The organism is Streptomyces muensis (assembly GCF_021474425.1).
In the GTDB taxonomy this organism is placed as follows: domain Bacteria; phylum Actinomycetota; class Actinomycetes; order Streptomycetales; family Streptomycetaceae; genus Streptomyces; species Streptomyces muensis.
The window spans coordinates 1-57,671 of sequence record NZ_JAKEIP010000024.1; the positions used below are offsets into that span (position 1 = coordinate 1).

The window sequence follows — 57,671 nt, forward strand, 5'->3', positions numbered from 1 at the left end:
CCCACGAGCACAAGCCGACGCCCCCTCCGGCCAAGACGCCCCCCGGTGAGGAGCACCCCCACATGCCCGAGACCGGCGTCGGGATGGAGAGCGTCGTCGGAGGCATCGCCGCCAGTGGGGCGCTGCTGGTCGCGGGAACCGTCCTGTACCGGCGAAGCCGAGCGGCTCGCGCCGGTAAGTAGGAGAAGGTGAGGGTGCCGGGCTGCGGACAGTCCGGCACCCTCGTGCTGTCCCCGCCTGGAGCGGATCTGTGGATGGCGCAACGGTGTGAGTGGAGAGCCGGACACGGCTGGCGGCATTCCGGAACGCTGGAGCGGTCCACTCCGGCATCTAAGCGCTTCGACGTCGATCGTTGATTGAGGCCTTGGCGGCATGGAGTTCCACCTTGACAGGCCTGAATTTCCGGTGTGAATCTTGCACCGATTCGCTGTCGAAGCGCTTGCGCGGTAGGGGGAGCGGGACCGTTGGACGGTGGGAAGACGACGGCTCGCAGGGGCCCGCTCGGCGGTGCCCAGGAGTTCGAATGGTGGAAGATGCAGGACACCCGCCTGCGCGCGGGGTCGAACGCCCTCCTCTGGTTGACGCCCGAGTGCCCCCTCGATCTCGGCCAGGCCCGCCGAGTTGTCGAACTTCTGGTCCATCGCCATGAGGCCTTGCGTACGCTGATCGTCCGAGGCCCCGACGGCCTGCCCGAGCAGCGGACCGATGCACCCATGCCGGACGGGCTCCATGTCCTGGACGAAGCGGCCGACGGCCGTAGAAGCCTCGAACTCGCCATCGCTGAGACCGAGTTCGACCTGGCCCACGAGGGCCCGCTCAGAGTCGGGGCGCTGCGCGCGGGGGAGTCGGTGACCGAACTCCTCTTTGTGATCTCTCACTGTGTCTTCGACGGGCACAGTATCCCGCTGCTCCAGGCGGAGTTCGCGCTAGCCGTCCGCGAGGTCGCACTTGGCGCGGAGCCGGCAGCGCCCCGTCCTCGGCACCAGCCGCTCGACTCCGCCTTCGCCGAACAGAGCGGACCGCTCGCGCAGCATCGAGCCGCCTCGGCTGCCCATTGGGCGAGGGCTGTTCGTGAGATCCCGAACCGTATGTTCGTCCCGGCCCAGGACGACCTGATGCACCACTACGGGGCGACGTACCGCACGGACCGTCTGGCACCGCTACTCGCACTCGCCGCGAGGCGCCATCGGACCACGCCGGCCGTCGTCCACGCCGCCACCGTGCACGCGCTGCTCGCCGCGCTCTCCGCTGCCCCGCACAGTGTCGTGCGTAATCACTTCGCCGGCCGGACGGATGCCGAGGCGGAGACCATCGGCTGCTTTCACTGCATCCTGCCCGTGGTCGTGGAGACCTCCGACCGGCCCGATTTCGGCGCGCTCATCGAACGGGTGGCCATGCAGACGCTGCGCGCTCAGAGCCGTTACCGGATCGGATATCTGGCCCTTCGGCAGCTCATCTCGGCGGAAGAGCGTCGACGAGGGGTTGCCATCGCCGACGGCACCATAGTCAATTTCTCCTTCGATGAAGGTTTCGCCTCTCTGCAGCACAGCTCCGAGGAGGAGTTGCTGGCGGCGGCCGACGGCGTCGGTGAACTCGAACTGCTGATGGGCCGTAACGAAACCATGCCCGATCACCGAGGGCTGGACTCATATCTCATGACCCGGATCACCGATGGCGTCACGGTGACCTCGGCCACTTTCAACGGCGCGGTCTTCACCGCTCCGCAGATGCGGGCCTTGCTGATAGGCCCGGAGCAGCTGCTCGCCGCCCACCTGCAAGGAGATCTCGACTGGGACGGGATCTGCAGGATCGCCCAGAGCGGAGACCCCTACGCGCCGGCGCCGCCCGCCGTCACGGTGGTGGGGGTCGATCGGGTGCTGCTCGAACGGGTCGACGAGGCGCTCGCCTCGCACCCCGCGGTGCGCGCCTCCTCCACCACCGTGACCCCCGGCACCGATGGCACGGTGGGTCTCGAGTGCCGGGTGATCCCCGAACCCGGGACCGGAGAGCCATTCACCGACGCCGAGTTGAGGGAGCACCTGCTCTGTCAGGTGCGGGCCGGGGCGGTGACGGCGGCCCCTCAGCGCTTCGTGATCGAGGGCCAGGCGAAAGAGGGAGCCGGCCGGACCGGCCCGGCCGAGCCGTCGGTCCTCGCCCTGGTCGCCGCGGTCCTGGAAGTCAACGGGATGGCCACGGTCGATGAGGGCGAGAGTTACGCGGAGAGCGGCGGCCCGCTCGGTGCCGTCCCCGCGATCATCGATCACCTCGCCGAACAGGGCTACACCGGCCTCGGGCCGCACGACTTCACCCTGCCGATGTCCTTGCGCAGTCTGGGCCGACGGCTGCACCGCCATCAGGAGTGACTGGAAGCTCGAGGGAAGCGGACATCACTCACTCGTCAGGAAGAGGGGCCATGTCAGGAGTGGAGGTCACGGTACCTGCACGTGCATTCCTCGATGATCGCGGGCAAGGCGCGTTTGCGGAACAGCAGTTCCAGAGGGAAGTCGATCTCCAGGCGCGATTCCACACGGGTCATGAATTCGACTGCGGACAGCGAGGTGCCACCAAGCGCGAAGAAGTTTCCCTCGTTGTCGGCGGCCTGCGCTCCGAGTGCCGCGTACCACGCCTCCTCAATGGTGCCGCGGATGTCACTGTCGGTTTCAGTCACCATGTCTCCCTGCCGGCCGGTTCCGCCCCTGCGCCGCCTGCCTACCTGACACGGCCCAGAGCCCAGACACGGTCGGCGGGGCCTTCGATGCGGTCGGCCAGGATGCCGTCCCGGTAGATCTCCTCCTGCTTGATGTCCCCGGTCTCCAGCACCTCGGTCCAGGCGCGGGTGGGGCCCGTCCCCCAAGGCACCCAGGGGGTGAGGTCGTCCACGACGATGAGGCTTCCGGGGCGGCACAGGACACGGCAGTAGTCGATGTCGGACTTGACGGCGGCGTACTCGTGTCCGCCGTCGACGAAGGCAAGGTCGAACAGGGACTCACCGTGCTCCGCGATGTATTTCGGCAAGGCGGTGCGGGAGTCTTCCACGATCAGCTGATGCCGACCGGGGAACCGCTGGTCGATGAATTCCTTTCCGATCAATGCCGCCTTGTTCTCCGGCAGATCGAAGGACACCACCTGAACGTTGTCCGAGGCGGACAGGAACGCGTGGCTGGAGAAGCCGACATTGAATCCGATCTCGATGACGGTGCGCACCTCGGACCTTTGGACCAGCTCCATGAGATATGTCAGCTGTGGCACGCTCGAGGACAGCTCGGAGATCGATATGTCGCTGGCAAGCACGTGATCCCAGAGTTCCTTCGTGAAAGTGCGGATCGTGTCGGGCAGGCCAACTGAGTGACGTTCTTCCATGTCGGTCTCCAAATCATGGGGGAACATGCATGAGTGCATACGATTAGCGAAGGAATTTATTGAGGCACCATGGAACGTGCCCTTGCGAACACTGTCAATACTCCGCCTCAGGCCTGACCGGCTCCTGTGGCCGCCTGCCCGCCCTGCCTGCCCAGGGCTTCGCTGAGGTCTCTGAGTACTGGATTCCTGAAAACAACGCGGACGTCAGCGCCTGTCCCGAGTTCCTCGCTCAAGGTGCGCGCGAGCCGGATGGCGGTGATGGAGTTGCCGCCTGCGTCGAAGAAGTCGTCATCGAGGTTGATGTTGGCGTTGCCGGTCAGGGTACGCGCGCTGTCGACCACCAATGCGTCCATGGAGTTGCGGAACTCGTTGTCGTTCGTCATGTTGCTCGACGCCTTTCTGCGCGGTTCATCGTCCATCACCCTGATGAGTACGCCATGGCTCCCCCTGAATCAATCTGCGACCTCGGCGAGGTGATGGCGGCAAAGCCGTCAAAATGGGGCGCGGGGTGTGGCTATCGCGACCCGCGCTCCTTGTCGGGATAATCGTTGCGTTTGTCTCGCCGGCTAGACAAGCTCGCTCGCAGGCCGGACGGACAGTGGTCCTTGTCCTTGTCGTCCTTGCCCGTATGGCCGATCTGGTCGATGCTATGTGAGGTGGCTGTTTAATGTCTGATCGTGTTGCCGTGGTCGGGATGTCGATTCGCGCGGCCAAGGTGCAGAGCGCGGCGGACTTTTGGCGTCTTCTGATCACAGGGCGTTCTGGACGGCGTGAAATCGATCCCACGGAATTGATGCGGCGACGGGTGCCGAGTCACAAATATAAAGATCCAGCCTACGTGCCCGTCGCGTATGACATGGAAGATTGCCTCGGGTTCGATCCTCAAGCATTCGGATTCGGTCCATCTGAGGCAGAACTGACCGACCCACAGCATCGCGCAGTGCTGGAAGCGTGTTACCGGGCAGTAGAGAGCTCAGGATGTTTCATCGGTTCACTGCCTGATCGCGTCGGGGTCTTCGTCGGGTCACGGAAGAGTGGCTACGGTACACAGATCGAATACCTCTCAGCCGCAGCCGGCAGAGATGTGAATCTCGCCGAGCTTGCCATAGGGACCGATCCCGACTACCTGTCCAGCAGAATTTCCTATACCTACGGTCTCACCGGTCCATCGATGACCGTCCTGACCGCCTGTTCGTCCTCGAGCGTGGCCGTGCATCTTGCCTGCCAGGCAATCCTTGCGGGTGAGTGCGACTCGGCGTTGGCGGGCGGTGTCGCTTTGGACGCAACGGACGCGGGCTATACGTTCACCGCAGGCGGCATCTACTCGCCACGAGGTCGGTGCGAGCCATACATGGCCTCGGCCGACGGCACCGTGGAGGGCAATGGCGTCGCTGTCCTCTTCCTGCGACGGTTGGACGTGGCGTTGGCCGCGGGCAACCCGATCCTCGGCGTCATCGCCGGTACCGCGGTGAACAATGACGGCCGAGAGCGGGCAGGCTTCACGGCACCAGGGGTTGCCGGCCAGTCCGAATTGATCGAAGAGGCCCTCGACGTCGCCGAGTTGAGGGCCTCCAGTATCGGTCTGCTCGAAGGGCACGGATCAGGCACGAGCATCGGGGACGCACTGGAGATCGATGCCGCGATTCAGGCCTTTCGATCCACTGGAGCCGGTACCGACGAATGTCGGCTCCACTCCGTCAAGGCGAACATCGGGAATCTGACCGCGGCAGCTGGTGCGGCAAGCATCATCGGCTGTCTACTGGCCCTGCGGCATGGACAGATTCCTCCCAATGCTTCCCTGGTGGAAGGAGCTCCGCCAACCGATCTGGGAGGCACACCGTTCAAGCTGGCAGACACGCCGATCGCCTGGCAGCGTTCGGACCAGGGCCGGTATGCAGCGGTCAGTTCGTTCGGGTTGGGCGGAACGAATGCGCATGTGATCATCGGCGATGCCGAGCGGGAGTTGCGGCTTGCCTCGCGCAAGGGGCGGTACTGGCAATTGCTTCCGCTGTCCGCGGACGACCCGGAACGCCTTTCCGGAACCGTCGACGCTGTGCGTGTGGTAGTGGACGAAAGCTCGACCGAGGTTCGTCAGGACATCGGCCACACACTGCGCACCGGTCGCCCGGAGCTCCCCACACGCGCAGCTGCGCTGATCCCGGTCGACGCCGGGTCGGCCGACGGGAAGTGGCTGGCGCCGGAGCAGTTCCATACGGTTCCCGAAGTGCCGCCGACACTCGTCTTCTTGCTCCCCGGCGAAACGGTCAGAGCGCCGGACGTGGCGCTCGCTCTCTATCGGGCAGAGCCGGCCTTCCGGTCGACCGTGGACGACGGCCTCGAAGTCATGAAGCAGGTGCTGGCTCCTGAGATGTTCGCGGCTGTGCGCGACGCGTTCCTGCACGGCAGGTATCCGACCGCGACGAATGCGCTTCAGCCGGTGCTGCACCTGCTCGGCCTCGGACAGCACGCATTCCTCAGCGATCTGGAAATCAGCCCGGACTTGCTCATCGGCCACGGCGTCGGTGAGCTGACCGCCGCCCAGCTGAGTGGCGTCCTCTCGTTCGAGGACGCAGCGCGGGCGGTGTGCTGGCGCAGCCAGGCCATGGCCGACCCTTCGGAACACGCCGAAGCCGTTGTCCGCTTCACCCGTCGAATGCGCGACGTACGGCTGAACTCTCCTACCACGCCGACGCTTTCATGCGTTTCGGGGGCATGGCTGACCAGCGAGGAGGCGCGTGATCCAGGGTACTGGGGAGCGCAACTGGGTGAGCCTGGCCCCTTTGACGAGGTCCTGCGCTCTGTGGTGTCCGAGCACCCCACGGCTGTGTACCTGCAGCTGAACAGCGGGACGAATCTGCTTCAGGGTGCCCAGCGTTGGGGAGTGCCCGAGGATGCGGCCGTGGCCTTGGCATCCGATGGAGAAGCCTCGGACAGTTGGTGTTCGCTGCTCCAGGCTGTCGGAAGCCTCTGGGAACAGGGTGTGCGGATCAACTGGCAGTCCTATGCCGAGCGCGATCACGCACTCCGGGTCGACATCGCGCCACGGACCTTCGGGCGGATCCCGCACTTGCACCCTTCACTGCTGGAGCACTGCCCCGGGATCGACCCGGCGGAACTTTCCGGAAAGCGGGTCAGCTGATGACGTTCCAGGTAAGTGCCAACCCGGCTTCTCTGTCACAGCAGCGAATTTGGTTTACTGAACAGTTGCTGCCTGGAACCTCCAGGAACAACCTGTGTGTGCAGTTCGTCGTGCATGGAGAGCTGGATGTGCCGACTCTCCAGCGCGCGGTCAACGGCGTTGTCGAACGGCACGAGGTCCTGAGAACCAGGTTCGGGATCCTGGGTGATGCCCTCGTTCAGGATGTGCTGGACGAGGCCCGAGTCACGGTGCAAAGGCTCGACGCCGCCGATGAAGAATCCGTCTTCGCCAAAGCGGCGGAACTTGCCCGAGAGCCATTCGATCTGAGCGACGCGCCTTTGGTGCGTGCAGGCCTGGTGCAGGGCGGCAGTGGCACCAGAATCCTGGTGTTCGTGCTTCACCACGTTGTGGCTGACGTCCGGTCTCTGGACATCTTTCTGCGCGAGGTCATGGAGCTCTACCGAAAGGACAGGGCAGACGGCGGCCCGGACCTCCTTGATCTGCCGCCGACACGCTACGTCGACTTCGCGACACGACAGCGTGAGTGGGTGAGTACGCCGCAGGCCATCGAACGACGGGCAGCACAGATAAGCGAGCTTTCGGGATTCCCCGCTGTGGTCGACCTTCCGGCCGACCGCCCTCGGCCGGCCGTGCAGACGTTTTCAGTGGCGTCTTCGCACTGGCGCACCCCGTCATCTCTGATACGCAAGCTCGAGAAGGTGACGCGAGAGCACCGAGCAACCCTCCAGACGCTGGTTCTGGCTTCGTTCTCGGCAGTTCTGAGTCTCTGGTCGAGGCAGTCACGGCTACTGGTGGCGACCCCGCTGGCCAACCGCTCGTCGCTTGAAGCAGAACGGCTGGTTGGCCCCTTCGAGAACACCCTCGTGATCCCGACCGACATGACTGGAGACCCATCCTTCGCCGCGTACCTCGAGCGCGTACGTGACGCGCACCGGAGGGGCGCGTCGGAGAACGTCCCATTCGAGGAGATCATCGACGGTATTGCGCCCGAGCGCAGCCTGTCCTACAACCCGCTGGTGCAGGTGATGGCGGCATTCGAGGAAGCCTCCGTGCCGTACACGGAACTTCCCGAGGCCGAACTGGAACTGATCGACCATCAGACGGGAACCTCGCAGTTCGACCTGGTACTCAAAGTCACCCCGCTCGAAGGCGGCCTGGACTGCCGGCTTCAGTATTCGACCGACCTCTTCGACCAGGACACAGCGGAGCGGTTCAGCAGGCATCTGCGGCGGCTGTGGGAGGTTGTCGCCGCCACACCGGATGCCAGTGTTGGGAGCATCGACCTGGCGGACGCGGAGGAGCGTGCGGTGCTCTCCACACTGGGCACGGGCCCCGCGCGCCCAGTCGATCCCCGCGCGCTCCCTGTCAGGCTGTCTGAGACCGCGCTCGGTCGACCAGACGCCGTTGCGGTGAAGGCATCGGACGGTAACTACACATACGCGCAGCTCATCGAGCGAGCAGAGGCGATCGGTGCGGCGCTGACGGCCCGTGGGCTGCGGCCGGGCGATCTGGTCGGCGTAGCTCTTCCGCGCGGTCGCGACCTGCCGGCAGGTCTGCTCGGCGTCTGGGCCGCAGGAGGCTCGTACGTACCACTTGACCCTGCGTACCCCAGAGCCCGTCTGGAGCACATGACGCAGGACGCGGGCATCAAGGTCCTGCTGAGCACTTGTGACCTCACGGACCGCATCCCTGTGCCCGCAGATACTGAAGTGCTGTTGTTGGACGAACCTGCTCTGCCGCTCCCAGCCGAGAAGCCGACCCCCGTGACATGCGGCGACCACGTGGCCTACGTGATTTACACCTCCGGCTCGACCGGGGCCCCCAAGGGAGTGATGGTCAACCATAAAAGCCTGGGGAACCTGCTGGACGACTTCATGTCCGAGTCCGGGTTCGGTACGCACGATCGGATGCTTGCCCTGACATCCTTGTCCTTCGACATCGCGGGTCTGGAACTCTGGCTCCCGCTGCTGGCCGGAGGAACACTGGTGATCGGGCCGTCAGGTGTCGGTGGCGACCCGGAGCGGCTGCACAAACTTCTCTCCGACGAGAAGATCACGGTGGTGCAGGCCACTCCAGCGACCTGGAAGCTCTACGCCGCGTCCCGCCGCGTCGCGCCGCCCTCGCTACGGCAGATATGGAGTGGTGGCGAGCACTTGCCGCACTCGCTCGCCCGGGCGCTGACCGCGATGGGGCCTGAAGTGCACAACCTTTATGGACCGACGGAGACCACCATATGGTCGACGCGTGCAGTGCTGCGGCGGCAGGACAGCGTTACCGGAATCGGGCGGCCCATTTCCAACACTCGCCTGTTCGTCGTCAATGCCGACGGCCTGCAGACCCCCATGGGGATACCTGGAGAGTTGTGCATCGGCGGTGCGGGGCTGGCGCTGGGCTACCTGGGCCGCCCCGATCTGACCGCACAGCGGTTTGTCGATATCGAAGGGCTGCCCGTCTACCGCACCGGAGACCTCGTCAGGTGGCGGTCCGACGGGAATCTCGAGTATCTCGGGCGTCTCGACGACCAGGTGAAGATCCGTGGGCACCGAGTGGAACCAGGGGAGGTCGATGCCGTGGCCCGCGCCTGCCCCGGCGTCCGGGACGCAACCACGCTGGCCGTGACGACCTCCGCAGGAGAGGAGCAGCTGGTCACCTTCGTGACCCCGGGGAAGGGCGCGGATCAGGCCGATCACACCACAGAAGGCTGGCGCGCCATCTGGGAGAATGCCTACGCCGAAGGCGAACCCGCCGAAGAAGACGACCTCAATCTGAAGGGCTGGCAGAGCAGCTATTCCAAACAGCCGCTGCCAGAGACGGAGATGCGGGACTGGGTGACGCAGACCGTTGACAAAATCGCCGCAACGGGCGCTCGCACCTTCGCGGAGATCGGCTGCGGCACCGGGTTGCTGCTGCTGCGCTTGGCTCCCGCGGCCGACCGCTATCTGGGTATCGACTTCTCCGCAGAAGCCATTGGTCATGTGAAGAGCGCGGTCGCCCGGCGAGGGATCACCGGCCAGGTGCGGCTGGCCACGGCAGCTGCCCTGGAGATCGGGGACATCGCCGACGGAGAGCTCTTCGAGTGCGTAGTGATCAACTCCGTTGCCCAGTATTTTCCTGGCCGGGACTATCTCACGGAGGTCTTGACCGAAGCGAGCAAGATCGTTGCTCCTGGCGGACATATTTACGTCGGTGACCTGCGGAGCCTAAAGCTCGCAGAGGCGTTCCATATTGGTGTGCTGGCAATGGATGACCGGCTGGGAGCCGAGGAGTTGCGCGCCCTCGCTGCACGGCACGCACTGGAGGAAGATGAACTCCTCATCGATCCCGGGTACTTCGCAGAGCTTCAAGACGCGCTTCCCGCGGTGACCGGGATCCAGGTATCGCTCAAGACCCCCGGACACGACAACGAGATGACGCGCTTCCGCTACGACGTCCTGCTGAAGATCGGTGGGGAGGTACCGGATCTGCCGCAGCCCTGTGAGTACCTCGACTGGGAGGATGTCTGCGACCTTGAGGGCCTGGACGGACTGCTCGCCGCGTCGAGTTCCGCCGCGGTCGTCGTCGACGGCATTCCGAATGCCCGCGTCGCACGCTTCGCCCAGCTCGTGTCGGGTGATGAGATGCCCCCCTTCATGTGTTCGCCGGAGGAGCTTGACGAAGTGGCCGCTCGCCATGGCTGGGACACTCGGCACGCCTGGTCCGCTCGCCTCCCGGAGCAAGGACGCATTCGGACGAGCTTCACTCACCGCAGCCGGTGGAGCGGGCACTTCCTTCACGAGCGGCCGACGGTCGACGGGCCGACGAGCAATGACCCTGGGCAGGGAGCTCGGCTACAGGTGCTGAAACACAGCGTGCGAGCCTTCCTGCGGCAGAGTCTGCCCGAATACATGGTGCCGAACCGCGTGCTGACCTTGCCGGCCCTTCCTCTGACCCCGAACGGCAAGACCGACCGGAAGGCCCTCAAGGCCATCGCTCGACAGCAGGTTTCCAGCACGGACCACGTCCGTCCAAGTGGACCTGTTCAGAATCTTCTGCACGAGATCTGGTGCGAAGTACTGAACGTGTCTCGAGTCAGCGCTGTGGAGAACATCTTCGACGCCGGCACCACATCCCTGCTTGTGGTGCGGATACGCCAGGAACTACGTGATCGGCATGGCATCGACATCCCACTGACTTCCTTCTTCACCTATCCGACGATCTCGTCACTCGCCCAAACTCTCGACCCGGAAATGGAACGTCACCACTCCGACGGGCGGCCTGCAAGACCTCGTGCGCAAAATGCCACCGCCGCCCGTCGTCGGCAGCGCCGCCGGCAGTGAGAGCCGAGGATTCCAGCTGAGAGTGCGATGCGGTACGTGAGGTGGCGTCCGATTCGCTGTCGCGGGTGCCCGCACCCCGGGGCGGTGCTGCTGGTCGAGACAATCCGCAAGTCCGGTCCGGATGCGGCGATGTCGACGGCACTTGAACCGTGGCGGATGGCCTGGGTGGTGCACGATCCGGGCAAGGTCCCGCTGGATGTGGCGCTCGCCGTCGCGCCGGCGGGGACTGCCCGGCCGATGTGTCCCGGCTGCGCTCCGCACCGCCCGCGCCGAAGTGCGCGAAAACGTCTGGCGGTTGTTCGGTGCTGCGGCACCAGACGCAGGCGGGTGAGTGATCGTGGACATCGACAGCGTCCTCGTCCTGGCGCACTCCTCCGAGAAGCAGGACGCCGCCGCGACCTGGAAGAAGCTCTTCGGACGCAACCCTGATGGGGTTCGTCGACCACGGACGCGGCGGAGCCGGTGAGCCGTTCGCGGGCCTGCTCCGGTCGTGAGCGCGGGCTCCAACACCGCCGCGGACCACATCGAGGCACCAAACTGGCCTGGCCCGGCTGCCGAAACGGCTCGGGCGGGGGCGTCGGACGCCGATCCTGATCCGCACCGATTCCGGCGGCTGCACCTGCGACTTCGTCGGTTGGCTCGCCCCGTGCGGAAGGTGCCTGTCGTACTCGGTCGGGATGACCATCACCGACCCCACCCACCAGGCCTGCGGCTGATCGTGCGCAAGGAACAGCCGTACCTCGGCGCCCAGTTGCGCTTCACCGACACCGACGGCCTACGGCTGACCTGCTTGGCTACCACCACGACCGGTGAGGACCGCATCCGCACCGCCCGCGCCACCGGCCTGCGCGTCAGCCCCCGTCGCTACCTCCGCCTCACCAGGCACCGGCCCTGAACCGACGCGACCACCGGAGCCGTGGACCCCAGCGCCCACCCGACGCGACAACCAGGCGCTCAACCTGCCCAGACTCGGAAAGCTCCGACCAATCACCCACCAACCAAGGGTCCGTCAGCAAGCTGACGACCCCCTTGCAAGATCGAGGTTAAGCGCTTCGACAACTGACCGAGAGTCGAGGCTCGCATCGTTCAACTCACCTAGTGATACTGGGTAGTTCGCACTGAAATGTTCCCTTGACAAGCCTGAATCTCGGTGTGAATCTTGCTCCGATTCACCATTCAAGCGCTTGCGCGCCAAGGAGAGCGAGGCTGTTGGAGGGCTGGTGATCGACGGCTCGCTGCGGCCTGCTCGGTGGCGCTCAGGGGTTCGATTGGCGGAAGGTGCGGGGCGCCTGCCTGTACGCGAGGTCGAACGCCCTGGCCCGGATGACACCCGAAGATCGGACGATGTACGGAGCGAGCCCAGGGAGTAGCAATGCGTAAAACCGTCAGCTTGGCAGGCCAGACCGCGCGACATAGGGCAGCAGGAGCCGCGCGGCAGCTGCGAGGCTCAGGTGTTCAGCTGCACAAGTCCGGCCTGCTGTTCACGGCCAAGCAGAGCTTCAGTACCTGGGAAGAGCTCGGTACCGAACTGTTCTCTCTTGCCGACTCCTCGACCTGGTGGATCGCCGATTGGCTGGTTTATGGAGAGTCCTTATTCCATGACCGCTACGAGGAAGCCATCAAGCGAACGTCGCTCAGTTACCAGACTCTGCGCAACTACAGCTGGGTGGCACGCGCGTTTCCGTTGTCCCGCAGGCATCAAGGTCTGAGCTTCAGCCACCACCTCGAAGTTGTGGCACTGGAGGAACCGGAGCAGGACTACTGGCTGCGGAAGGCGAAGGAACTGGGCTGGAGCAGAAACAAGCTGCGCCGGGAAGTCCGCAGCAGTCTGCTCATGCGGCAGAGCGAGCTGACGCAGTCAGGCGCCGAGTGCAATGAGGAGTCAAGTGGCGTCGCCCGCACAGCAGCCGGCTCCACGTCGACGCTGCTCCTGCGTGACACCACCTCCACGGCCGAAGCTCGCTCGCTGATACTTCAGTTCTCAGCCGATGAACTGGCAGGTATGGGTAGGGCCGCCAGGAGGGACAGTGAGTCGGTCGAGGCCTGGGTGGCGAAGATCGTACGGCGCGCCATCGACGGTTCGTGAATGAGTCAAGGGCGCAGAGCCGAGTACATCACGCCGGCATGGGCGGGGTACTTGAAGACGTTGCTGGTGAACTCGGCGCGATCTGCGTCGAGTTCATCGACTGAATGACGTTCCCTGTCTCGCGTCCCGCGGATCGACGTACCTTTTCAAGATGCCGAGCCAGATTCAGCTGTATGTGCGCCATCGACGTGGACCGTGAAAAGGCGCGCATCGAAATAGTGGTCTTCTGGTGACTGCACCACGGGGCCGAAGGGCACCCACGGCGCTCGCCCTTCGACGACGGGAACGAGAGCCCGCCCCACCAGGCAGATGACGGCCGCTCGCGGTACGCGCCTAATGGAGCGCTCGATATTTTCCAGTACCTGTTCTGCCACGGTCGAGCTAAAGGGCTCATAGAAGTAGAACACGCCCGCATCGTCGGGGATCTCAAATTCTTCCGCGCTCTGGTGGCGTATGTCGATATCGTTGCACCTCTTTGAGGCGGAGGCGTACTGCATCACATTTCGTGTGGCAATGTTGCAGAGATGCCCGGAAAGCTCGACCCCGATGATTCTCTTGAATGGAAATTCGGAAGCCACCAGAAGCACGCGGCCCTTACCGGAACCAAAATCGATGAACGTCACCTCCTCGTGGTTGACGGGAACCTGCGATATCACCGCCCTGAGGATCCCGGTGGGCGATGGGGAGTATCGATAGTTGTTGAGCAAGTCGAAGTTGTCGGCCTCGCCGGCGTCCCAGCTTTCGAAGGGGGTGCTTGTTTCGACTCCGAAGGAAACGTCGAATTTGTCGATCTGGTCGATCTCGGCGACCTTGGCGTCGAATGCCTCCTGGACTTTCAGGTAATCGAGGAAGTTCCGCCGCTTGTTCTTGTCAGTCACTACACTCTCCCGGCAAGTCTAGGGAATTCCACCTGAGGCATGTCCGATTGTTTCGCGGCGGATCAGGCGAAGGAAGGCATCTGGCTATAACGGCCAGGGGGCGGATTCATCGCTTGTCTCGCCGGCGGGACAAGCTCTACGTCCCGCTCCACGCATGATTGGGTCAGCCGCGGCTTCATGTAGCCCCCGCAGCCCGTTCACGCTTAGATATGTTCGATGTGCTGGAGAGATTTCACGCCTGGAACACGGCGTGCGAATTTTCGCAAGAGTCCTGCATTCCGCCCGGGGAAACCTTGACGGCGGTGCCGCGGTCGTGCTCCGGAGTTGGTAGCAAAAGCATGACAATGGGGGAGGCCCGATGGATTGGCTGTTGTCGCAACTTCGGGGTCGATCTGACGCTGAGGCCATGGTCGGGCACGGCGGTAGGGTCACGTACGCCGAACTCGCGGAGCGGACCACGGGCTGGCTGGCCGAGCTGACCCGGCTCGAAGTCGCGGCAGGCGAGAGCGTGGCAGTCGTCGGGAACGCCTCACCGAACATGGTCGCGCTCTTCGTGGCACTCGCCGTCCGAGGCGCTGTTGTGGTTCCCCTCGCCCCCACCGATCCGCCGAGGGATCAGCGGGAGCGCCGGATCGCGGCTGCGCATGCGACCCGTGTCGTCGAGTTCAGCGGTCCTGATGACTGGACTGTTCGGACCGTAGGGACACCGGACGCGCCAACGCCGCGCCTTCTCGCCGAGCTCGCCAGAAGCGGAGAGGCTGGGCTGCTGCTGTTCTCCTCAGGCTCGACGGGCGAGAGCAAGGCCGTCCTGCTCTCACTTCCGCGGCTGCTCGACGGCTTCCGTGGGTCGTCGCGCCCTCGGCGAACGCTGCAGTTCATGGCGCTCGACCACATCGGTGGAGTCAATACGTTGTTCCGCTCCCTCGTCGGCGGCGGCACCGTGGTCACCGAGCCGCGACGCACCCCTCAGCATGCGTGTGAGGCCATTCAGCGTCATGGCGTCCAGGTTCTACCGACCACACCGACCTTCCTCAACATGTTGCTGCTTTCCGGCGCTTACCGGAATCACGACCTGTCCTCGCTCGAACTGATCACCTACGGCACGGAGCCCATGCGCGAGATCACCCTCGCCCACGCGGCCAGAGTGTTCCCTCATGTGCGGTTCAAGCAGACCTACGGACTCACCGAGACCGGCATCCTCCCCACCCGATCGACCTCGTCGAACTCGTTGCGGATGGACGTCGGGGGACAGGGATTCCGGACGAAGGTGCGGGACGGGGTGCTCTGGATCAAATCGCCGAGCGCCATGCTCGGGTATCTCAACGCGCCCAGCCCGTTCGACAAGGAAGGGTGGCTCAACACCGGAGACGCGGTCGAAGTGGCCGAGGACGGAACTCTCCGCGTACTCGGACGGCTGTCGACGCTGATCAATGTAGGTGGAGAGAAGGTGTCTCCGGCCGAGGTCGAGAATGTGCTGCTCCGGGCCGGCAACGTCTCCGACGTCATCGTGACCGGACGGTCGAACGCCGTCACCGGGCAGATCGTCACGGCCACGGTCGAACTGGTCGAGCCGGAGGAGAAGAGGGCACTGAACCGTCGGCTGCGCCAGTTCTGTGCCGAACACCTACCGCCCCACAAAGTTCCGGCCGTCATCACCGTCTCGGACGCTTCGTTGCACGGCGAGCGATTCAAGCGCATGGGGGGTGCCGTATGAACCTCACCACGGATCAGCGTCCGGTGGCGGTCATCAGCGGAGGCAGCCGAGGTTTGGGACTGGCGCTGGTGACCGACTTCCTGGAGCGCGGATACCGCGTGGAGACCTTCAGCCGGACCGAGTCCGCCGAGCTCACCGCGCTTCGCGAATCGACCGCTTCGGACGCGCTGTTCTGGTCCTCGGTCGACGGAACGAACGCCGAGGCGGTCGAGGAGTTCGTCCGTGCAGCCGTGCGTCGCCACCGGCGCGTCGATGTGCTGGTGAACAACGCGGCGACCGGGCTGGAGGGCCTGCTGACCCTGACCGCCCCGACGGCCATCGACACGGCACTGCAGACCAACGTGACACTGCCGGTTCTGCTCACCCGGGCCTGCCTCAAGCCCATGCTTGCCCGTCGGACCGGTGTGGTGATCAATCTGTCCTCCATCAACGCGCTGCGCGGACAGACCGGCGTCGCCGTGTACGGAGCGGCGAAGGCGGCACTCGACGGGCTCACTCGCGGTCTTGCCCGTGAAGTCGGCCCTGCCGGGGTCCGGGTGGTCAGTGTCGCCCCCGGATATTTCGACAGCGAGATGACCGCGGGCATCGGCCAGGCCCAACGCCGCCGCATCGTGCGCCGGACGCCGTTGGGCCGACTCGGGTCGGCGGAGGACGTCCTGGGCGTCATCAGATTTCTCACCTCGCCCGGCGCGAGCTTCATCACCGGCCAGACCATCACCGTCGACGGTGGTTACACCTGCTGAACCCCTGCTACGGGGGCCGGTGGTGCATATGAACGGAGTGTGATTTCAATGAACAAGCGGGACACGGTCAAGGCCGCACTGCTGGAGATCGTGAACGAGGTCGCCGGCCCGGTCGAGCACCTGGACGACGACCAGCTCCTTGTCGATCAGCTCGGGCTTGAATCGCTGCATCTCGCGCGGCTCGTCGCCGTACTGGAGATGGAGCTGGACATCGACCCGTTCTCCGACACCTTGCCCATCACCAGTGTGCGCACGGTCGGTGACCTGCTGGAGGCGTACGACCCGGTCGTCCTGCCTCGCCTCGGTGCCGGCGAGCCGTCATGACACAGCCCCGAACAGACGGGCAGCCGATCGCCATCGTGGGCATGGCCGCCCGTTTCCCCGGCGCCACGGACGTGGACCAGTTCTGGGACGTGATCCTCGCCGGGCGCGAGACGATACGCGACCTCGGCCACGAGGAGTTGCTCCGTGCCGGTGCGAACCCGGAGTGGCTGAAGAACCCTGATTACGTGAAGGCGACCGCCTCGATGGACGACGTCGACCTCTTCGACGCCGCCTTCTTCGACATCTCCGGCCGCGAGGCCGCCGTCATGGACCCCCAGCAGCGGATCTTCCTGGAGACCTGCTGGCATGCATTAGAGAACGCGGGTCTGCGCACATCCGCCGGGACCGGGACGTCGGTCGGTGTCTTTGCCGGCAGCGGTGGTGTGCTCACCAGTTACCTTCCCGAGGTATTGAACAGCGCCGGGCCACTGGAGGATCCCACAGCCTCCCTCGAACAGCTCGGGACCGACAAGGACTTCCTCGCCACCCGGGTGTCGTACAAGCTCAATCTGACCGGGCCCAGTCTGACGGTGCAGACGGCTTGCTCCACCTCGCTGGTCGCGGTGCACCTGGCCGTCCAGAGCCTGTCGCGCGGCGAGTGTGACGCCGCACTGGCCGGCGGCGTGAACATCAGGCTCCCTCAGGCCGCCGGGTACTGGCACCGCCGGGGCGGCATCCTGTCGCCGGACGGACGTTGCCGCCCGTTCGATGTCAGTTCGCAGGGGACGATCTTCGGCAGCGGAGTGGGCGCCGTCGTCCTCAAACCCCTGGCCGACGCGCTGCGAGACGGTGACACCGTCTACGCCACCATCCTCGGAACCGCCGTCAACAACGACGGTGGCGGCAAATCGAGTTACGGCGCCGCGAGCCTGTCCGGCCAGCTGGCCGCGATGCGTCAGGCGCTCCAGGTGTCCGGAGTCGATCCCGCCACGATCGGCTACGTCGAGGCGCACGGAACCGGGGTGCCGCTCGGTGATCCCACCGAGATCGGCGCGCTCAAGCAGATCTTCGGACAGGCCGATCCCTGCGCCATCGGGTCGGTGAAGGCGCTGATCGGGCACATGGAGGCGGCCTCGGGCATAGCAGGCCTGATCAAGGCCACTCTGTCCCTGCACCGGGGACAGATCCCGCCCAGCCCGTATTTCACGGCGCCGAGTCCTCGGCTGAAACTGCACGACACGGGCTTGTTCGTCAATACGGCGCCGCTGCCCTTGCCCGGATCTCCCCGCCGGGCCGCGGTCAACTCCCTCGGCATCGGCGGAACCAATGCCTTCGCCGTGCTGGAACAGACACCGGAGATCACGCGGGCGGATCGGCGTCCTGGGTACGAGCTCGTCACGATCAGCGCCAAGAGCGCGGACGCGTTGCGGGAACTGGCGGAGCGGTGGGCGAACCGACTGCGCGAGCCGGACGCAGCCCTGAGAGACCTGGCCCATACCAGTCAGGTCGGTCGCCGCGCGCTACGACACCGGCTCAGCGTCATCGCCGACACCGGGAACGCGGCAGCCGAACGCGTCGAAACGTGGCTGAGGGAGGGGACCGGAGCGGCGGACGAGGGGCAATCCGCGCGGGCCAAGCCGAGGGTCGGATTCCTCTTCCCCGGCCAGAGCTCCGAGTACGCCGGAATGGCCGTCGAACTCCACCGTGAGCAACCGCTGTTCCGCGCCGCACTGGACCGGCACGCGGAAACCTTCCGCCGCCTCACCGGAGTCGGCCCCCTCGACGTGTTCGCCGACCCTACGGCGCAGTCGCGGGCGGAACTGCTTCAGCCCGCGGTCTTCCTCCTGCAGGTCACGTTGGCAGAGTTCTGGGGCTCGTGCGGGGTGCGGCCGGACGCCGTGGTCGGTCACAGCCTCGGCGAGTACGCGGCCGCCTGCGTGGCCGGCGTGTTCAGCGTCGAAGAGGGACTGGAGCTGGTCTGCGCGCGGGGCCGCGCCTTCGCAGCTGTTCCCGGCAGCGGCCGAATGGTCGCCGTCGGCTGCACCGACGGGGCCGAGCTGGAACGGCTGGTCAAGGCCAAGGGCGGTTCGGCGGCCGTCGCCGCGTACAACGCGCCGGAACGGTTCACGGTCTCTGGATCGGACACCGAGACAGGCGAGTTGGAAGGCGAGTTCCGACAGCGGGGCTGGGTCACCGTCCCTCTGGGCACGACGCATGCCTTCCACTCACCGTTGGTCGCTCCGGCTGTCCCCGCACTGGTCCAGGCCGCAGGCCGGATCACCCACCGGCAGCCGGTCGTGCCGATGGCACTGAACCTCACCGGCACCTGGGCGGGCCGCGCGGAGATCGGTGCGGAGTACTGGGGACGGCAGCTCACCTCACCGGTCAGGTTCACGCCCGCCGTCCGCGAACTCCTCGGCGGGGGCTGCACGGTCTTCCTCGAAATCGGCCCAGGCCGGACGCTCACCACCGCCGGCCGTACTCAGTCCGAGGGCGATGTTGTCTGGTTGCCCGGACTCGAGCCCAGGACCCCGGATCCCGTCACGGTGCTCGCCCACCTGGCGCGTCTGGACAGGGCAGGAGTACCAGTCGACTGGGCGGAGTACTACGCGCCCTTGCAAGCGGGCAGGGTCTCCGCTCCGCTCTATCCCTTCGCGCGGGACCGGCACTGGACCGCACCGGCGCCCTCCGGCGCAGAACAGCCCGCGCGACCTGCCGGAGACCCGAACGCACGACCGGTCGGAGACCTGCCCGCACGACCGGCCCCAGACCTGCCCGAGCTGAACCGACTCGCCCTGCCCCAGTCCACACAGCGGCGTTACGAGACCACAGTGGCCGCGAGGGCTCCGCGGGCGCTCGCCGATCACGAGATTTCCGGCCGCCTCGTCGTGCCCGGGGCGTACCACACCGCCTGCCTGGTGGAGGCGGTGGCCGGCGACTCGGCTGCGGTCGTCGAGGATCTGGTCTTCCCACGAGCGCTGGAGGTCGACGAGGCGCGACACCGCCTCCAGCTGGTGCTCACCCCGGCCGGAGACCAGAGGTTTGTCGCACAGTCGCTCAGCCTGGCGAACGCGGACGATCCGCTGGCCGACGAGTCGTGGCAGGTGCACGCGGAGGGACGGATCCAGCGGACCGACCCCCGCGCACAGCCGATGGACCGGTCCGCCCACCTCGCGGGCCGACCGGTCTCCCCGGCCGATCTCTACCCGCTCTTCGAGGCGGCGGGCTTCCGGTTCGGCCCGGCGTTCCAGTGGATCGAAGAGCTACGGCTGGACGGTGAGGACAGCTCCGGCGACCTCAGCCTCGCGGCGGACTCGCCTCGGGAGCGCACGATGGCACTGCTCGACTCCTGCGTTCAGCTGGCCATTGCGGCACGCATCGTCCGTGCTGCCCCCGAGGACGGCGTGCTGCTGCCGTTCCGGATCGAGCGAGCCGTGTTCCACGCCTCCCGCAACGCCGCGGAATCAGGAGTGGCGCGCATCCGGCACCGCGAGGCCGATGCCTCGGGAGCACTTGCCGATGTCTCCCTGACCGACCACGAGGGCAACCCGCTGCTCGAACTGTTCGGCCTCCAGCTGAGAGCGGTCTCCTTCCGTTCGCCCGAGGCCGAGATCTACGCGGACCAATGGGAGTTGGCCGAGGCGGCCGGTGACCCCTCGCCCACCACCGGGACGTGGATCGTGCTCGCCGACCCTCAGGGGCACTGGCGTCCCGCGGTCACAGCGCTGGAGGCAAGCGGCAGCCGATGCGTGATCGCCGAGGCGGGCACGGACTTCACCCGACTCGGCGATCATCGATACGTACTGGATCCCGCCGACGCGGAACACCTGGCGCGACTGTTCCGCGACACCGGGCCGGCGAGCGTACTGCACTGCCTCGGCCTGGACGCACAGAACACACGGACCGCCTGCGGCAGCGTGCCCGCGCTCGTGCAGGCCACCGAACGCGCCGACTGGACGCCCGATTCCGTAGTACTGCTGACCCGCGGAGCGGTGGCCGTACACGAGCCCGGGGAGGTCGGCGACCCTTACGGGGCGATGCTGTGGGGCCTTGGCCGGAGCACCGCGATGGAAGCACCTCGGCTGAACCTGCGGTTGCTCGACGCGGACCCCCGCGACCTCACCGGCGCGCCGAGTGTCCCGTCCGAATGGCCCGGCGTCGAAGCCGCGATCCGCGACGGACAGCTCTACCGGCCCACGCTGCACCGCGAGTCGGCGCTGCCGACACGCCCCGGCCGGCTCGGCACCCACGGGTGCTACCTGATCACCGGGGGGACCGGAGCGCTCGGTCTGCGTACCGCGGCGTGGCTGGCCAGGCGCGGGGTGCGGCACATCGTGCTCGCATCGCGGCGTGCGCATGAGGCACGGATCGAGGAACAGATCCGGGAGCTGGAGCAGTCAGGGGCGAAGGTCACCCTGGCCGGCCTGGATGTCACGGACGAGGCCGCCGTCAAGCAGCTCGTCGAGCGTGTGCACCGGGAGCTGGGCGGCCTCAGGGGCGTCGTCCACGCGGCCGGTGTGCTCGATGACGCGGTGCTGTCGCAGCTGAGCTGGGACCGCTTCCGATCGGTACTGGACCCGAAGGTCGCCGGTGGTTGGCACCTGCACCGCGCCACTATGGACCTCGACCTCGACCACTTCGTCCTCTTTTCCTCCACGGCTGCTCTGCTCGGTGCGCCCGGGCAGGCCCATTACGCGGCTGCCAACGCATTCCTCGACGGACTTGCCCACTACCGGCGCGGGTTGGGACTGCCTGCCCTCAGTGTCGGCTGGGGGCCGTGGGAGGCGGGTATGGCGGCGCAACTGAGTGAACGCCTGCAGACCCGGCTCGTGGAAGGCGGGTTCACTCCGCTGGAGGCCGATCCGGCGTTCGCCGCACTCGACCGGCTCCTGGCCGGCCCCGGCGGTCACTACGGTGTCTTCTCCGTGGACTGGTCCCGTTACCTGAACCGGTTTCCCACCGGGCGGGCCGTTGCCATGGGCGAGGGAATGCCTGCCGGGGACGGGGCAGAGGCGGGCAGGCGGCTGCGGCGGGACTGCCTCGGCGCCACACCGGAACGTTGCCGAGAGCTGGTGCTCGGATACCTGCGCTCCATGCTGGCCACCCGACTTGGCATGTCCGAGGCCGCCATCGACGAGGACCTCAGGCTCCACGAAGCCGGGCTCGATTCGCTGGTGGCTGTCGAAGTACGCGGCCAGATCTTCCGCGACCTGGACGTCGACCTGCCGCTCACTGGTCTCCTCCAAGGCAAGGCCCTGCGCCTGCTCGTCGATGAGCTGGCGGAACGCCTGATGCTCGACGCCCCGGTCCAAGCCGTCGCCTCCACGGAGGTGCCGACCACCGTGGAGCCCTTTTCACCAGAGGAGGCGGAACGCCTCCTGGCCAACCTCGACTCGCTGACCGAGGACCAGATCCAGGCACTGCTGCCCTGGCTGGCCGATCAGGACGGACCCTCGTGACCGACGACATCCAGAACTGGGGCATACGCAAGAGGCTGGAGGCGGCACTCCGGTCGCGCGCCAACCAGGCGCGGACCGAACATCCGCTCTCGTACGCTCAGCGCCCGCTTGTCTTGCTGCATCGGATGAATCCGGACAGCGCGTCCTACAACGTCGCCTTCACCGCCCGGTTCACCGGCGGATTCGACTCCGCCACGTTCGCCAGCGCCGTTGCCTCGCTGGTCGGGCGGCACGCGGCCCTGCGCACCACCTTCAGCGGCACCGACCGCCAGACGGTGCACGGTTGGCTCGAACCCGATGTCGCCGAAGTGGACGCCCGCCAGTGGAGCCGGCAGCAGATCGAGGACGCGATACGTCACGCCTATCTCGCTCCGTTCGCACTGTCGACCGGACCGCTTGTGCGGGTGCGGACGTATGCGGTGGCGCCGGGAGAGGCCGTGGTGCTGCTGGCCGTGCACCATGTGGTGTGCGACTTCTGGTCACTCGGTGTCATGGTGGCGGAACTCGAGCAGCTCTACCTGGCGGAGGCGGAACGCAGGCCGTCCCAGCTGCCCGGAGGCAATGTCCCCTACAGCGATTTCGTCGCCTCTCAGCAGGAGCTGATCCAAGGGGAGAAGGGCAGCAGAGCTCGTGCCTATTGGCATGCTCAGCTCGCCGGCCGGCTCGAACCGGCCCAATGGCCCACCTGCGAACTCGGCCCGGACACCGACGGCGGCGGATCGATCGTGGTCCCCGTCGCCACAGAGCTCGCCGACGGTGTGTTCGCGCTGGCCAAGGAGGAAGGGGCCACGCCCTACGCCATCCTGCTGACCGTCTTTCAGGTCCTCATCGGCCGCTACACCGGACGGCACGACGTCCTGGTGGGGTCACCCTTCGCCGGCCGGACCAGTCCGGCGCTGGCCGAGTGCGTCGGCAACTTCGTCAACCCCGTCGTGCTGCGTGCCGATCTGAGCGACGCGGTGGCGTTCCGGGAGCAGCTGGACCGTACCCGCCGCGACGTCATCGACGCGCTGGAGTACCAGGACTACCCGTTCGAGTTGCTTGTCGGTGAGCTGGCGCCGCGCCGGGTGGACGACCGCAACCCGATCTTCCAGGCGATGTTCAGCTACCAGAAACCCAGCCGTTATCCGGCGCTGGCCGGTCTCTACGTGGCCGACGACGGCGCGGCCCCGGTCGGCTGGGCGGGGCTGACCGCGGTGCCGTTCCGGCTGGACCAGCAGGACGACCAGCTCGAGCTCGTACTCGAGGTCGTGCACGACGGCGACCGGCTCGTCGGGCTGCTCAAGCACCGCAAGTCCGTCTTCTCGGCTCAGGCGGCTCGTCAGGTGGCCGAGAACTATCTGGCACTGCTGCGCGCCGCGCTCGCGGACCCTGACCGCAGTGTGGCGGAACTGCCGATGGCGTCCGAAGTCACCCCGGGCACCGATCGGCGCACGGCCGCGGCCCGTGAGTCCGTCGGCGCGGTCCCTCGCAGCGGCACCGCGCTGCGGGGTATCGAGCAGCGGATCACGGCGATCTGGCGGCAGGCGCTCGGGCGTGAAGGGATCGGGCGGGAGGACAACTTCTTCGACCTCGGTGGCAACTCCATGCTGCTGGTGAAGGTGCACGAGATGCTCGCCGACGACACCGCGGACACTCCGCTGAAGATCAACGAACTGTTCCGCTACCCGACCGTGGCCAGTCTGGCCCGACGCCTCGACCAGACCGCCGCTGGGACCGGTCCGGCGTCAGATCGAGGTCGGGCGTCAACCAGGCGGGCACAGCTGGCGGACGGAACGGCCCGCAGCGCACGCCTGCGCGCACGGACACGTCGTCAGCCGGATACCGACAGGGGCAACGATGACTGACGGGAGCATGGTCGATCCGACGGCCCGGCCGAACGATGTGGCCGTGATCGGCATGTGCGGCCGGTTCCCCGGAGCCGGGAGTCTGGCTCGGTTCTGGAACCGGCTGCGTGCCGGGGACGACATGCTGACCACGTTCACGGACGCCGAACTCGCGGCCGCCGGGGTGCCGGAGCAGGTGTTGCGCGATCCCGGCTATGTCAAGCGAGCCGCTTCCCTGCCGGACGCGTTCGACTTCGACCACGAGTTCTTCGGCTTCACCAAGCGCGAGGCGAAGCTGCTCGATCCACAGCAACGCATACTGCTCGAGGTCGCATGGGAGCTGCTCGAGACCATCGGCTACTCCGGGGCAACGGACGCCCAGCACATCGGGGTGTTCGCAGGTGCGTCGATGAACACGTATCTGACGAACGTCGTGGCTCGTTCCTGCGACCCGCTGGGCTACGACGGAACCGAGCTCATGATCGCCAACGACAAGGACTACCTGACCACCAGGATCTCGTACAAGCTGGGCCTCAACGGGCCGAGCGTCAATGTGCAGACGGCCTGTTCGACGTCACTGGTCGCGGTGCACATGGCCGTGCAGAGCCTTCTCGCGGGTGAATGTGACATCGCCCTGGCAGGTGGAGTGTCGGTCATCGCCAACGACCATCCGGGCTACGTCTTCAGCGAAGGAATGATCCTCTCCCCGGACGGGCGGTGCCGACCGTTCGACGCCGACGCGGCAGGGACGACATTCGGTGACGGGGTGGGTCTCGTCGCTTTGAAGCGGCTGGCCGAGGCGATCGAGGACGGCGATCAGATCCTCGCGGTGGTGAAGGGCTCGGCGATCAACAACGACGGCTCCGACAAGATCGGATACACCGCTCCGAGCATCGGCGGGCAACGGGCCGTGATCGCCGAAGCGCAGGCGGTGGCCGAGGTGGACGCCGGCACCATCACCTACGTCGAAGCCCACGGCACCGCCACAGCTCTGGGCGACCCCATCGAGTTCGCCGCGTTGAGCGAGGCCTTCGCCGACGGAGGTGCCCGGCCGGGTCAGTGCGCCTTGGGCTCGGTGAAGGCGAACATCGGGCACGTCGCCGCCGCGGCGGGAATTGCCGGCTTCATCAAGGCGGTACTGGCACTGCGGCACCGGGAAATCCCGGGCCACCCCGGATTCACCCGGCCCAACTCCCAGATCGACCTGGTGGGCAGCCCCTTCTACATCAACACCCTGCCGATGTCCTGGCCATCGGGTGACACCCCTCGCCGCGCCGGAGTGAGTTCGTTCGGCATCGGTGGCACGAACGCTCATGTCGTCCTTGAGGAGGCACCTCCCCCCTCCGGGCGGCCCACGAGGGCCGAGGGCCCGCAGACACTTGCTGTGAGTGCCCACAGCGAGGCGGCGCTGCGCGAGCTGGCCCGCCAGTTGGCCGACGCACTGGAAAAGCCGGACGCGCCCGACCTCGTGGACGTGGCTTTCACGCTGCGGCGGGGCCGACGCGGCTCTTCGCATCGCTACGCCGTCACCGCGGCGGACCGCGCCGGCGCAGCGGCCGGATTGCGCGCGCTCACCGACGGCAAGAGCACGGCCGGACGGGTGGCTGAGACCACCCCGACCGTATCGTTCCTGTTCGGCGACGTCCCGGCCGAGGAATTCAGTGAGCTGTCCGAACGGCTTTCCGCAGTCGCTGACATGGAGGAGCGGTCCACCGAGTTTGCCCTCCAGAGCGCTGACGACCCGTCGGCGGCTCTGCTGACCGCGAGCCGGGTGCTCGCGACGCTGTGGACGGAGTCCGGGGTTCGGCCGGCGGCGGTCGGGGGAGCCGGGGTGGGCGAACTCCTCGCAGCCTGCTTCGCCGGGGTCTTCGAACCGTCCGACGCGCTGGCACTGCTGTCCTGGCGTGCTGGAACGGCCGCGCAGGTCCCCGAGGTGCGCCCCAGAGTTCCGGACATCCCCATCCTGTCGGCCGTAGTGGGCGGCGAACTGCCGCAGTCGCGGGTGCTCGACCCGCTGCACTGGACCCGAGACATCTGGGAGGGCGACCGGCTCGCCGAGGCGTTCACCGGCCGTGCGGCAGAGAGCACGGCCGTGTTGGCCATCGGAAACCCCTCAGTGCTCCCGGCAGGCTCCGGCCTCGACGACGAACAAGTCCTGCCGCCCTTGGAACGGTTGCTGACCGTCGCGGGTCGGCTGTGGACGCAAGGCGTTCCGGTGGACTGGTCCGCCTGGTACGGAGGGCATCAGTACCGCGTCCCCCTGCCGGTGCACCCGCTGGAGCGCACCTTCCTCCGTCTCGAACCGCCGGCTTCCTCCGTCCAGGAAGAGCAGAGCCGCGGGCAGAACCCCTCCGAGTGGCTGTACACAGCGTCATGGCAGCGCCTCGACCCAGGGGCGGGCGGGTACCCGGAGAGCGCCTTGCCCACCGGCCCATGGCTGCTGTTCGCGGACTCCGGCGGGGTCGGCGACTCGCTGGCGGACTCCTTGCGCGAACAGGGCGGTGAGGTGGTGGTGGTCCGTCAGGGCGCCGCTTTCAGCCGAGCCGACGCCATTTCCTTCGTCGTCGATCCCATGGATTCCGGCGACTACGAGAAGTTGTTCGACGCGCTGGCCACGGACGGGCTGACTCCTGAGCGGGTCGTCCACCTCTGGTCTCTTGACATCGTTCCGGGGCACCTCGCAGCCGACAGCCTGGATCACGCCTGCGGTCTCGGGCTGTTCTCCGTTCTGGACGTCGCCAGGCAACTCGGCCGCGGTCCGGTCGGCAAAGGCGCGCACCTCGGGGTGGTGGCCCGTGAAGTGCACGACATCACAGGCGGTGAAGTCCTTGCGCCTGCCGCCGCGATGACCGGCGCCGCCCTGAACCTCATCTCTCGGGAATTCGCCGAACTCCGTTGTCGAAGCATCGACATCGGCACGAGCGCCCTCGCACCGGAAGCCCTCCTCGCGGAGATCGTCGCCCCGACCAGGGCGCCGATCGCGTTCCGGAACGGGCGCCGTTGGACACAACGGTTCGTTCCCGCGTTGGCAGCCCCCGGCCCGTCGATCCCGGCCAGTCGGCTGCGGCCCGGTGGCGTGTACCTCGTCACCGGCGGACTCGACGAGATGGGGCTGGCCCTCGCCGGCCACCTGGCGCGCGTCGCCGGGGCCAAGCTGGTACTCACCAGCGACTCGCCGCTTCCGCGACCCGACGAGTTCGACCGATGGATCACCGAGTACGGAACAGCCCACCCGGTCAGCCGAAGGATCGAGGCCATCCGCAACGTCGAACGTCTCGGCGGCACGGTCATGGCGGAGTCCGTCGACGTCACCGACGCGGCAGCGATGCGGGAGCTGGTCGGCACCGCCCGTCAGCGGTTCGGCCGGATCGACGGATGGTTCCACTGCGCCGACGCACCACACGACCAGACCCCTTGCCGGGTCGACCGCACTGACCGGGCCGCCTGGCGGCAGGCCCTGGCTCCCAAGGTCCGCGGCGCGCTGGTGCTCGCCGAGATCTTCGGGGGCACCCTCGTCGACTTCGGCGTCACGATGTGCTCACTCACCTCGGCGCCCGGCGGAGGCGACCTGTGCCGTTCGGCAGCCGACGGCTTCCTTCACGCACAGGCGTCCGGCGTGGACGGCCTGATCACCGTCACCTGGGACGAATCCCTGCCACCAGGGCGGCGCGCCGATGTCCTCGACCTTGTACTGCGCTCCGACATGCCGTCACTGCTCTCGGTGTCCCTCACCAACCCGGAACGCCGCGTCCAGGAGCAGGGGGCTCTCCCGGACCCGGTGCGCCCCGCCCTCGCTTCCCCCAGGCAGCTCCACGGGAATGAGCTCAAGGCGGCTCTGGCGAAACTGTGGTCCGAAGTGCTGCAGAGGGAGATCAACCGTTACGACCTGAGCATCTTCGACGTAGGCGGCGACGAACTGATCGTGGTCAGGCTCGCCCGGCGGATCGAGGAAGAGCTCGGTGTGCCGCTGTCGGCTGTCGAACTCCTCGCGAACCCGACCATCGATCACCTGGCGGCAAGCCTGGGCCCCGTCTCGATCGTTCACGGTGGTGGCCCGCGGAGTGACTTCTCCTGATGCCCTTTTCCGGGATGCCCCCACGACGCCTCGTACACGCCGAATGTCACCGCCAGCACCACGCCGGCGATCACGAAAGGGCCAAGAACGCATGACCGTCCACAGCAGCCCGAGCGGTCCGCTCGAGCCGGACGCGGGGACAATCCGCACGTCCGGTTCTGAGGGGACCGGGGTGGAGCCCCTGCTCCAGGAGATTGCCGCAATCGTCGGTGACTACTTCGACGTTGAGCCCGAACGGCTGTATCCCGACGTCGCGTTCGCGGACCTCGGGGACTCGATGTCGCTGCTCGGCATGGCGCAGCGTCTGGAGGACCGCTACGGCTGCAAAGTGCCGCTGCGGCAACTCTTCACCGACGTCCAGACTCTGCCTGAGCTGGCTGCATATCTTCGCGCGCACGCATCGACGGAGAAACTGCCGCGAGGAGAGGACATATCGCCCTCCACCACTGCCTCCACCACGACAGCCTCCGCCCCCGATGCCGTAGCCACCTCGGCGCCGGCCCCGGTCCTGCCGCAGCCGCTGGACGGCGCCCTGTCGCCAGGCGCCTCCACGGCCGTGCAGGACCTGATCAAGGAACAGCTCAAGGTCATGCAGAGTCAGCTTCAGCTGCTGGCGGGCGGCGAACCGGTCCCTGTAGCGCTCTCCCCGGCGCGGCCGGATGGGGCGAGAACGGTGGTGCCACTCGCGCCGGGCGCCCGGCGCGACGCGATCAGCCCCGTGGAGACGGCAGAGCGCGTCCGCTATCTCAAGAAACTCGGTGACCGACTCAGTGCCCGGACCAAGGGCTCGAAGGAATTTGCCCAACGGTTCCGGACGATGGTCGCGGACAGCCGGTCCACTGTCGGCTTTCGCCCCTCGATCAAGGAGATGCTGTACCCGATCGTCGCCGAACGCGGGCAGGGTTCACGGCTGTGGGACATCGATGGAAACGAGTACGTCGATCTCACCCTGGGATACGGTGTCCACCTCCTCGGTCATAATCCGCAGGCTGTCATGTCGGCTGTTCGCGAGCGGCTGGACGTCGGATTCAGCCTCGGGCCGCGCACTCAACTGGTCGAGGAAGTCGCCGCCGGGGTACTCGAACTCACCGGCATGGAGCGTGTCGCCTTCCTCAACAGCGGCACAGAAGCGGTCATGACCGCGGTTCGGCTTGCCCGGGCAGCGACCGGCCGCGACAAGATAGTGGTCTTTTCCACCGCATACCACGGTCACTTCGACAGTGTGCTTGCTGTGCCCACCCATGAGAACGGCGTGTTCGGCACCCGCCCGCTCGCACCCGGTATCTCCCCGCATGCGGTGGAGAACGTGTACGTACTCGAGTTCGGCACGGACGACGCACTCGACTTCATCAACAAGCACGGTCCGGACCTCGCGGCAGTTCTGACCGAGCCGGTGACCCTGCGCACTCCTGGTGTGCAGAAGCCCGATTTCCTGCGCGCGCTCCGGGAGGTCACAAGGGCCCATGGCACAAAGCTCATCTTCGACGAGATGGTGACAGGTTTCCGTTGTCATCCGGCAGGCGTGCAGGGGCTGTACGGCATCGAGGCGGACCTGGCCACCTACGGCAAGATCGTGGGAGGCGGCATGCCGATCGGCGTGATCGCCGGGCGCGGCGGTGTCATGGACTCGATCGACGGCGGCGTCTGGAATTTCGGTGACGACACCGGCCCGAGGGTGGAATCCACCTTCTTCGGCGGCACGTTCAACCAGCATCCCCTCACCATGGCGACGGCCAAGGCGATCCTCGACCACCTCCGTGCGGAGGGACCTGATCTGCAACGGAACCTGGACCGTAAGACCGCGATGTTCACGGACCAGCTGAACGCCGACTTCCATGAGCTCGAAGTGCCGATCGAAGCCCACAGGTTCTCCTCGATCTTCAAGTTCGAGCACCAGGCGAACATGGATCCGTTCTATTTCAATCTGCTCGACCGTGGTGTGTTCGTCTGGGAGTTGCGCAACTTCTTCCTCTCCACCGCGCATGAGCAGGCCGATCTTGACCATATCCGCACCGCGGTGCGTGAATCGGTCGAAGAATTGAGGGACCACGGCATGCTCGGCAGCAGCCGCACTGAACCATCAGGCCCGCTGCCCCGTGAGGCAGCGCCTCGCAGCACCCTCGCGCAGCGGCAGCTACGGGCCCTCGACCAGGGCGGCGTGCCCGCCTTCGAGATGTCAGTCGGGTTCTGGCTGGACGGCTCACTCGACCGCGTCGCCCTGCGCGGCGCCGTGCAGGACCTGGTCGCCCGCCACGAGACCCTGAGGACCACGTTCGCTTCGGACGACGGGGACACCCTTGTCGTCCATCCCGTACGGGAGATGCCTCTGAGCGACGTCCTGACCGAGTACACCTGTGGCGACGAGGACGACCTCGGCCGCTTCCTGCGGACCTGGGCCGAACGACCGCTGGACCCGGTCGACGGGGAGGTGTTCCGCGCCGCTGTGGTGGAGGTCAGTCCGCAACGGCACCTGCTGCTGGTGACGGTGCATCACGCGGCGGTGGACGGCTGGTCCTACAGCGTCCTGCTCGACGACCTCGTCGCGCTGTACAACGCCAGGTGCCGCGGCACGAGTGCCGAACTGCCCCCGGCGGTGCAGTTCCGGGACTATGTCACCTGGCACGAGCGAGTCACCGCCGGCCCCACCGCCGCCAAGCACCGTGACTTCTGGCGTTCTCTCCTGAAGGATGTTCCGGCGGCGGAATTGCCGTCATCGGGGCAGCCGGGCCAATTCCCCTACCGCGGGGTACGCCACCATGTTCTCCTCGACTCCGAGTTCTGCGGGCAGATGCGCGATGCCGCCCGCAATGAGGGGGTCACGGTCTTCGCCTATCTGGTGGCGGCCTGGGGGGCCTTGCTGCAGCGGCTGACGGGGCAGGACGACATTCTGGTACCGGTCGCGTCCGCCCGGCGCCCGCAGGAACTGGACCGGACCGTCGGATATTGCTCGAATCTGCTGCCGTTGGTCCTTCGCCGACCTGCCGACACGTCGGTCGCGGACTACGTGGGTGACGTATTGATGCAACTGGTCACCGCGCTCGAACGCCAGGACTACCCCTTCGCGGATCTGATCTCGGAATTCGCGCCGCCGGGGGCGGGCTTGCGAAGCAAGTTGTTCACAACGGCGATGTCGTTCTACCGCCAGGTCGTGGTACCCCCCATGGACGGACTGACGGTCTCGGAAGCCGACTCGTTGCCGATCACACACACCGGAAATCTCCTGGCACTGAACATCGTGGAGAGTGCGGACGGGCTCCGGTGTGAGTTCGACGCCGCAGCCGATGTCGTCGATGCCGACCTGGTCGAGAGCCTTCCGGGGTACTACCGAAACCTGCTCAGCGCCATGGTCGCCAACAATGAGCGCCCGTTGGGCGAGCTGGACCACGAAGGCGAGGAAGGCCTGGCCGGCCGATGAGCGGTAGGTACGGCCTGTGGGCGCCGGCCTCGAAGGGCCGGCGCCACCTCCGCCGTTGAGCGACTCGACGCCCCGCCTGCAGCCTTTGGGCCCCTGCCTCATCGCCGTGCCGGCCGGTCATGCGGAGTAGGCGTCCGCCTGGATGCCGTAGAGATCGGCGTATCGGCTTCCCGGAATGCTGACCAGTTCGTCGTGGGTGCCCGCCTCGATCAGTCGGCCCTTGTCGAGGGTGAGGATGAGGTCCGCCCCGGTGGCGGTCGAGAACCGGTGAGTGACGATCACCGTGATGGCGCCGGTCCGCTCGGCAACCTCCCGGGCACGGGCGATGTAGCGCTCAAAGATCTGCTGCTCGCTCGGGGCGTCGAGAGACGCCGTGGGTTCGTCCAGCATCAACAGCAGGGGACCGGGGCGCATCGACGCCCGGGCGAGAGCGACCTTCTGCCACTGTCCCTCGGACAGATCGACGCCCCCGAAGTCCCGGCTGAGCTGTGTCTCCAGTCCGTCGGGAAGCGCCCCGACCAGCTGCTCGGCGTCGGCTGCCGCCACGGCCCGGCCGACGCTCTGGGCATCCTGGGCGTGCGGCAGGTCACCCAGGCCGACGCTCTGCCCGAAGTTCGTACGGAACCGGCCGAAGTCCTGGAACGCCGCACTCGACCGCGCACGCCAGCCCTCTGTGTCCAGGGTGGAGAGGTCCACACCGTCGACGAGAACTCGGCCACCGCTGGGCCTGTAGAACTTGCAGAGGAGCTTGACCAGTGTCGTCTTGCCCGACCCGTACTCGCCGACCAGCGCGACCACCGAGCCCGCCGGCAGATGGACACTGACGTCGTCCAGGGCGGGGCGTCGAGCGCCGGGATACCGGTAGGTGACGTTCTCGAAGGTGATTCCCTCGCGCAGGACCTCGGGTGAAGACTCCGTCCCGGCCGCCTCGGACCGTGCTGAGGCGGTGTAGTCGCGCATCCACAGGTAGGGCTCGATGAGCCGTCCTGCCCGGGCGACGTTCGCCGTGTAGTTCACACCCGTGAACACCGACTGGCGCAGACTGGTCGCCACGGTGATCGCCAGCACGATGTCTCCGGCCGAGCTGTGCCCACGCACCACCTGAACGACGATCAGAGCCAGCCCGGCGCCGAAGCCGAGCGTGAAGACGGTCCAGCCGCCGAGCTTCCAGGCCGCCGCGACAACTCGCGCCCGATAGCGGCCGGCCATGGCGGTGTCCCACGCGGCGGCCTGTCTGCGGGCCAGCTCGGTTCCCGCCCCCGACACGCGGATCTCCTTGCCCGCGGCTCCGTCCGTACCGAGGTCGAAGAGCCGGCGCTGGAGACGGAAGGGTTCGGCCGTGGCGGTTTCGGCCCGGATGATGGCGTTGCTGCCCTTCTGGTCGAACCAGAGCGGCAGCGCCGCGCACACGAGCAGCAACAGCAGCCAGGGGTTGATCGTGCCCAGCAGGAAGAGGGTGACGACCAGTTCGATGACGACGAAGAGGACACCGACCGCCGTCCACAGGCTGAGCACGAGTTCCCACGCGGAATTGCGTATGACGGTCAGCCGGTCGAGGTAGTCCGTGCGCTCCAGGTGCTCCAGGCCTTCGAGGGTCGCGATGTCGCGGTAGAGACCGGGATTCACATCGAGGATCGCGACCTTGCCGATGAGGATGCCGGCGGTGTTGCCGTCGAGCGCCCCCAGCACGATCAACATGGTGCCGCCGAGTCCCGCCCCGGCCGCGCAGGCCACGGCGGGCCAGACCTCTCCGCGAAGCGTCGCGTCCACCGCGCCGCGCAGGGCCAGGGCGTTGCCCGCGACGGAGGCCACCATCAGGGCGGGAATGACGAACTGAAGGGACGTCAGCCACGGCGAACGGCGCCAGGACAGCCGTAGCAGTTCGTACCAGAGGGAGAAGTACCGCCGACGCCGGATCGGTTGCTCGATGGCCCGCTCGGTCATAGGTACTGGTCCTCCTCCAGCCGGTCCTCGAAGCCGCGCTTGAACCGCGCGGCCTGGATCGTGAACATGTTCGCGTACCGGCCGTCGGCCGCCATGAGCTCGTCGTGCGTGCCCGTCTCCGTGATACGGCCGTCCTCCAGCAGGACGATCCGGTCGGCCTGGCGCACGGTGGACAGCCGGTGCGAGATCAGGACGACGCTCGCACCCGACCTGCGCTCGCTGAGCCTTGCGAAGACGTCGAACTCCGTCCGTACGTCGAGGTGGGCGGTGGGTTCGTCAAGAACCAGAACGCTCGCTCCCCGGCGCACCGCGTAGAGGACGCGGGCCAGGACGACTTGCTGCCACTGCCCGCCCGAAAGGTCGACGCCCCCCTGCGCGCCGCGGGTCAGCGGGGTCTCCCAGCCGGACGGCAGACCCTCCAGCACCGCTTCCAGCCCCGCTTCGCGGGAGGCGGCCTCGGCGTCCGCCCGTTCCGCGGGCCCGCCCGCCCTGCCGATGACGACGTTGCCGTGCAGGGACAGGGGGTATCGCACGAAGTCCTGGAAGGCCACCGCGATCCGGCGGCGCCAGGCGTCCGGGGCGAGCGTGGCGATGTTCCGTCCGTCCGCGGTGATGGCCCCGCCTGTCGGTTTGTAGAGCCCGCAGAGCAGCTTGATCAGGGTCGACTTGCCCGCTCCGTTGAGTCCGACGACGGCCAGCAGTTCGCCCGGCCGGATCTCCAGATCCAGACGGTCCAGAACCTGGCGTTCTGTCTTCGGATAGGCGAAGGAGACCTGTTCGAACCGGATGAGCGGTGGACGCTCGCGGTCCTCGGGTTCCGGCACCCGTCGGCCTTCGATGCCGGCCACCGCCGCTTCCTCCGGGGCGAGCAGCTCGCGCAGCTCCCGCGCGGCGCGCAGGCACTCGGCGGAAGCCACCGCGCTCCTGAGGTCCTCGCTCCAGCCGAGCGCCTGGAACACCGTCCATCCGGTGACGAGTACCGCCGTTTCCACCGCGATGGTCGTCTCGCCCCGCACCGCGCTGTGCGCCACCAGGGCGTACACCGCGCACAGCGGGATGCCGACGAGCAGCAGCTGGCTCCACTCGGCGCGCAGCATCCGCCCGATCGCCGCCCAGATGGGTTTCTCCATGGCCAGGCTGTGCCGCTGAATCTGCTCGACCGACCAGTCACCCAGCCCGAAGACACGGATGTCCTTGCCTTCGGCCGGGGAGATCGCCGAGTCCTGCCACATCTGCGCCTTCGCGCCCTCCACCGTGCCGGAACGCCACGTCCGGACATACCGCAGCGCCTGTCTCTGCCGCAGCGCCCAATTGGCCAAAGCGGGCACGAGCACCACAGGGACGAGCCACCAGGCGTACCCCGCGAGGACCACACAGGATCCGGCGACGCCGAGGAGGCCCGCGAGGATGCGCAGGACGGCCACGGCGCCCTCACCCGGAGTGTGCTCGGTCCAGTTCTCCGGGTCCGCCTTGGCCGCGCGGATCAGGGTGCGCGCCTGCGGTGTCTCCAACTTGTCGATCGTCGGTGTGGACGACACCAGCTCGGTGATCGACGCCCTGTGCACGCCGTCGATGGTGGTCTGGACCAGGAAGCCCAGTGGCTCCAGCACGGTGTCCATGACGTGCCCGAGCAGGAGGACCGCGACAAACGCCACCAGCGGGGCCAGGGCCGCGGCCAGTGGTGGCAGCGTCGCACCCGCTGTCTCGAAGCGCCGTATCAGTGCCGCCAGAATGACGGCTGTCGCGGCTGGGAGCAGTCTGCTCAGCCCCATCAGCACGGCCAGGAGCCAGCTGTGGGAACGCTTGGCGCAGCCGAGAGTGCGCAATAAGCGGAGCCCGTCGGCAGGGATGGTCACGTGGTCCTCTCTCCGTGCGGCCCGGTCCTGGCTGGTCCAGTCCTGGGGTCGCTTCCCGGGCTCCGGCCAGGACAGCACTCCCTTGCGTGTGGCGTGCACGGAGTGAAGAAAGGGGGCGCGGATTGACTGCTCTGTCGAAACGCTTCGATTCCAACGATCGTTGAAGCTAACAGCAAAGCCGACCGGCGACAAGGCATACATGTGGCACAACTGAGCCTCTACGGCCAGGTATTGAGCGCTGATTTTCGAAGCGCTTCGACGTCACCGCCACCGCCACCGCACCGCCACCTCCGTGGCTTCGACGCCACCTCCGTGGCCGAGCAGGAGGTCGCGTCAGGGCCCCACCCGTCGCCAGTCCGTCACCGGGCCGGGATTCGTGTGGTCGCCAGGGGTGACCCAGAAGGCCTTGCCCAGCTCGGCGCTGAACTGGGCACCCGTCCGGCCGTCGCCGGAGGACCGACCGGTCAGCCGCCGCCCGATCCACGGCAGCAGGTGCTGCCGGGCGAACCGGGCGTCCGCGACCCGCCGTGCGACCCACCCGGGCGGCAGCGTGGCCGGCATCGGCGTACGCCACTCGGTGTCCTCGGGGTCGTAGCCGAGCGTCTGCCACACCGCCTCCGCGACCCGGCGGTGCCCCTCGGCCGTCAGATGCAGCCGGTCCACGTCCCACACCCGGGGGTCGCCGAGCGACGGCGCCCCGTAGAGGTCGACGACGATCGCGCCGTGCCGCTCGGCCAGCTCGTCGACGCAGGCGAACAGCTCCTCCATACGCGGCCGGAACCGCTCGAGGACCGGCCCCTGCCGCCCCGGGCTGCGCATCAGCACCAGCTGTCGGCACGACGGGGCGAGCTTCTCCACCGCCTCCTCCAGGAGGCCGCGTACCCGTCCCATGTCGCACTTGGGCCGCAGCGTGTCGTTGAGCCCGCCGACCAGAGTGATCACGTCGGCGCCCATCGCGGCCGCCACGTCGACCTGCTCCTCGACGATCTGTCCGATCAGTTTCCCGCGCACCGCCAGGTTGGCGTACCGGAAGCCGGGTGTACGGGCGGCCATCCGCCCGGCGAGGAGGTCGGCCCACCCCCGGTAGGAACCGTCCGGGAGCAGGTCCGACATGCCCTCGGTGAAGGAGTCGCCGAGGGCGACCAGGCTGCTGTGTGTGGGATTCGTCTGCATGGCGACAGAAATGGTAGCCCGAGGACCATACCCATTGGTCGGTCGGTCCTCAGGTCCGCTGCCCGAACAGCTCCCGCAGCACGTCCTCCATGGTCACGAGCCCCGCCAGCCGGCCGTCGCCGCCCAGTGCGGCCGCCAGGTGGGTGCGGCTGCCGCGCATGGCCGTGAGGACGTCGTCGAGCGGGGTGCTCTCCCGTACGCGCGCGATGGGCCGCATGTCCCGCACCTGGAAGGGCACGTCCCGCGCGGGGGCGTCGAGCGCGTCCTTCACATGCAGGTAGCCGACGATCCGCCGGCCCTCGTCGACGACCGGGAAGCGCGAGAAGCCCGACTCGGCCGACAGCGCCTCCAGCTCCTCCGGCGTGACGCCCACGCGCGCGTAGACGACGCGTTCCAGCGGGAGGACCACGTCGCGCACCGGGCGGCGGCCCAGCTCCAGGGCGTCGTGCAGCCGCTCGCGTGCGCGCTCGTCGATGAGGCCGGCCTCGCCGGAGTCACGTACCAGCCGGGCCAGCTCGGCGTCCGAGAAAGTCGCCGTGACCTCGTCCTTGGTCTCCACGCGCATGAGCTTCAGCAGCGTGTTGGCGAAGGCGTTGATCGTGAAGATGACGGGCCGCAGCGCCCGGGAGAGAGTGACCAGCGGCGGACCGAGCACCAGCGCGCTGCGCACCGGCTCGGCCAGCGCGATGTTCTTCGGCACCATCTCGCCGAGCAGCATGTGCAGATAGGTGGCCAGGGTCAGCGCGATCACGAAGGACACCACGTGCCCGGCGCCCTCCGGCACGCCCACCGCGTGGAACACCGGCTCCAGCAGATGCTCGATCGCGGGCTCCGCGACCACACCGAGGACCAGCGTGCACAGCGTGATGCCCAGCTGCGCGGCCGCCATCAGGGCGGACACGTGCTGCAGACCCCACAGCACGCTCTTGGCGCGCCGGTCGCCCCGGTCGGCGTACGGCTCGATCTGCGAGCGGCGCACCGAGATCAGCGCGAACTCGGCGCCGACGAAGAAGGCGTTGACGACCAGCGTCAGAAAGCCGATGAACAGCTGTACGGCGGTCATCGCCCGCCCTCCTTCTCGTGCCCCTCGTACTTCTCGTGCTTGTCGTGCTTGTCTTGTGTGTCGTCCCGCGTCGCGTCGTCGAACGGCGCGTGCAGCAGCACTCGGGCGGCCCGGCGGCCCGTGGCGTCCACCACGTCGAGCCGCCAGCCGGCCACCTCGACGCGGTCACCGACCGCCGGTATGCGGCCGAGCTCCGTCGCGACGAGACCGGCCAGGGTCTCGTACGGCCCCTCCGGCGCCCTCAGGCCCACCCGGGCCAGCTGGTCCACCCGAGCCGATCCGTCCGCCGAGTACAGCTCGCGGCCCTCCGCGTCACTGCCCGCGTGGGCGAGGTCGGGCGTCTCGTGCGGGTCGTGCTCGTCCCGCACCTCGCCGACGACCTCCTCGACGATGTCCTCCAGCGTCGCCACACCCGCCGTACCGCCGTACTCGTCGATGACCACGGCCATGGTGCGCTTGCCGGACAGCCGGTCCAGGAGCCGGTCGACGGTGAGTGTCTCGGGGACGAGCAGCGGCTCGCGCATCAGCTCGGCGACACAGACGCGGGGCCGGCGTTCGGCGGGCACCGCCAGGATGTCCTTGATGTGCGCGGTGCCCACGACCGAGTCGAGGCTGCCGCGGTACACGGGGAACCGGGACAGCCCGGTCGCCCGCGTCACGTTCGCCACGTCCTCGCAGGTCGCCTGCGCCTCCAGGGCGATGACCTGGACGCGCGGGGTCATGACGTTCTCCGCGGTCAGGTCGGCCAGGTTCAGGGTCCGTACGAAGAGCTCGGCGGTGTCCGCCTCCAGGGCGCCCTCGCGGGCCGAGTGCCGGGCGAGGGCCGCCAGCTCCTGGGGGCCGCGCGCGGCGGCCAGCTCCTCGGTGGGCTCCACCCCGAAGCGGCGCACCACGCGGTTCGCCGTGTTGTTGAGGTGGGTGATGAAGGGTCGGAAGATCGCGCTGAACCAGCGCTGGGCGTTGCCGACCGTCTTCGCCACGGCCAGGGGCGAGGAGATCGCCCAGTTCTTCGGCACCAGCTCGCCGACGACCATCAGCACGATCGTCGACAGCGCCGTACCGATCACGAGCGCGATCGAGCCGGAGGCCGAGCTGGAGACGCCGAGCGACTCCAGCGGTCCCGCGATCAGCTTGGCGATGGACGGTTCGGAGAGCATGCCGACGACCAGGTTGGTGACCGTGATGCCGAGCTGCGCTCCGGAGAGCTGGAAGGTCAGGTTCCGTACGGCCTTCAGGGCGCCGGCGGCGCCCCGCTCGCCGCGCTCGACGGCTCGTTCCAGCTCGCTGCGCTCGACCGTGGTCAGCGAGAACTCGGCCGCGACGAAGGCACCGCAGGCGAGCGACAGCAGGATCGCCACCAGCAGGAGGATCACTTCGGTCATCGGGTCACCTCCGTCCCATGGTCGGACAGGGTGGGGAGGATCGCGCGATGTCGGGTACTGGGAGGCTCGTCCATGGGCGGACGCTCACACCTTTCATGGGAGGACCGAAGTGGTTCCCCAATAGTAAAGGGTGGGCAAAGTGCCTCGTCCCGGCTGTCGTGCTCGGCTCAGTCGGTCAGATGCTTCACCCACCGGCGCCACTTGTCCTCGGGCGCGTACCCGGCCGCGCGCCAGGCATGGTGCGCGGTCTCGTTGCGCTGGAGAACCATCGCGTCGCCACGGCGCCCGCCGAGCCGTACGAACCTCTCCTCGGCGGCGGCGAGCAGCGCCGAGCCGATGCCGCGCCGCCGGTGCTCCGGATGCACCGCGAGCCGGTACAGATGGCAGCGCCAGCCGTCGAAGCCCGCGATCACCGTGCCGACCAGCTCCCCGTCCAGCTCCGCCAGGATCAGCGCCCCGGGGTCGCGGGCGACCAGCCGCTCCACTCCGTCCCGGTCGTCACTGATGCTCGTGCCCTCGGCGGCCGTCTTCCAGAAGGCCAGCACGGTGTCCAGGTCATCGGCCGAAGCGGCCCGTATCCGCAGATCAGTCATGGCGTGATCACATCACGGGGGACCGGACGGGACGCGGAATTCCAGCATCCGGACGGCTACTTGCCGCGCAGCCGCGCCATCACCGGCGCGAACGCCTCCATGCTCGGTTCGAGGACGGTCAGATAGGTGAACCCGTATCGCTCGCGCTGCGCCAGCACCTGCGCGGTCATCTCCTCCACGGTGCCGATGAGACCGATGGGCAGCTCCAGGACCTGGTCCGGAGTGAGGTACGGGACCCGTTCCATCAGAGGCTGTACGGCGGCCTCGCGGTCGTCGGTGTCGAGCACGAACTGGATCAGCAGGTTCAGCTCCGCCGACTCCGGCTCCTCGCGGCCCGCCGCCGCAGCAAGGTCGAGATACAGCCCCACCCGCTCCTGCAGTTCCCCGCCGAGCATGACCTCCAGCTTTCCCGTCGAGTCACCCCGTACCGAACGCGCGCCGGTGAAGGCGGCGATGTCGGCGTGCTCGGCGGTCAGACGCAGGACGCGGTCGCCGTTGCCACCGACGAGCAGCGGCACCCGGGGCTTCTGCACGGGCTGCGGCTGGTGTTCTTCGGAGGCGAGCAGCCGGTACAGCTCCTCGATCGTGCGGCGCAGATGGTCCACCCGCTCACCCGGGGAGAGCCACGGCAGACCCGCAGTGTCGTGCTCGGCCTTCACATAACCGGTGCCGAGGCCCAGTTCCAGTCGGCCGCCCGTGAGGGCGTCGGTGGTGGCGACCTCGCGGGCGAGCAACGCGGGGTTCCAGAAACCGGCGTTGAGCACGAACGTGCCCAGTCGTGGCCGCTGTGTCGCCTCGGCCGCCGCGACCAGGGCCGGGAACGGGGCCGGCATGCCGAGATGGTCGGGGACCAGGATCACGTCGTAGCCGAGTTCCTCGGCCCGCCGACACTTGGCCCGCCACTCCTCGGCGGGGGCGGAGGTCATCAGGTTGACGCCGAAGCGGAACGGGCGCGGGCTCACCGGACGCGACACGAACTCTCCTCACCTTCAAGGGACTTGAGCGGCTGTCGCCGATTCCATCACTCGTGCGCGATGGCCGCCAGCACATTCATGCGTGAGGCACGCAACGCGGGCAGCAGCGCCGCCACGACGCCCACCACGGCCGAGCCGATCACCACGGCCACGATCGTGCCCCAGGGGATCGCCAGCGCCGTCATGCCCTGCAACGCCAGTACCTGCTGGGTGCACACACCCCACACCAGACCGAGCGCGAGCCCCAGCACCGCCCCGAACACGGCGATCACCACCGACTCCAGCCGGATCATCCGCCGCAGCTGCCGCCGGGCCAGCCCGATGGCCCTGAGCAGCCCGATCTCCCGGGTGCGCTCGACGACCGACAGGGCGAGGGTGTTGACCACGCCGAGCACCGCGATGATGATCGCGAGGCCGAGCAGGGCGTACACCAGGTAGAGCAGCACGGCGATCTGGTTGTGCACCAGCTCCTTGTAGTCGGCGATGTCCCGGACCTGCACCTGCGGATACGGGTCGAGCGTCTTCTCCAGCCCGGCCCGCAGATCGTCGGCGCCCGTGCCGGAGGCGGCGTTGACGTACACGGCCGCGTCCTGGCCGCCCGGCGCGTACTTCTCCAGCGTGCCGAGGCCGAGGAAGATCCCGCCCTGGCTGCCGAACCCGTCGGCGGACTCCTGGTCGGTGAGAGCGCCCACCGTCAGCTCGGCCCGCCGGTCGCCCTGGAACTCGACGGGGACGGTGCTGCCCAGACGTACGCCGTGGTCCTCGGCGAAGTCCTTGTCCATGGCGAGGCGTCCGTCCGCGAGTGCGGCCGCGCTGTCGCCCTGCGCGTACGTGATGTTGGCGACCTCGTCGAGCTCGGGTTCGTAGGCCGCCGCGGTCGTCTTCACGCGGTCGCCGTCCGGGAGGCGCACCGCGATCGTCGTGAACTGCGAGCGTACGACCAGGCCGACGCCCTCGGTGTCGCGGATCCGGTCGGTGATCTCCTGCGGGAAGGGCACGAAGTTGCTGTTCTGCACGACGAAGTCGGCACCCAGCGTCTTGTCGATCTGCTCGTCGAACGACTTGGTCATCGAGGCACTGGCCACCGACATCCCGCCGACCAGCGCCAGGCCCACCATCAGCGCGGCGGCCGTGGCCCCGGTACGGCGCGGATTGCGCAGGGCGTTGCGCTGGCTCATCCGGCCGACCGAGCCGAACAGCGCGGGGAACGCGCCGCCGAGGACCCGGATCACGGGCCGTACGAGCAAGGGTCCCGCGATCACGGTCGCGATCAGGGTCAGGATGACGCCGAGACCCAGCAGGGACGCCGCCGTCGACGTCTTCGTCGCCACGGCACAGCCCACGAGTGCCGCCGCACCCGCCGCCCCGACCACCGAGCCGACGACCGCCCGCAGCCGCAGCGGCCGTCCGATGTCGGCGATCTCGGCGTCCGACAGGGCCGCCATCGGCGAGACGCCCGCCGCACGCCGGGCCGGGAGGTATGCCGCGACGAAGGTGACGCCCAGGCCGACGACGTACGCGGTCACCGGGGTCCCCCAGCCGATGACCATCTCGGCCGCCCTGATGTTCATGCCCATCAGACCCATCAGCTCGATGAGTCCCACGGCCAGCCCGATACCGGCCGCGAGGCCCAGCGTCGAGCCGACCAGGCCGAGCAGCAGCGCCTCGGTGAGCACCGAGCGCCGCACCTGACGCCGGTCCGCGCCGAGCGCCCGCAACAGGCCGAGTTCACGGGTGCGCTGGGCGATCAGCATGGAGAAGGTGTTGACGATCAGGAAGACGCCGACGAGCACGGCGATCCCGGCGAAGCCGAGCATCACGTATTTGATGATGTCGAGGAATCCGCCGAGCTGCTCGACGTCCGACTCGGCCTGCTCGTCGGCGGTGCGCAGCTCGTAGGCGTCGTTGGGGGTGACGGTGTCGGAGTCGGGGTCGACGGCGAGCGCGTCGGCCACGCGCCGCTTGAGCTCCGCGTCGCTGACGCCCTCGGCGGCGTCCAGCGAGATCGACGTGGCCGCCTCCGGGGCGCCCAGCAGCTTCGCCTGCGCCGCCTCGGTGTCGAAGAAGACCAGCGCGGCACCGGGGTTGGTGGTGGTGAAGGTGACGATGCCGACGACCTCGACCGGGAAGGAGCCCTCCTGCCCGATGACCGTGAGCCGGTCGCCGATCTCCACGTCCTTGCTGTCGGCCGTGTCCGCGTCGATCAGCACCTGCGCGTCGCCCTTGGGGGCGTGCCCGGAGGTGAGCTCCACGGGGCTGCGCTCGGTCGGGTTCCAGGCGGTGCCGATCGTGGGGGCGCCCGTGGTCGGGCCCACCGACTCGCGGTCCTCGTCGGCGACGGTGAGGCCCTCGACATCGACTTCCGCGCGTGCCGCGGCGACCCCCGCGACCTGGGCCAGCCGATCGGCGAGCGAGGCCGGCAGGGTCAGCGTCTGTCCGGAGGGGATCGCCTCGTCCAGGGTCTCCTTGGGGGTGACGGTGACGTCGGCGGCGGTCGAGGCGAACAGCCGGTCGAAGGTGCGGCCGACGGTGTCCGAGAAGATCAGGCTGCCCGCGACGAACGCGACCGACAGGATCACCGCCAGGGCGGAGAGCAGCAGCCGCCCTTTGTGGGCGAGGAAGCTGCGGAGCGTCGCCTTCAGCACAAGGTCAGCTCTCCTCGGAAGCGGGCGACTCGGGCGCCGCCGACGAGGGACCGTCGGCCGGTATCGCTCCTGGCGCGGGGCCGCCGTCGTCGAACTGGCTGCGGATCACATCGAACCGCTTCATCCGCTCCAGCACGGCCTCCGCGGTCGGCCGCTCCATCTCGTCCACGATCCGCCCGTCGCCCAGGAACAGCACCAGGTCGGAGTGGGCGGCGGCGCCCGGGTCATGGGTGACCATGACGACGGTCTGCCCCAGCTGGTCGACGGCCTCCCGCAGGAACCCGAGCACTTCGAGGCCGGCCCGTGAGTCCAGGTTGCCGGTGGGTTCGTCCGCGAAGATCAGCTCAGGCCGGGAGGCGAGCGCGCGGGCGCAGGCGACACGCTGCTGCTGACCGCCGGACAGCTGGGACGGCCGGTGCCTCAGCCGGTCGCGCAGCCCGAGCGTGTCGATGACCTGGTCCAGCCACTTCTCGTCCGGCTTCTTGCCCGCGATGTCCATGGGCAGGGTGATGTTCTCGGCCGCGTTCAGGGTCGGGATGAGGTTGAACGACTGGAACATGAACCCGATCCGGTCCCGGCGCAGCCGGGTCAGCTCGCGATCCTTCAACCCGGTGATCTCGGTGCCGCCGAGCCACACCTGCCCGGCCGAGACGTTGTCGAGGCCCGCCAGACAGTGCATCAGCGTGGACTTCCCGGAACCCGACGGCCCCATGACCGCGGTGAAGCGGCCACGCGCGATGTCCACGTCCACCGAGTCGAGGGCGAGCACCGTCGTCTCGCCCGAGCCGTACGCCTTGGTCAGGCCACGGGCGCGGGCCGCGATCCCGTCGGCCGACGCGGGGCCCGGGGCGTACCGGGCAGCTGCTGTGGACAAGACCGCCTCCTCAGGGACGGAACGACTCACGTCACCGCCGAGCGTAATGTGATCCACCACACACCCGGTATCCGTCCGAGGTCCCGGTCGGTCTCCGCCCCAGGTCGGGCCCCTGATATCGATGTAAGGGGCACGCTCCTACCTCCGGGTGACTCCTTGCCGCTGCTAGCACCCGAGCGCTAGCTTTGAGGTATGGCGAAGACCCAGCTGAACGTGAGAGTGGACGAGGGCACGGCCCGCGCGGCACGCGAACGTGCCCTGGCCCGCGGCATGAGCGTCAACCGCTACATCGAGGAGCTGGTCAGAAAGGACACCGGAGAGGTCGGGCACACGTTCGTGGACGCCGCCGCCGACTTCATGAAGCAGTACGAGTCCGTCTTCGCCGAGGAGTTCGGCGCGGAGCACGAAGGTCGTCGCTGAACCGTTGAGCAATCTGAACATCGACCTCGCCTGGCTGCTGATGCTCGCCGAGAAGAGGACCCCGGGGGACCCCCAGGTCACCGACTGGGGAGCCCTCGTCGCCGCCGTCGCCCGCCACCAGGCGGAGATATTCGACACCCCCGTCTACGACAGCCCGCAGGCCCGCGCCGCGGCCCTGCTCCAACTCCTCATCCACGTCCCGGCCCTGGAGCGCTCCAACGCGCTGTTCGCCTCCGCCGTGGCCTACGCCTACCTGGTCGCCAGCGGCCTCAAGGTCGTCACCTCGCCCGAGCAGGTGCGCGATCTGGCACGCCTGGTCAAGAGCGGCGAGGCCTCGGTCGAGGACATCGCGCGCGAACTGCGCCAGTGGAGTCTGTGACACGGAGTCCGACGGAGTGCGTGAGACGGAGTGCGTGAGACAGAGTCCGCGATACGGATTCCGCGATCAGCCGGGCTTCTCCTCCGTCGGTCGCCACGCCGTGCCCAGCACGCAGTACGACGAGGGGAGCACCGGCCCGTTCTCCGGCATCATCACCTGCCGACACGGGCCGAGTTCGAAGCCCGCCTCGCGCAGCGCCGCGACCGGATCGCGGGAGACATGGCAGCCGCCGCTCAACAGCGGCCACACCGTCCGGTCCAGCGCGCGCTGGGTGAGGAGCATCGCGCGTCCGCCGCCCCGGCCGTGCTCGAAGAACCGCACCACGCCGCCGGGCCGCAGTACCCGCCGTACCTCACCGAGCGCCCGCGGCACGTCCCGCACACTGCACAGCACCAGCGAGAGCACCACCGCGTCGAAGGCCTCGCTCTTGACCGGCAGCGCCTCCGCCGCGCCCGGTACGACGTCCACCGGAACCTCGGCGCGCAGCGCGGACTCCACCGCCAACTTCCGTAGCAGGGGCTCCGGTTCGATGGCCACGACCTCCGACACGGCGCTCGGGTAGTGGGTGAAGTTCAGGCCGTTGCCGGCGCCGATCTCGATCACCCGGCCGGACAGCCCGGACAGCAGCCGGTCGCGGATGCCGGCCATGCCCATCCGCGTTTCCGCGTTGACGCTGATCCGGGCGTAGAACCGGGCGAACAGCGGGTGGTGCACGGACCCCCGTGACACCTTGCCGGAGCCGGCGGACCGTAGGGCCATGGGGACCTCCCGGGTGGGATGGGACTCACCCTGATTGTCCCCCGTACGGGGCCGACGCACCCCCCGCCGCCGCGGCGGCTAGCCGATGAAGTCCCGGACCTGCTCGTACACGCCGTGATCGTTGTTCATGTCGGTGTGCGACACGCAGCCGACCTCGACGTTCGTGGCGCCGCTCAGGATCGCGGTGGTGTCGGGTGTGAGCGCGTCGTCGCAGTTCGACCAGTAACTGGCGTACGACACGCCGCCCGGGGTCTCGTCGCCGGAGTTCAGGGCGGACAGGAACGAGCTGCCGGTGTTCATCTCCGCGCAGGACGTGTACAGCCACGCGCACCACGAGGCGGTGGACGTGCCGTGGTTCACGCCGGCCGTGGAGACGAAGTCGTCGACGTACGACGTCCCGCCCAGGTTCTTGAGGTAGTAGCGGGAGCTGAGCGCGCCCATGGAGTGGACGACCAGGTCGACCTTCGAGGCGCCGGTCCGGGCGAGCACGTTTCTGATCTCGGTCGCGAGCTGCTGGGCGGTGGTGGCGTTCGACTGGGCCCAGTCGTACGACCAGGCGTCCAGCTCGGCCGACGTGTAGCCGTCGGCCTTGAAGTAGCCGGCCCAGTCGTCCCAGCTGCTCGCCGAGCTGCTCAGGCCGTGCACGAAGACGACGGGGTCGTGGGACGCGGCGTGCGCGGGTGTGGGGGAGAGGGTGAGTGACAGAAGGAGCGATGAGGCCAGGGCCGTGAGGGCCGTGGCCATGCGACGCGTGCGGCGCTGCATGATGCCTCCTGAAACGTGTGGGGTTGCCAGGAGTGTCAAGCGGGTCTACGCGCGCCGCATCGGCGAAATCGCCGGTCTTTACGGTTCAATTAACTCGCCAGTAACGTCATTTGTGTGGTGACTCCGGTGAACCCCCCGCCTCTTGACCGCACTTCGCCACCGCGACCGGCCGAAGCGTGGCGCCAACTGGCCGCCCCGCTCCCCGAAGGCGTCCGGGTACGGGTGCTGCGTGCGGTTTACGGCGATCCGCGTGCCGCCGTCGAGGCGGTCCCGCTCCTGACCGACCGCCAGGCCGCAGGCATCGACCCGCTCCCGACGGACCCCGCCGCACTGGCCCCGCTGCTGCTGCGCGAACGCCGGGCGGAGATCAGGACGTTGCCGGACGAGACACGTCTGTTGCTGCTGCTCGCCGCGGCCGATCAGTACCCGGTCCCCACGGACGCCTTCCTGCGCGCCGTCATGGCCGCCCGCCTCGACACCCGGTCCCTGGACGCCGCGGAGTCGGCCGGGATCGCGCACGCCGGAGCGGGCGGGGTCGTGTTCCGCGACGCGTGGACGCGGATCGCGGCGTACGAGAGCGGGTCCCCGGCCGACCGCCGTGACGTCCACCGTCTGCTGGCCCGCGTGCTGGGCGGCGCGGGCGAGACACCGTGGCGCTCCTGGCACCGGGGCGCGGGCGCGCTCGGGCCCAGCGGCCGACTGGCGGCGGAACTCGGCGCCGCCGCGCACAAGGCGGGTACGGGAGGGCGGCTCTCCTTGGCACGGGCCCTGGCGGAGCGCGCCGCCGTGCTCTGCCCCGACCCGGCCGAGCAGGCCCGCCTGGTCGCCCGCGCCGCCGCCTACGCCTGGCTGTCCGGCGACGGCGACCGGGCACGCGGGTTGGCCGCCGCCCACGCCGACGACGCGCTGACCGGGGTGCTCGCGCTGCGGGCTGGGAACGCGTCGGAGGCGTTCGACGCGTTGCTGACGGGGGTGGTGGGCGGGGGTTCACGGGCGATGCTCGTGGGTCCGGACGACGGCGTGGGGTCTGGAGCCGGAGCGGCTGACGCCGGGGTGGACGAGGCCTCCCGGGCGACCACCGGCAGGGCATCCTCACGGCTCACGGCCCGAGCCCAAGCCGGATCCGCGGTTGTTCCCGCAGTTACCGCCGGTGCCGCCGTCACCGCCGATGTCGCCGATCCTGCCGGTGTCGCTGATGCTTCCGTTGCCGCCAACACGGTGCGCGCACCGCACGCGGCCCGTCTCGTCTCAACTGCCGCCGCCCCAGCAGGCGTCCATGTCTCCGCACCCGCCTCGGCCCGTGCCGACCACCTCCTCGCCCGCGCCACCGAAGCCGCGATCTACACGGGCGACCTGCGCCGGCTGCGCGAGGCGACGCAGGTCGCCGATCGGCTCGGGCTCGTGCCGCCCGGCACGCTCGGCGGGCTCGTGGCCGCGTTCGACGGGCGGTATGCGGACGCGCGTGACCTGCTGAGTGCGGCGGCCGCGCAGTGCGGGCCGGGCGGTGATCCGACCGTCCTGATCCACGCCGGGATCGCCGACCTGCTCCTCGGCGACCACACCCGCGCGGCCACCGCGACCGTCCGCGCGGCCGCCTCCGCGCGGGCCAGGGGCACCCCGGTGGCCGTGGCGCAGGCGATGGAGTTCCGTGCGTACGCCGACTTCTGGACGGGGCGCCCGCGGGCCGGCGAGGCCGCCGCGCTGGACGGGCTCTGGCAGGCCCACGCCACCGGTCAGGACAACGGGGCCTGTCATCTCCGGGCAGCCCTCGCGATGTTCGCGGCGCTCACCGCGGACGCGGACCTCTGCCGCGAACGCGCCGCGACGGCACGGTCGTACGCCCTCGCCCACGGCCTCGGCCTGCCCGCCGCGCTCGCCCAGTGGGCGCTCGCCTTCCTCGACCTGAGCAGTGGCCGCTTCGATGCCGCTGCGGCACGACTGCGTGCCCTGGCCGGATTCGGGCCCGGACACGGCCACCGCGCCATCCGCCATCTCGCCACCCCGCACTACGTCGAGGCGGCCGTCCGCACCGGTGACACCCGGGTCGCCCGGGTCGCGCACGCCGACTACGACCGTTGGGCGAACGCCGTACGCAGCCCCGACGACCTCGCCCTCAGCGCCCGCTGCCGCGCCCTGCTCGCCCCCGGCGCCGAAGCCGTGGACCACTACCGCACGGCCCTCGGCCTGCACTCCCGCGGCACCCGCGACTTCGAACGCGCCCGTACGGAGCTGCTGTTCGGCAGCGCCCTGCGTCGACTGCGCCGCCGCACGGAGGCCCGCGACCGGCTGCACAGCGCCCTGGAGGCGTTCGACTCCTTCGGCGCCCCGCACTGCGCGGCCCAGGCCCGCACCGAACTCCGCGCCCTGGGCACTCCGGCGCGCAGCGGCGCCGACACCCCGACCGCCCATCGCCTCACAGCCCAGCAACTCCTGATCGCCCGGATGGCCGCCGAGGGCGCCACCAACCGCGAGATCGCCGCCCGTCTCGCCCTGAGCCCCCGCACCATCGACCACCATCTGCGCGGCGTCTTCACCCGGCTGGGCATCCGCTCCCGCATCGAGCTGGTGCGGATCGTCACCGAGACCGACGGGAACGACGCAGTCCAGACCTAGGAGAAGTCGCGGGCGAACCCGGCAAGGTTCTGCGGACAGGCCCAAATCTCAGGCGTCATCCGACCTTCCACGAGGCTCTGACATCCAGACCTCGTCAGGGCGCCTCCCGCCCCCGGAACCCCTCCGCGTCCCACGTCCCGAACAGCCGCGGCGCAAGCCAGCCCGGCGCCCCGGCGCGGAAGTCGGCGGGCGTCAGCGCCCCCGCGCCCGCCGGAACCGCGCCCAGCAGCGGTGCCGCCGCCACGTCCGGCAGGTCGGCGACATTGCAGCGCGACGCCAGATCGGGTGCCTCGGGCCAGCTGCCGATCACGACGCCGAGCAGGTCGAGCCGCCGGCGGCGCAGTTCGCGTGCCGTCAGCTCCGTCGTGTTCAGTGTGCCGAGCCCCGCCGACGCCACCACCAGGACCGGCGCCGCCATCACCTCGGCCGCGTCGGCCAGGGTGCCGCCCGCCTCGTCGAAGCGGACCAACAGCCCACCCGCCCCCTCCACCAGCACCAGGTCGTGCCCGGTGGCCAGCTTGGCGGCGGCCTCGGCGATCTCGTGCGGCCGCACGGGGGCGAGACCGGCCCGTCGCGCGGCCGTCGCGGGGGCCAGCGGCTCGGGATAGCGGGCGACTTCCGCGGTCGTCACGGCGCCCGCGAGGCGCGCGACCTCCTCCGCGTCCCCGCGCTCGTCCGGCCGTACGCCCGTCTGCGCGGCCTTCAGCACCGCCACCGACCGGCCCGCCGCCACCGCGGTCGCCGCGACGGCGGCGGTCGTGACCGTCTTGCCGACCTCCGTGCCCGTGCCCGTGATCACCAGTACCGGCATGTCAGCCCTCCCGCGCCGCCGCGCACACCGCGCGGGCGATCCGTGCGAGGTCCGCGTCACCCGTGACGTACGGCGGCATCGTGTAGACGAGGTCGCGGAACGGCCGCAGCCACACGCCCTCGCGCACGGCGGCGGCCGTGGCCGCGCGCATGTCCACGCCGTGGTCGAGCTGGACGACCCCGATGGCACCGAGGACCCGCACGTCCTTCACGCCCGGAATGTCCGCCGCGGGGGCCAGTCCTTCCCACAGCCCGGCCTCGATCCGCTTGACCTCGGCCTGCCAGTCCTGGCCGAGCAGCAGCTCGATCGAGGCGCAGGCCACGGCCGCCGCCAGTGGATTGCCCATGAAGGTCGGTCCGTGCGCCAGCACCGGAACCTCGCCCCGTGAGATCCCCTCGGCCACCCGCGAGGTGCACAGCGTGGCCGCCATCGTCATGTAACCGCCGGTCAGCGCCTTGCCCACGCACATCACATCCGGCGTCACCGCCGCGTGGTCCGCCGCGAACAGCGCGCCCGTGCGCCCGAACCCGGTCGCGATCTCGTCGAGGACGAGCAGTACGTCGTGCGCGTCGCACGCCTCGCGCAGCACCCGCAGATACGCGGGAGAGTGGAAGCGCATGCCGCCCGCGCCCTGCACGACCGGCTCGACGATCACCGCCGCCAGGTCGTCGGCGTGCCGCTCGATCAGCGACCGCAGATGGTCGGCGTACGACTCGTCGTACTCCGTCGGCGGCGGGTCCGCGAACACCTGCCGCTGCAGCACACCGGTCCACAGCTCGTGCATCCCGCCCTCGGGGTCGCACACCGACATCGGCTGCCAGGTGTCGCCGTGGTAGCCGCCGCGCCAGGTCAGCAGCCGCTGCTTGCCCGGCCGGCCCAGCGAACGCCAGTACTGCAGGCACATCTTGACCGCGACCTCGACCGACACGGACCCGGAGTCGGCGAGGAACACATGCTCAAGGCCGTCGGGCGACATGTCGACAAGGAGCTTCGCCAGTCGTACGGCGGGCTCGTGCGTGAGCCCGCCGAACATGACATGGCTCATGCGCGCCAGCTGCTCGTGCGCGGCCTCGTTGAGCACCGGGTGGTTGTAGCCGTGGATCGCCGACCACCAGGACGACATGCCGTCGACCAGCTCACCCGAGCCGTCCGCCAGTTTCAGCCGCACGCCGCTCGCCGACTCCACGACCAGCGGCTCGACACGGCCGGGCATGGGGCCGTACGGATGCCAGACGTGCCGCCGGTCGAGCTCCAGCAGCTCGGGCACGGTCAGCTCGGGCACGGCGCGCGGGTCAGGCATTGGGCGCGAGGTCCGTTCCGGCACCCCGGCGGCGTACGGCGACCAGGTCGGTGCGCGGCTCGTTGCCCGGGACGGCAGCGGCGGCGGCAGCGGCCGTACCGCACACCCCGCCCCCTTCGTGCGACCCGCACCCGGCGCTCTCGTGGGACCCGCAGCCCGCGGTCTCGTGCGAACCACAGCCGCCGCCGACCCGGTCCACCCGGTGCTCAGGCAGCGTCACCTGGTCGGCGCCCTCCACCTCGAAGCCGGCGTCCGCGATCATCTCCAGGTCGGCCTTGCCGGCCTGGCCCTCGGTCGTGAGGTAGTCACCGAGGAAGATCGAGTTGGCCAGGTGCAGGGCGAGGGGCTGCATCGTGCGGAGGTGGACCTCCCGGCCACCGGCGATCCGCACTTCGACGTCCGGACAGACGAAGCGGACCATCGCCAGGATGCGCAGGCAGCGCTGCGGGGTGAGGTTCCACTCCTTGGCCAGCGGGGTGCCCTCGACCGGGATCAGGAAGTTGACCGGTACCGAGTCCGGGTCCAGCTCGCGCAGCGAGTAGACGACGTCGACCAGGTCCTCGTCGCTCTCGCCCATGCCCGCGATCAGACCGGAGCAGGCGGACAGACCGGCCGCGTGCGCCTTGTTCACGGTGTCGACACGGTCGGCGTAGGTGTGCGTGCTGGTGATCTCGCCGTAGGTGGCCTCGGAGGTGTTGAGGTTGTGGTTGTAGGCGTCGGCGCCGGCCTCGCGCAGCCGCTCCGCCTGGCCGTCGGAGAGCAGTCCGAGGCAGGCGCACACCTCGACGCCCTCGTTCTGCTCCTTGATCGCCTTGATGGTGCCCGCGACCCGGTCCACGTCACGGTCGGTCGGGCCGCGCCCGGACGCCACCAGACAGACTCGCTTGGCGCCACCCGCCAAACCGGCGGCCGCGGCCTGGGAGGCCTCGTCGGGCTTCAGCCAGGTGTACTTCAGGATGCCGGTGGTCGAGCCGAGGCGCTGGGAGCAGTAGGAGCAGTCCTCGGGGCACAGCCCGGACTTCAGGTTGACGAGATAGTTGAGTTTCACCCGTCGGCCGAACCAGTGCCGGCGCACCTTCCCGGCCGCGGCCACCACATCGAGCAGGTCGTCGTCGGAAGTGGCGAGGACGGCCAAGGCTTCCTCGCGGGTCGGCAGCTCGCGCCGAAGCCCCTTGTCCACCAGCGTGTTCAGCAGGTCCATGGGAGCTGATCCTTACGCACGGAGGGCCTCCGAGCCAAGGAGACTTCGGACAACCCTGTCACTTCGATGTGTGGGTATTGCCACACCGTGGGCCGTCGACCCCGCGACTAGTGTCTGTGCACTGCCTACAAAAGCCCGGAGGAGTCATGGCGTTCGGCTGGATCGACGAGCAGGCGGAACTGCGCCGCCGCGCCGGACTCGTACGGACCCTGCGCCCACGCCCCGCCGAGTCGCCGCTCCTCGATCTCGCGAGCAACGACTACCTGGGTCTGGCCCGCCATCCCGAGGTCACCGAGGGCGCGGCGCGGGCCGCGCGGACGTGGGGCGGCGGCGCGACCGGGTCCCGGCTCGTCACGGGCACGACGGAGCTGCACGCCGAGCTGGAGCGCGAGCTTGCCGACTTCTGCGGCTTCGAGGCGGCCCTGGTCTTCTCGTCGGGCTATGCGGCCAACCTCGCCGCGGTCACCGCGCTGGCGCCGCACGGCTCGCTGATCGTCTCGGACGCGGGCAACCACGCCTCGCTGATCGACGGCTGCCGACTGGCCCGGGGCACGACACAGGTCGTGGCGCACTCCGAACCGGACGCCGTGCGCAAGGCGCTCCATACGTACGACGGTCCCGCCGTCGTCGTCTCCGACACGGTCTTCTCGGTCGACGGCGACGCGGCCCCGCTGGCCCGGTTCGCCGAGGTGTGCCGGGAACACGGCGCCGGTCTTGTCGTCGACGACGCCCACGGCCTTGGCGTGCTGGGCGACGGCGGCCGTGGAGCCCCGCACGCCGCGGGGCTCGCGGGCGCCGACGACGTCGTCGTCACGGTCACGCTGTCCAAGTCGTTCGGCAGCCAGGGCGGCGCCGTCCTCGGCCCCGCCCGGGTCATCGACCACCTGGTCAACGCTGCCCGGACGTTCATCTTCGACACGGGCCTCGCCCCCGCTGCGGCGGGCGCGGCCCTGGCGGCACTGAGGTTGCTGCGCCGTGAGCCGGAGCGCGCGGCACGGGCGCGCATGGTGGCGAGCGAACTGCACACGCGGCTGACGGCCGCGGGTCTGGAAGCCGTACGTCCGGACGCCGCGGTCGTCTCCGTGCGCGCGCCGTCCCCCGAAGAGGCCGTGCTCTGGGCGGCCGACTGCCGTGCGGCGGGCCTCGCCGTGGGCTGCTTCCGTCCTCCCTCCGTTCCCGACGGCATCTCACGGCTGAGGCTGACCGCCCGCGCGGACCTCTCCGAGGGGCAGATCGAACGCGCTGTACGGGTGATCGGCGAGACACGACCATGAGTCGGCGTGACACGGCCCTGCCGTCGCATCAGTCGGAACTGATCAGAGTGGGATCGATCAGAAAGTAGATCGATCAGAATCGGTCGGACTTGATCGGTGTGGTCAGGACTGGAACGCGGTCGTGAAGCCCGTCCAGCTCTCGGGGGAGAAGAGCAGCGCGGGTCCGGCCGGGTCCTTGGAGTCGCGCACGGCGAGCAGCCCGGTCCACGGGCCGGAGTGCTGCCGCGCCGTCTCGACGCAGTTGTTCGCTCCGGTGCTGTAGCTGCTGCGCAGCCATCGGGCACCGAGCAGATCGGTACTTGAGGTCACGTTCCGAGGCAGTGCGGTCATGGTGCCTCCTTACGCGCCGCCGGCGAGCGCGGCGATGTAATCCATCGATTCCTCGGGCGAAAGGGCGTGGATCCGAAGGGCGTTGAAGGCCTCCGTGTAGGCCTGGAGGTCTTCTTTCCGTTCGAGATAGAGGCTACTCGTCAAGTGGTCGAGAACAACCACATCCAGATCAGAAGTGCGCGAAAATGAGAAGATAACGAAAGGCCCGGTGATGCCGACATGCTCACCGGCCGCGAACGGCAGTACCTGCAACCGGACTTGGGGCAACCGCGCCGCCTCCACCAGCCGTCCCAGCTGCCGCGCCATGACCTCCGGCCCGCCGATCTCCCGGCGCAGCACCGCCTCGTCGAGCACCGCGCTCAGCTCCAGCGGCGGATCCACGCGCAGCACGTCCTGCCTGGCCAGACGGACCGCGACCAGCGCCTCCAGACGTTCGTCGGCGTCGTCGTCGAGCCCGCCCACCGCGGCCCGGGTCACCGCCCGCGCGTACTCGGGCGTCTGCAGAAGACCGGGCACCACGGAGGTCTCCAGCGTGCGCATCGCGCTCGCCTGGGACTCCAGGCTGATGAAGTCGCGGTACGTCGGCGGCAGCACTCCGCGGTACGCGTGCCACCAGTGATGACGACCGCCACCCTCGTCCGAGCCCGCCAGCACCAGCAGCAACTCCCGTAGCCGGGCGTCCTGTACGCCGTAGGCGTCGAGCAGTAACCGCACATCGGCCGGTTTCACCCCGCTGGCGCCGGTCTCGATCCGGCTCACCTTGGACTGGTGCCAGCCCACCAGCCGGGCCGCCTCACCACTGGTGAGCCCCGCCCCGGTGCGCAACGCACGCAGTTCCGCGCCCAGTTTCCGGCGGCGCACCGCGGGACCGTGCTGCATGGGCAACTCCTTACTCCAACCGAGCCGCCCAAATACGCTCTGCCGTCGCAGAGTTCACCGCTTCGAGCGACAGATATATGCATATCTTGGTGGATCGCCACTCCTGACGGTCGCGGTAATGGCAGTCTGGCGACGAAGCACCAGTCCGGGACCGTACTCGAACCCTCCGCTCCGTGTCGGACTGCGGTCCCGTGGGAAAGGGACGACGTCGCCATGGCAGATCATCTGGAAGCATCCGTCACTCTGCCGAGCGATCCCGCCTCGGTCTCCGCGGCCCGGGACTACGTGGTCACCACTCTCGCCGAGTGGGGACTGCCACCGGAGACGGAAGTGGCCGACACCATCCGCCTGATCGTCTCCGAACTCACCACCAACGCCGTACAGCACACCCTCGGGCAGTCACCCACCTTCACGGTGGACCTCGCGCTCGACCGTGACGAACACCTGCGCATCGGGGTGACGGACAGTCATCCCCGGTTTCCCAAGCGGCTGCCGGCCGCGGTTCAGCAGGACAACGGGCGCGGGATGGTCATCATCCGCTGGCTGACGGCGGAGTGTGGCGGCAGGCTCAGAGTGCGGCCTACGCGGGAGGGTGGGAAGACGGTTTCCATTGAACTGCCCTGGACTGTGCCGGTGCCTGCGGCGCCTGAGCCGTGAGGGGTTGTGTGTTGTCTGCGGGTCCGTTGTGGCTGGTCGCGCAGTTCCCCGCGCCCCTTAGGGTTGGGACTGCTGGGCTCTGTTGAAAGTGGCCCCCAGCACTGCTCGGAAGGCGTCCGCCGCGGGTGTCGTCTCTTCCTCGCGGTATGCGATCGAGATCGTACGGCGCAGTTGCCCGCCCTCCAGCGCTCGTACCCCCACCGGAGTCACCGATGTGCGCGCCACCATCTCCGGTACGACCGCCACTCCCAGGCCCGCGCTGGCCAGCGCGCAGACCAGTAGGTAGCCCGGTGTCGGGACGAGTACCGAAGGGGTGGCCCCGGCTCTGGTCAGGGCCGTCTCGACAGCCCGGCGGGCCGGAGCGTCCGGGGCCATGCTGATCAGGGGCTGGTCGGCGAGTTCGGTCAGGGGCAGCCGTGCGGTGCCGGTGGTGAGGGCGTGGCCCGGGGCGGACACCAGGACGAGTTCCTCGACGAGGATCGGCTCGACGGTGATCGAGGCGGGGAGCGGGGGCGGTTCTCCCGGTTCGTAGGCGTGTGTCAGGGCCAGGTCGATCTCGCCCGCCGCCACCGCCGCGACACCGGCCGACGGTTCGTAGTCGGCGACCGTAAGCTCCACGTCCGGATGGGCTCGGCGAAAGGCGCTGAGAGCCGGGGGCAGGAGGTGGATGCCTGCCGTCTGGAAGGTGCCCAGTCGGAGGGTGCCGCCGGTCAGGCCGGTCAGTCGGGCCAGTTCGTGCCGCGCTCGTTCCAGCTCGTCGAGCACTCGTCGTGCCCGGGCCACCAGCAGCTCGCCGGCACCCGTCAGCCGGGCCCCGCGGTGGTGCCGTACCAGAAGGGCGGTGCCTGCCTCGCGCTCCAGCTTGGCCAGCTGCTGGGAGAGGGCGGGCGTGGTGTAGCCGAGCCGCTCGGCGGCCCGGGTGATCGAACCCGCCTCCGCGACCGCCACGAGTGCGGCGAGCCGGACCGGGTCGTACATCAGAGTCCCTGGGGTGGAGTGGGTTAAGTGATGCTTTAGGCACTCCCAGGATATTCGAAATACCTGCTGAAGGCTCCCACGCGGCAGGCTGACGGACATGGACGCATCGCTCATCGCCTTCACCGGGGTCTCCGCCGGCCTGGTCGCCATGCCCGGGGCCGACTTCACCGTCGTCGTACGCAACGCCCTGGTCTCCCGCCGGGCCGGCATCGCCTGCGCGCTCGGGATCGGGGCGGGGCTGCTGGTGCATGTGACGCTGGCGGTGGTGGGGGTCGCCGCGGTGCTGGCCGCCGTGCCGGCGCTGTTTCGTGCGCTCCAAGTGGTCGGCGGCGTCTATGTGTTGTATCTCGGTGTCCAGACGCTGCGGCAACGGCGTGCCGAGGTCGTGGAGGAGCGCGAGGGCTCCACCGCGCGACCGCTGCGGCAGGGCTTCGTGACCAACGCCCTCAACCCGAAGGCGTCCCTGACCTTCCTCAGCGTGCTGCCCCAGTTCGTGCCCGCGGGCGCTCCCGCGCTGCCCCGGACCCTGCTGCTCGCGCTGATCGTGCTCGCGATGGCCCTGGTGTGGTTCCAGGTGGTCGCGCTGCTCGTGGATCGGCTCGGCAGGTGGCTGCGTCGCCCGCGGGCCGCCCGGGCCGTCACGACCGTCACCGGCGCCGCGCTGACGGTCTTCGGCGGTGCACTGCTCGCGGGGCCGCTGTCGGCGCTGTGAGGGCCGTCTGATGGCCCCGGCGGCGGTGACGACGTGTCAGGCCGCCGTCACCGCCCCCGGGAAGGTCACTTGACCCGGCCGTACCAGACGCTCCTGGTCCAGATCTTCTGCAGCTTCACCACGTCCCCGCTCTTCGGGGAGTGCCAGATCTTTCCCTTCCCGGCGTAGATGCCGACGTGGTAGACGTACGACCCCGAGTGGAAGAACACCAGGTCTCCGGCCTTGCGGTTCTTGGCGGAGATGTGGCGGGTCTTGTTGTACTGCTGGGCCGCCGTACGGGGCAGTTTCTTGCCCGCCTTCTTGAACGAGTACAGCGTCAGCCCGGAGCAGTCGAATCGGTTCGGCCCCGTGGCGCCCCACTTGTACGGGGAGCCCTTCTTGGAGGCCGCGACCTGGAGTGCCTTCGTCGCCGGCGTGGCCGCTTCGGCCTCGGGGGCGAAGCCGGGTGCCACTATCGAGCCGCCCACCGCGGCGATGGTGAGAGCCGAGGCCGTTCCGGCCCGGGCCATGAGCGACGGGACACGATTGAGCGCAGTCATGCGCAACCCTTCGTCAGCCGCCTGTGAAGGATGACCTGTCGGATTCGGGCTGGCGAAGTTGCCCGGCCGCGTTGCCGCGGCTTCACCCCAAGGGTTGCTCGGCTCGAACGAACGTCCGCTCCGGCGACCCGTCTTGCTCGGGTCCTCCACTCCTGCCGATCCACTCCTGTCGACCGGTCATCCGGGCGGCGGCAGGACTCGGCGTCCGCCCGGACCGCCCCGCCGCTGTGGCGGGGGCTTGTCGTCAGACAGGG

At 68.7% G+C, this 57,671-nt stretch carries 39 protein-coding genes, 2 pseudogenes and 1 riboswitch; of the genes and pseudogenes, 19 read left to right on the forward strand and 22 right to left on the reverse strand.

Features of this window, described 5'->3' with window-relative positions; genetic code table 11:
* Both L0P92_RS09505 and L0P92_RS09510 read left to right on the forward strand, forming a co-directional pair.
* Window positions 1-182 (forward strand): annotated as a pseudogene (locus L0P92_RS09505) (hypothetical protein); the annotation flags it as partial.
* 351 nt (window positions 183-533) lie between these two features.
* Complete coding sequence (locus tag L0P92_RS09510; RefSeq protein WP_234762087.1) at window positions 534-2,363, forward strand: condensation domain-containing protein; 1,830 nt, start codon at window positions 534-536, stop codon at window positions 2,361-2,363.
* 53 nt (window positions 2,364-2,416) lie between these two features.
* Here the strand turns inward: L0P92_RS09510 and L0P92_RS09515 are convergent, their stop codons facing one another.
* From L0P92_RS09515 to L0P92_RS09525, 3 genes are all read right to left on the reverse strand, one after another.
* A complete protein-coding gene (locus L0P92_RS09515; protein WP_234762088.1) occupies window positions 2,417-2,671 on the reverse strand; it encodes a phosphopantetheine-binding protein in 255 nt (84 codons plus the stop codon).
* 38 nt (window positions 2,672-2,709) lie between these two features.
* Window positions 2,710-3,372: a class I SAM-dependent methyltransferase gene (locus tag L0P92_RS09520; RefSeq protein ID WP_234762089.1), complete on the reverse strand. Its 663-nt coding sequence runs from the start codon at window positions 3,370-3,372 to the stop codon at window positions 2,710-2,712.
* Between the two features lie 95 nt (window positions 3,373-3,467).
* Window positions 3,468-3,743 (reverse strand): phosphopantetheine-binding protein, encoded by a 276-nt coding sequence (locus tag L0P92_RS09525; protein WP_234762090.1) that lies wholly within the window; start codon window positions 3,741-3,743, stop codon window positions 3,468-3,470.
* 284 nt (window positions 3,744-4,027) lie between these two features.
* Between L0P92_RS09525 and L0P92_RS09530 the strand changes: the two genes are divergently transcribed.
* The 4 genes and pseudogenes from L0P92_RS09530 to L0P92_RS09545 all read left to right on the forward strand — a co-directional run bounded on the left by L0P92_RS09530 (window position 4,028) and on the right by L0P92_RS09545 (window position 12,922).
* Window positions 4,028-6,499 (forward strand): type I polyketide synthase, encoded by a 2,472-nt coding sequence (locus L0P92_RS09530; protein ID WP_234762091.1) that lies wholly within the window; start codon window positions 4,028-4,030, stop codon window positions 6,497-6,499.
* Window positions 6,499-10,836 carry a non-ribosomal peptide synthetase gene (locus tag L0P92_RS09535; protein WP_234762092.1) on the forward strand — a complete coding sequence of 1,446 codons (4,338 nt, stop codon included), beginning with the start codon at window positions 6,499-6,501 and terminating at the stop codon, window positions 10,834-10,836. Before L0P92_RS09530 ends, L0P92_RS09535 begins: the two co-directional genes overlap by 1 nt.
* 78 nt (window positions 10,837-10,914) lie before the next feature.
* A pseudogene (locus L0P92_RS45655) lies at window positions 10,915-11,695 on the forward strand (transposase); the annotation flags it as partial.
* Window positions 11,696-12,208: 513 nt separating this feature from the next.
* On the forward strand, window positions 12,209-12,922 hold the full coding sequence (locus tag L0P92_RS09545) for an LmbU family transcriptional regulator (protein ID WP_234762093.1): 714 nt from the start codon (window positions 12,209-12,211) through the stop codon (window positions 12,920-12,922).
* 146 nt (window positions 12,923-13,068) lie between these two features.
* Here the strand turns inward: L0P92_RS09545 and L0P92_RS09550 are convergent, their stop codons facing one another.
* Window positions 13,069-13,800 (reverse strand): class I SAM-dependent methyltransferase, encoded by a 732-nt coding sequence (locus L0P92_RS09550; protein ID WP_234762094.1) that lies wholly within the window; start codon window positions 13,798-13,800, stop codon window positions 13,069-13,071.
* Window positions 13,801-14,158: 358 nt separating this feature from the next.
* Between L0P92_RS09550 and L0P92_RS09555 the strand changes: the two genes are divergently transcribed.
* The 7 genes from L0P92_RS09555 (at window position 14,159) to L0P92_RS09585 (ending at window position 31,296) form a co-directional block, all read left to right on the forward strand.
* Window positions 14,159-15,514, forward strand: a complete 1,356-nt coding sequence (locus L0P92_RS09555) for a class I adenylate-forming enzyme family protein (protein ID WP_273634020.1) — start codon at window positions 14,159-14,161, stop codon at window positions 15,512-15,514.
* Window positions 15,511-16,257 carry an SDR family NAD(P)-dependent oxidoreductase gene (locus tag L0P92_RS09560; RefSeq protein WP_234762096.1) on the forward strand — a complete coding sequence of 249 codons (747 nt, stop codon included), beginning with the start codon at window positions 15,511-15,513 and terminating at the stop codon, window positions 16,255-16,257. Before L0P92_RS09555 ends, L0P92_RS09560 begins: the two co-directional genes overlap by 4 nt.
* Before the next feature lie 48 nt (window positions 16,258-16,305).
* Window positions 16,306-16,581 carry an acyl carrier protein gene (locus L0P92_RS09565; protein ID WP_234762097.1) on the forward strand — a complete coding sequence of 92 codons (276 nt, stop codon included), beginning with the start codon at window positions 16,306-16,308 and terminating at the stop codon, window positions 16,579-16,581.
* Window positions 16,578-21,980 (forward strand): type I polyketide synthase, encoded by a 5,403-nt coding sequence (locus L0P92_RS09570; protein WP_234762098.1) that lies wholly within the window; start codon window positions 16,578-16,580, stop codon window positions 21,978-21,980. The genes L0P92_RS09565 and L0P92_RS09570 overlap by 4 nt, the downstream gene beginning before the upstream one ends.
* A complete protein-coding gene (locus tag L0P92_RS09575; RefSeq protein ID WP_234762099.1) occupies window positions 21,977-23,827 on the forward strand; it encodes a condensation domain-containing protein in 1,851 nt (616 codons plus the stop codon). Before L0P92_RS09570 ends, L0P92_RS09575 begins: the two co-directional genes overlap by 4 nt.
* Window positions 23,820-27,881 (forward strand): beta-ketoacyl synthase N-terminal-like domain-containing protein, encoded by a 4,062-nt coding sequence (locus L0P92_RS09580; protein ID WP_234762100.1) that lies wholly within the window; start codon window positions 23,820-23,822, stop codon window positions 27,879-27,881. Before L0P92_RS09575 ends, L0P92_RS09580 begins: the two co-directional genes overlap by 8 nt.
* 91 nt (window positions 27,882-27,972) lie before the next feature.
* Complete coding sequence (locus tag L0P92_RS09585) at window positions 27,973-31,296, forward strand: aminotransferase class III-fold pyridoxal phosphate-dependent enzyme (protein ID WP_234762101.1); 3,324 nt, start codon at window positions 27,973-27,975, stop codon at window positions 31,294-31,296.
* A 117-nt stretch (window positions 31,297-31,413) separates the two neighbouring features.
* Here L0P92_RS09585 and L0P92_RS09590 read toward each other — a convergent pair whose 3' ends face one another.
* The 9 genes from L0P92_RS09590 to L0P92_RS09630 all read right to left on the reverse strand — a co-directional run bounded on the left by L0P92_RS09590 (window position 31,414) and on the right by L0P92_RS09630 (window position 43,800).
* Window positions 31,414-33,240, reverse strand: a complete 1,827-nt coding sequence (locus tag L0P92_RS09590; RefSeq protein WP_234762102.1) for an ATP-binding cassette domain-containing protein — start codon at window positions 33,238-33,240, stop codon at window positions 31,414-31,416.
* Window positions 33,237-35,096 (reverse strand): ABC transporter ATP-binding protein, encoded by a 1,860-nt coding sequence (locus tag L0P92_RS45440; RefSeq protein ID WP_234762103.1) that lies wholly within the window; start codon window positions 35,094-35,096, stop codon window positions 33,237-33,239. Before L0P92_RS45440 ends, L0P92_RS09590 begins: the two co-directional genes overlap by 4 nt.
* Window positions 35,097-35,429: 333 nt before the next feature.
* Window positions 35,430-36,269, reverse strand: coding sequence for an SGNH/GDSL hydrolase family protein (locus L0P92_RS09600; protein ID WP_234762104.1), 840 nt, complete (start codon window positions 36,267-36,269; stop codon window positions 35,430-35,432).
* 49 nt (window positions 36,270-36,318) lie between these two features.
* Complete coding sequence (locus L0P92_RS09605) at window positions 36,319-37,332, reverse strand: hemolysin family protein (RefSeq protein WP_234762105.1); 1,014 nt, start codon at window positions 37,330-37,332, stop codon at window positions 36,319-36,321.
* The gene (locus L0P92_RS09610; protein WP_234762106.1) at window positions 37,329-38,714 is read right to left on the reverse strand and encodes a hemolysin family protein; all 1,386 of its coding nucleotides are present in this window, start codon (window positions 38,712-38,714) and stop codon (window positions 37,329-37,331) included. The genes L0P92_RS09605 and L0P92_RS09610 overlap by 4 nt, the downstream gene beginning before the upstream one ends.
* 167 nt (window positions 38,715-38,881) lie before the next feature.
* Window positions 38,882-39,307 (reverse strand): GNAT family N-acetyltransferase, encoded by a 426-nt coding sequence (locus tag L0P92_RS09615; protein WP_234762107.1) that lies wholly within the window; start codon window positions 39,305-39,307, stop codon window positions 38,882-38,884.
* 56 nt (window positions 39,308-39,363) lie between these two features.
* Complete coding sequence (locus L0P92_RS09620) at window positions 39,364-40,281, reverse strand: LLM class F420-dependent oxidoreductase (protein ID WP_308289674.1); 918 nt, start codon at window positions 40,279-40,281, stop codon at window positions 39,364-39,366.
* A 47-nt stretch (window positions 40,282-40,328) separates the two neighbouring features.
* Window positions 40,329-42,926, reverse strand: coding sequence for an ABC transporter permease (locus L0P92_RS09625; RefSeq protein ID WP_234762108.1), 2,598 nt, complete (start codon window positions 42,924-42,926; stop codon window positions 40,329-40,331).
* A 4-nt stretch (window positions 42,927-42,930) separates the two neighbouring features.
* Entirely contained in the window at window positions 42,931-43,800 is an 870-nt protein-coding gene (locus tag L0P92_RS09630) for an ABC transporter ATP-binding protein (RefSeq protein ID WP_234762109.1), read from the reverse strand.
* A gap of 192 nt (window positions 43,801-43,992) precedes the next feature.
* Here L0P92_RS09630 and L0P92_RS09635 point away from each other — a divergent pair, with 192 nt between their 5' ends.
* Both L0P92_RS09635 and L0P92_RS09640 read left to right on the forward strand, forming a co-directional pair.
* Complete coding sequence (locus L0P92_RS09635; protein WP_030053911.1) at window positions 43,993-44,220, forward strand: hypothetical protein; 228 nt, start codon at window positions 43,993-43,995, stop codon at window positions 44,218-44,220.
* A 4-nt stretch (window positions 44,221-44,224) separates the two neighbouring features.
* A complete protein-coding gene (locus tag L0P92_RS09640; RefSeq protein ID WP_234762110.1) occupies window positions 44,225-44,599 on the forward strand; it encodes a fic family toxin-antitoxin system, toxin component in 375 nt (124 codons plus the stop codon).
* Window positions 44,600-44,665: 66 nt separating this feature from the next.
* On the opposite strand, the gene L0P92_RS09645 is transcribed toward L0P92_RS09640, so the two are convergent.
* Both L0P92_RS09645 and L0P92_RS09650 read right to left on the reverse strand, forming a co-directional pair.
* Complete coding sequence (locus tag L0P92_RS09645) at window positions 44,666-45,358, reverse strand: class I SAM-dependent methyltransferase (protein WP_234762111.1); 693 nt, start codon at window positions 45,356-45,358, stop codon at window positions 44,666-44,668.
* A 78-nt stretch (window positions 45,359-45,436) separates the two neighbouring features.
* Window positions 45,437-46,123 carry an esterase/lipase family protein gene (locus tag L0P92_RS09650; RefSeq protein ID WP_234762112.1) on the reverse strand — a complete coding sequence of 229 codons (687 nt, stop codon included), beginning with the start codon at window positions 46,121-46,123 and terminating at the stop codon, window positions 45,437-45,439.
* A gap of 114 nt (window positions 46,124-46,237) precedes the next feature.
* Between L0P92_RS09650 and L0P92_RS09655 the strand changes: the two genes are divergently transcribed.
* Entirely contained in the window at window positions 46,238-48,736 is a 2,499-nt protein-coding gene (locus L0P92_RS09655; protein WP_372497225.1) for a helix-turn-helix transcriptional regulator, read from the forward strand.
* A gap of 94 nt (window positions 48,737-48,830) precedes the next feature.
* Here L0P92_RS09655 and bioD read toward each other — a convergent pair whose 3' ends face one another.
* Genes bioD through bioB form a run of 3 tightly spaced genes read right to left on the reverse strand, consistent with a single transcriptional unit; the run spans window position 48,831 to window position 52,048 of the window.
* On the reverse strand, window positions 48,831-49,547 hold the full coding sequence (bioD, locus tag L0P92_RS09660) for a dethiobiotin synthase (RefSeq protein WP_234762114.1): 717 nt from the start codon (window positions 49,545-49,547) through the stop codon (window positions 48,831-48,833).
* 1 nt (window position 49,548) lies between these two features.
* Window positions 49,549-50,847 (reverse strand): adenosylmethionine--8-amino-7-oxononanoate transaminase, encoded by a 1,299-nt coding sequence (locus L0P92_RS09665; protein WP_234762115.1) that lies wholly within the window; start codon window positions 50,845-50,847, stop codon window positions 49,549-49,551.
* On the reverse strand, window positions 50,840-52,048 hold the full coding sequence (bioB, locus tag L0P92_RS09670; protein ID WP_234762116.1) for a biotin synthase BioB: 1,209 nt from the start codon (window positions 52,046-52,048) through the stop codon (window positions 50,840-50,842). The genes L0P92_RS09665 and bioB overlap by 8 nt, the downstream gene beginning before the upstream one ends.
* Window positions 52,049-52,194: 146 nt before the next feature.
* Here bioB and L0P92_RS09675 point away from each other — a divergent pair, with 146 nt between their 5' ends.
* The gene (locus tag L0P92_RS09675) at window positions 52,195-53,322 is read left to right on the forward strand and encodes an 8-amino-7-oxononanoate synthase (RefSeq protein WP_234762117.1); all 1,128 of its coding nucleotides are present in this window, start codon (window positions 52,195-52,197) and stop codon (window positions 53,320-53,322) included.
* Between the two features lie 102 nt (window positions 53,323-53,424).
* On the opposite strand, the gene L0P92_RS09680 is transcribed toward L0P92_RS09675, so the two are convergent.
* Window positions 53,425-53,652, reverse strand: a complete 228-nt coding sequence (locus L0P92_RS09680; protein WP_234762118.1) for a DUF397 domain-containing protein — start codon at window positions 53,650-53,652, stop codon at window positions 53,425-53,427.
* A 9-nt stretch (window positions 53,653-53,661) separates the two neighbouring features.
* Window positions 53,662-54,531 (reverse strand): helix-turn-helix domain-containing protein, encoded by an 870-nt coding sequence (locus L0P92_RS09685; RefSeq protein WP_234762119.1) that lies wholly within the window; start codon window positions 54,529-54,531, stop codon window positions 53,662-53,664.
* A 213-nt stretch (window positions 54,532-54,744) separates the two neighbouring features.
* Here L0P92_RS09685 and L0P92_RS09690 point away from each other — a divergent pair, with 213 nt between their 5' ends.
* Window positions 54,745-55,188 (forward strand): ATP-binding protein, encoded by a 444-nt coding sequence (locus tag L0P92_RS09690; protein ID WP_234762120.1) that lies wholly within the window; start codon window positions 54,745-54,747, stop codon window positions 55,186-55,188.
* Window positions 55,189-55,245: 57 nt separating this feature from the next.
* Here L0P92_RS09690 and L0P92_RS09695 read toward each other — a convergent pair whose 3' ends face one another.
* Complete coding sequence (locus tag L0P92_RS09695) at window positions 55,246-56,166, reverse strand: LysR family transcriptional regulator (protein ID WP_234762121.1); 921 nt, start codon at window positions 56,164-56,166, stop codon at window positions 55,246-55,248.
* 97 nt (window positions 56,167-56,263) lie between these two features.
* Between L0P92_RS09695 and L0P92_RS09700 the strand changes: the two genes are divergently transcribed.
* Entirely contained in the window at window positions 56,264-56,878 is a 615-nt protein-coding gene (locus tag L0P92_RS09700; RefSeq protein ID WP_234762122.1) for a LysE family translocator, read from the forward strand.
* A 65-nt stretch (window positions 56,879-56,943) separates the two neighbouring features.
* Here L0P92_RS09700 and L0P92_RS09705 read toward each other — a convergent pair whose 3' ends face one another.
* A complete protein-coding gene (locus tag L0P92_RS09705; RefSeq protein WP_234762123.1) occupies window positions 56,944-57,417 on the reverse strand; it encodes a C40 family peptidase in 474 nt (157 codons plus the stop codon).
* 3 nt (window positions 57,418-57,420) lie between these two features.
* Window positions 57,421-57,553, reverse strand: a riboswitch (cyclic di-AMP (ydaO/yuaA leader).
* Window positions 57,554-57,671: the final 118 nt, after the last annotated feature.

Bases quoted from the DNA above. Each gene is read 5' to 3' on its own strand.
- L0P92_RS09510 (WP_234762087.1), top strand. From the start codon at position 534: ATGCAGGACACCCGCCTGCGCGCGGGGTCGAACGCCCTCCTCTGGTTG.
- L0P92_RS09515 (WP_234762088.1), bottom strand. From the start codon at position 2,671: ATGGTGACTGAAACCGACAGTGACATCCGCGGCACCATTGAGGAGGCG.
- L0P92_RS09525 (WP_234762090.1), bottom strand. From the start codon at position 3,743: ATGACGAACGACAACGAGTTCCGCAACTCCATGGACGCATTGGTGGTC.
- L0P92_RS09530 (WP_234762091.1), top strand. From the start codon at position 4,028: ATGTCTGATCGTGTTGCCGTGGTCGGGATGTCGATTCGCGCGGCCAAG.
- L0P92_RS09535 (WP_234762092.1), top strand. From the start codon at position 6,499: ATGACGTTCCAGGTAAGTGCCAACCCGGCTTCTCTGTCACAGCAGCGA.
- L0P92_RS09545 (WP_234762093.1), top strand. From the start codon at position 12,209: ATGCGTAAAACCGTCAGCTTGGCAGGCCAGACCGCGCGACATAGGGCA.
- L0P92_RS09555 (WP_273634020.1), top strand. From the start codon at position 14,159: ATGGATTGGCTGTTGTCGCAACTTCGGGGTCGATCTGACGCTGAGGCC.
- L0P92_RS09560 (WP_234762096.1), top strand. From the start codon at position 15,511: ATGAACCTCACCACGGATCAGCGTCCGGTGGCGGTCATCAGCGGAGGC.
- L0P92_RS09565 (WP_234762097.1), top strand. From the start codon at position 16,306: ATGAACAAGCGGGACACGGTCAAGGCCGCACTGCTGGAGATCGTGAAC.
- L0P92_RS09570 (WP_234762098.1), top strand. From the start codon at position 16,578: ATGACACAGCCCCGAACAGACGGGCAGCCGATCGCCATCGTGGGCATG.
- L0P92_RS09580 (WP_234762100.1), top strand. From the start codon at position 23,820: ATGACTGACGGGAGCATGGTCGATCCGACGGCCCGGCCGAACGATGTG.
- L0P92_RS09585 (WP_234762101.1), top strand. From the start codon at position 27,973: ATGACCGTCCACAGCAGCCCGAGCGGTCCGCTCGAGCCGGACGCGGGG.
- L0P92_RS09590 (WP_234762102.1), bottom strand. From the start codon at position 33,240: ATGACCGAGCGGGCCATCGAGCAACCGATCCGGCGTCGGCGGTACTTC.
- L0P92_RS09600 (WP_234762104.1), bottom strand. From the start codon at position 36,269: ATGCAGACGAATCCCACACACAGCAGCCTGGTCGCCCTCGGCGACTCC.
- L0P92_RS09605 (WP_234762105.1), bottom strand. From the start codon at position 37,332: ATGACCGCCGTACAGCTGTTCATCGGCTTTCTGACGCTGGTCGTCAAC.
- L0P92_RS09610 (WP_234762106.1), bottom strand. From the start codon at position 38,714: ATGACCGAAGTGATCCTCCTGCTGGTGGCGATCCTGCTGTCGCTCGCC.
- L0P92_RS09615 (WP_234762107.1), bottom strand. From the start codon at position 39,307: ATGACTGATCTGCGGATACGGGCCGCTTCGGCCGATGACCTGGACACC.
- L0P92_RS09635 (WP_030053911.1), top strand. From the start codon at position 43,993: ATGGCGAAGACCCAGCTGAACGTGAGAGTGGACGAGGGCACGGCCCGC.
- L0P92_RS09645 (WP_234762111.1), bottom strand. From the start codon at position 45,358: ATGGCCCTACGGTCCGCCGGCTCCGGCAAGGTGTCACGGGGGTCCGTG.
- L0P92_RS09650 (WP_234762112.1), bottom strand. From the start codon at position 46,123: ATGCAGCGCCGCACGCGTCGCATGGCCACGGCCCTCACGGCCCTGGCC.
- bioD (WP_234762114.1), bottom strand. From the start codon at position 49,547: ATGCCGGTACTGGTGATCACGGGCACGGGCACGGAGGTCGGCAAGACG.
- L0P92_RS09665 (WP_234762115.1), bottom strand. From the start codon at position 50,847: ATGCCTGACCCGCGCGCCGTGCCCGAGCTGACCGTGCCCGAGCTGCTG.
- bioB (WP_234762116.1), bottom strand. From the start codon at position 52,048: ATGGACCTGCTGAACACGCTGGTGGACAAGGGGCTTCGGCGCGAGCTG.
- L0P92_RS09675 (WP_234762117.1), top strand. From the start codon at position 52,195: ATGGCGTTCGGCTGGATCGACGAGCAGGCGGAACTGCGCCGCCGCGCC.
- L0P92_RS09680 (WP_234762118.1), bottom strand. From the start codon at position 53,652: ATGACCGCACTGCCTCGGAACGTGACCTCAAGTACCGATCTGCTCGGT.
- L0P92_RS09685 (WP_234762119.1), bottom strand. From the start codon at position 54,531: ATGCAGCACGGTCCCGCGGTGCGCCGCCGGAAACTGGGCGCGGAACTG.
- L0P92_RS09690 (WP_234762120.1), top strand. From the start codon at position 54,745: ATGGCAGATCATCTGGAAGCATCCGTCACTCTGCCGAGCGATCCCGCC.
- L0P92_RS09695 (WP_234762121.1), bottom strand. From the start codon at position 56,166: ATGTACGACCCGGTCCGGCTCGCCGCACTCGTGGCGGTCGCGGAGGCG.
- L0P92_RS09700 (WP_234762122.1), top strand. From the start codon at position 56,264: ATGGACGCATCGCTCATCGCCTTCACCGGGGTCTCCGCCGGCCTGGTC.
- L0P92_RS09705 (WP_234762123.1), bottom strand. From the start codon at position 57,417: ATGACTGCGCTCAATCGTGTCCCGTCGCTCATGGCCCGGGCCGGAACG.